Genomic DNA, 50,159 nt, shown 5'->3' with positions numbered 1-50,159 from the left:
CAAAGCCTTGCCGCGATGTCCGTGCTGTGGCTCCGTTACAGCTTCGAATGGACGTCAACGCCCATGACGCAGTAGTACTAACCCACCCTACGCATCGTGCTTCAGACCACGGCTTCCGTATCCGGCGCCGGACGTTTTCCACCGTCCGAACCTTGGGTGCCAGCAGCGCGGCTGCCGGCCGCGAAAATATCATGCACCAGACCGAGCTTCCCAAGCCCCAGAATGATCAGCCCGTTGATGTCCACCTCGTACCAGGCGTGCGAGATGTAGGCGTCGCGCGGAAACCGGTGATGGTTGTTGTGCAGGCCTTCACCGAAGGTGAGGATCGTGGTCACCAGCTCGTTGGTGGTGCCGTCGGAGGTCTCGTAGCGGCGGTAGCCGTAGCGGCCCTCGCTGTGGCAGACCGAGTTGACCAGCGAGGTAGCCATCGTCATGACGTAGCTGCGGAACAGGCCGGAGAACAACACGCAGCCGATCATCGTGTGAACGCCGCCGAACGCGTAGCCGATGGCGCCCGGAATGATCACCGCCGAGATCGCGTACCAGTACCAGCGCGTCCTCGTGAAAAACATCGAGATCGGGTCGGCCAGGATATCCTTGGCGTAGTATTCGCCGTCGGTCGTCGCCTGGTCCCACACCCAGCCGCCTTGCGCGTGCATGAATCCCTTGACGAAGCTGACATAGCGGTTGCCGCTACCGTCATAATAGGGGCTGTGGACGTCGCCGGGCTTGTCGGAGTGAAGATGGTGCCGGCGATGGTTGCTCACCCATTTCAGGATCGAGCCCTGCACCGCCAGCGTGGCGATCGCGGCGAAGATCGCGCGCATCACCGGACCGCACCGAAAACTCCGGTGCACGAAATAGCGATGCATGAAGCCGATCCCGACCGTGGTCAGCATGAACATGCCGACGAAGACCGAAATCTCCACCCGGCCGATGCCCTGCCAGACCGCCCAGATCAGCGCCAAGATCGAACCGCCGACCATGAAGCCGAACGCGATGTAGGAATCGAGAAACTTGGCGTCGACCACCGGGCCTTCGAACAGCACGCCCGGCGGCATTTTCGGGGGCGCATTCTCGTCCGACGCCACGCCCTGAATTGCGGTCATTCCAGCAGGTCCATTTACACAAAATTAACTCTTCCGCAGCGCAACGTACAGATGTGGGTTATCTCTCGCAAGGACTCGCTCGACCGGGAGAACACGGAGCCGGCACCGCAAACGACGGAGCCGGAGCGCCGTAACGCCGGATTTCACGGCAATTCCGTCAACTTTCGCCGGATGACGGGTTTCGCAAGGGCTCGCGCCATTTACCCTGTTCCCAGAAAACCCGCGACTTCCCAGAAACGACCCATGCCAAGGAAAAGCAAGCGCCTGCTCCCTCGCCTCCGCGGCCTCCGGCGAAGCGCCCGGCGGATGCGAAAGACATTCGCGCGCGCACCGCGGATGGTCCGGATCGCGGGCGGCGTGGCGATGCTGCTTGCGGCCGCAGCGCTCCTGAACACCGTCATTCAAACGATCCGCAAGCCGACCGAGCTGTTCGTCCTGGCAGGCAATGCGCTCGACAAGGAGCCGGCCGAGACCTGGCGGCACTACGGGCCGTTGTTCCGCAAGCATTCCACCACGACGATCACGCCCGAATTGCTGGCCGCACTTGCGCAGGTCGAGAGTTCAGGCAATCCGGTGGCGCGCACCTACTGGCGCTGGCGATGGAGCTTCAATCCGCTGGCGATCTACCGGCCCGCCTCCAGCGCCGTCGGCCTGTTCCAGATGACCGACCCGGCCCTCGCCGAGGCCGCACGGTTCTGCGTCCGCGGCAACGCCGTCACGGAGACCGGTTGCGGGGCTGCCTTCCTCTACATCCGCGCGATCCCGAGCCATGCCATCGAGCTGGCATCGGTGTATCTCGACCGCAATGTCGCGCTGGTTCTGAGTCTCGCGGGCGATGTGAAGGCAAGCTCCCAGCAGAAGCAGGATCTCGCCGCCTTCATCCATCTCTGCGGCGCCGGTCCCGCCACCGCCTACGCGCGCCGCAAGTTTCAGATGATATCAGGCGAGCGCTGCGGCGATCACCTCGTCGCAACCTATCTCTCCGGCGTCAACGCGATGAAGCGGCAGTTTGTGCGGCTGGCGGCGGATGACGGCGATTGAGGATCGTAGCCCGGATGGAGCTTCCGCCGTAGCTCGAAGAGCGAAGGCGCAAGCGCAATACGGGACCAGCCTGCCTTGTGGAATCATCCCGGATTGCGCTTCGCTCCATGCGGGCTACAGGTACCTACTCGGCGGCACCAGCGGCGGACCGTAGGGATCGACCCGGTCGTCTTCGGGCCGATAGCGATAGCGCGGAACGATATTGTAGTCCCACGGTGTCGGCCTGAGCACGGGCGCCGTGACGACAAGCCTCTGCTGCGGTTCACGAACGACGTGCACCTTCCGCGTCCGGGCTTCAGCACCTGATGTTGCAAGGCTCGACAGCGCCAGAGCCGCTCCGAGAGCACACGCGACGGTCATTTTCTTCATGCGTTGGCCTCCTTGCCAGGAGAGTGCAAAAGGACTCAAATCAAGGCAAGCTAATTCGCTGACGACCCCTCAACCGTCGCATCTGCCGACCTTGCCATACTACCCCTGTTTTGCCCGACGGGTCAACTCAGATTCGGTTTTTAAGAATTGTTGAAATCGCTGGCGATTTCTACTGTGCATGGGGTTGTTTTCGAACTTTTTTCGCCGGGCGCGCGCTCAATTGCCTCTCAGGCTCAGGATGTAGGTCGACAGCGCCTCGGCCTGATCGGGCGAGATCACCAGATTGGGCATGTTCTGGTGGCTGGTCCGCCAGAACACCTTGAGCGACAGCGCGGTGGTTCCGTTGCGGTCGGCGACCGCCTGGAAGCTCGGGGCGAGGTCGAAGAATCCGGCCATGCGCGGCTCGACGGCGTGACACGACTGGCACCACGCCTGCGCGAGGCGATGTCCTTCCGCAGCCGTGCGCGGCGCAGGCCTGGATGCCCCGGCGGCGGTGTGGACGACGCTGAACAGGAACAGCAGCGACAACGCGATCAGGATGCCGAGGCCGATAGAGATTCGAACGCTGCGCGACATAGCCACCTCTCGCCACCGCTTTGGTGATTCCGGCAGCGTACGTCCGCGCCCGCCGGCGAAAGTTGACCTGCATCAAGGGATCCGAACGCAACACGTCGCAATGGAATTGCCGTTCGCTGCAACGACGTTTCTCGGATAGGCTCGACGCCATCGACGCGCCATCCGCTGGAGGGATCACCATGAACGGCAACCGCTATTACGGCGTCCGCGTCGAGGGCGCGAAATACGGCGTCGGCTTCGGCTCGGCGCTCGCCATCGCGATCTCCTACACCAACAACCATTCGATCCTGTGGGCGATCATCCACGGCATCCTGGGCTGGCTCTACGTGATCTTCGTCGCGCTGTTTCGGTGACATCGCACCGGCAGGCAATCGCCTGCCGCACAGTAGCCAGCTTTCCCTTGCATTCCCTTTCCCTGCCCCTACGGTGCGCCGCGCAACGCCAGCCGAGACGAGACCTGCCATGCCCGACGCCACCAAGTGCCCGAACTGCCAGTCGGAGCATGCCTATCAGGACCGCGATCTCTGGGTCTGCCCGGAATGCGCCCATGAATGGAGCGCTGCGGCCGGCGGCGCGGCGGACGCGCCGCAGGACGCCAGCGTGCGCGATGCCCATGGCAACGTGCTGGCCGACGGCGACAGCGTCATCGTGATGAAAGACTTGAAGGTCAAGGGCTCCTCGTCGGTCGTCAAGGGCGGCACCAAGGTCCGCAACATTCGTCTCCAGGACGCCACCGACGGCCACAACATCGCCTGCAAGATCGACGGCATTGGCGCGATGAATCTGAAGTCGGAGTTCGTGAAGAAGGCGTAGTGCGCGATCTACCGCTGCCGTTGCGCCAGATAGAACCCGCACAGCACCGTCACGAGGCCTGCGGTCTGCAACATCGTCGGCGGCTCGCCGAGCAGGAGCCAGCCGGTGAGCAGCGTCAGCGCCGGCACGCAAGCCGGGAACACCGCGGCACGGGCGACGCCGAGCCGCTGGACCGAGACGGCGAAAAGATAGAGCGCTGCGGGCCCCGCGAGCACGCCCTGCGCAAGCGCCTGGATCGCATTCTCGCTCACGCCGATCGCAGCGACGCGGGCGGGCCCACCGGTCAGGAGATAGGCCGGCAGCAACAGCAGCGACAGCACGTTGATGACGAGCGCGGCCGAGACGGCGGAGACGCGCCAGTGGCGCAGCAGCGTGCCAAAGCCTGCGAACATCAATCCGGTCAGCACGAAGATCAGATCGCCCTGCACGCCGTCGGCGCCGATATGGCCGATCGATTCGGCACCGATCACGCCGAGGCCGCCGACGATGACGATGGCACCGGCCAGGCGCGAGGCGGAGACGCTCTCTTTGAGGAACATCGCGGCGAGGAGCAGGCCGCCGAGCGTCGCGGAGGACGGCTGGATCACGCTGCCATGGCCGAGCGGCACGAACAGGAATCCGGTGTAGGAGATCAGCGACATCACGGGGCCGCCAAGCACCATCAGCGCAAGGCCCCTGCCCCAGCCGATACCGCAGAGATCGGAGATCCCGGCCCGCAGTACCAGCGGCAGGAAGACAATGCCCGACCAGACGTAGCGATGCACCAGCAGATCGACCGGCGTGAAGCCGACCTTCAGCCCGTGCCGCGTGCCGGCAAAGCCGAGCGCCCAGAACAGCGCCGCCGACAGGCCGCAGACGACGCCGAGAAGCGCCGGCGCCGCATCGTTCTTCTGAATGAGAGCGTCAGCGCCGCTCGTCCGCTGATCCATCGGCAAGCCTTATGTCAGCGCGCTCATCCGCTCAACCCACGCGGTTGCAGGTCTGGCACGCGGCGGAGAGGCGACGAGGGCCGCGTTCTGGCTAGGCCACGCGGGCGATGAAGCTCATCGACGAGGGCGCGCTCGACGATGATTCCGCGGCATCTCCCCGCGTCATCTGGCGCGGCTGTTCGAACGCCACGTCGGCGCAACGCCGCGTTCGCCGAGCCCTACGGCCGCGCGCCGTCAAGTTTGCGTTCATCAAAGCACGACGATCAGAAAAACCCGGGGCTGAGATCGAGGCCGTAGGTCAGGCTCAGCACGAACACGAACAACGCGGCGGCGGCAAACAGCGCGAGATGCCGGAGAATGAAGGCACGCGGCGAGGAGCTGGCGACAACGGCTTTTTGCGCAACGGGCATGAAACGGCCTCCAGTATGATTCCAGATTTGGCCGCTCAATGTGCGGCGCGCGCATCAGGCGCTGCGATCCCCGAAACAAGTATTAAGAAGATCACACTCGTCTTGAACCGCCGTACACAACGAAGGCATCGCGCGATTCTTTTTTTGCGCAGCTTCTCGATCCACGCACGCCACAAAGAAAAACCGCGCTCCCGTCAGGAGCGCGGTTCCAACGTGACGCGGCAAGCTCAACCCGAAGGTCGCGAATTGTCGCGTGAAACTTAGCGGGCGCTGCCCGTGGTCACCGTCGCGGTCTTCACCTTGCGCGGCGACAGAACGCTGGCCTGAAGCGCCGTCACGCTGCCGGCGGGCGCGGAGGCCTGCTGCTCGACATGCGCGGCACCGAGCACGCGAACCTGCAACGGGGACACCGGAAAACCGTTGGCCTCATAGGCCGGCAGCTCGGCGGCGAAGGTGGCGGTCGAGCCCACGATCGTGAGGGCGGCGACTGCGATCGACAGAGTCTTCTTGTTCATTGGTGATGCTCCAAGTGGAAGTTTCGGAGCACATCTAAGCCTGATTTGCTGCAATGCGACACGCTTTGGTGCATTGCAACAACGCGCTCGGCGCATGGCGATATGTTTAATGCATGCAAGGTGTTGGCCGAATCGCCGCCGGCCGCGACATGACGCCCTTATGGGCGGCGCTCAGCCACCGAGCACATTGCCCCAACCGTCGAAGACGTAGGCCTTCCAGGCCACGGTTCCATCGCCGCGCGGCCGGCTGGCCCGCCGATAGTCGTCGGCCTGATCGGCGGTCCAGGTGATGATCCCGTCGGAGAGGAGATCGTGGAGGATGGCGGGCTCGGCGGGATCGAAGGCGTCCATGGGACGAAGCGAGGAATGCGTCATGGCCGCACCAACGCGCAAGCCGCCGCAAGGTTGCAGCGAGGCGCGGGCCAAAACGCCGCGTCCACTCGGATGCGCAAGGTGACGCATCGCGATCATCACGAAACAACGGCCGGAGGCCGCAGACCTCGCGCGTCAGGACGACGGATGATTTACTTCAACGCTGTCGCCAGCGATTGCAGCTTCGCAACGAGATTGGTGCCGAGCGCATAGATGATTTCGATGATCGCAAGCGCGATCCCCGCTGCGATCAGGCCGTATTCGATCGCGGTGGCACCGGATTCATCGGCGGCAAAGTCGGCCAACAGGCATTTCAATTTCACAACTCGTGTCCTTCCCAACGACCGGACGTTGCCGGCGCAAGAGAGATGCCAGACCACAATCCAAGATTGAGTAAATTCAGCTGGCTCAATTTGACGACAATGGCCGCGGCATTTGCAGGCTATATTCGCCTCCCAAGGCCCTGGAACCATGATGGAACCCGCGTTGCATCTCCGCAACACCTCCCCAAAAAGCCCGCTTTCGCCGATTTGCGCCATTGCGCCGCCATACCGTCCTCCGAACAATCGACGCGCTGCGTGCCTTTCTGTGCAAGACTGTTCGACGAGACGGGTTCGAACAGAACCGTTTGGAGGCAGAGATCATGAACGATCGGCGGTCTCTTTTGGTGGCAGTCTCGTGCCCCTCGGCCGTCATGGCCGGCTGGCTGGCGCTCTCTCTGTCCGCCTATGCCCCTGCCCTCATCGAGAGCAGCGGCGCCAATGCTGCCGCCGTCTCGCGTGCGAAGGATCTCAGCCGTCTCGACCTCGCCGATGTTCCGCGCGCTGTGGCGATCGAGGATGGCATCGCCCTGACCGCCGACATCGCGGCCGCTGTCGCTACGGTGCCGAGCCCGGTGATCACCGAGGCAGCAACACCCGAGGAGCCTGCCCCCGCCATCAAGCTCGCCTCGGCCGATGCCGCCCTGATCTTGCCGAGCGAGCCGCCCGCGCCGCAGATCCTGCCCGAGCCGGCGCCCGCCGTCAGCGAGGCCGCGCCGGTGCAGGAGCCCGTCAAGCTCGCATCCGCCGATCCCACCGAGATCATGGCGACGGACGCACTGTCGCCCGCGGCGATCGCAACCGGGCCTGCGCCCGCCGAGAGCAAGGCGTCACCATCCGCCGACACCGTCGCCGTGCTCGACGAATGCTTCGTGATGGATGCCTGCATCGACCGCTACCTCTGGGCGCTCTACCAGCGCACGCCCAAGGAGGACTCGATCAAGGTCGAGGAGCGCCGCGCCGTCACCGTCAAGCGCAAGGGCAGGACGGTCACGGTGATGCGCAGCTTCACAAAGCTGGTCGACGAAGACTTTGGCTGGAAGGATCCGAAGGCGGCCGAGCACGCCGGCATGTCGATGATGGACTACGTCATCGGCGGCATGGACAAGAGCTTCAAGCGGAAGCTGTTCCGCACGCTGCTCGCCGCGGAAGCCGCCGGCCTGTCACCGGGCATCACCAGCGCGTTCCGCGACGACTATCGCCAGTCGATCGCGAGCGGCCTGAAGGCCGCCTCCGATCGCTCCTATCACGGCGGCAGCACGCGCGGCGGCTATGGCCACGGCATGGCCGCCGACATCGTCTCGACCGCCGGCAACAACCGCGCGCAGCGCTGGGTCTCGACCGAGGTGCTGTGGAAATGGGTCGATACCAACGGCAAGGCGCTCGGCATCGGCCGGCCCTATCTCGGCCGCGATCCGCCGCACGTCGGCCCGGTTGACGGCGCGGAATACATTTCGAAGCGCGGCACGGCGGACCGCAAGGACGTCGCCAGCGCCAGGCCGAAGAAGATGCGTGCCATGGCCAGCGCGAAGCCGCCGAAGGCGCAGGCCGCGCGCGAGCAAAGGGCGAAGCCGCAGAAATCGGCGCAATCGGCCGGCAAGCGCGCGACCTGAACCGTTACGGCTTCTGCGTCGGCAGCGGCACGAGGCGCATCTCGGCTGATCCGGCCTCCTGCGTGCGTACCAGCACGGCAAAGACGGTCTCGACCGCGAGTCGCACTGCCGCCTCCATCGCCTTGCCCTTGGCCAGGTGCGCCGCGATCAGGCCGGTGAGGAGATCGCCGGTGCCATAGGGGCGGATCGGAAGGCGCGGCGTCGCGAAGCGCGACAGCTGGCCATCCGCACAGAGGATCGTCTCCACCTGCCCGTCAGGCGTGTCCGCGAGCTTGCAGCCGGTGGCGACGACGTCGATGCGGCCGGTCCCCGCCAGCACGTCGCACGCCGCGCGCAGGCCTTGCGCATCCGCGATCGTGGAGCCCGACAGCAGCTCGAGCTCGAACTGGTTCGGCGTGGTCAGGTTCGCGGCCGGCAGCAGACGGTGCCGCACCACGTCCAGAATGCCGTCGGCGACATAGACGCGGCCGTCGTCCCCGATCACGGGATCGCAGAGATAGACGAGCTTGGAATTGCGGATCAGAGCGCGCTCGACGAAATCGGCAACGGCGGCGGCATTGCCGGGCGAGCCGAGATAACCTGTCACGAGCACCGCGGCCTCGTCGACGAGATCGCGCTCCTCGACCCCCTTGAGAAGATCGGCGACGAGCTCGGTCTCCAGCACCTGTCCGCGCAGGCTCGGATAGCGCGGATGGTTCGACAGCAGCGTCGTCGGCACTGCCGCGACGTCGACGCCCTCCGCCTGCATGGCATAGGCCGCCGCGCTGTTGCCGACATGGCCGTGGACCACCTGGCTTTGAATGGAGATGACGAGCATGCAGAGGTCCGTAAGGTCAATTGTTGCGCGACGCAAGCGTAGCCCGGATGGAGCGAAGCGTAATCCGGGGACTGAGATTGCAGCATGATTCCCGGATTGCGCTTCGCTCCATCCGGGCTACGGGACAACGCCGTACCCCAGCCCCGGCCGCAGCGCCTGCATCTTCCGCGCCAGCCGCCGATGCCCGCTCTCCTCCGACTGCGCCAGCCGGCCCGCGACCGCGACGTGATCCGCGTCGCTCTTGTGCTGGTTGAGCTTGGCCTGCCCCTCGACGGTATCCACCACGAGATCGATGACGCGGATCGCAGCCAGCATGCTCTCGCGCTTGTCCGGCTCCATCTGCGCGAGGTCCCAGGGCGCCTTTGGCAACCGTGCCTCGGCAGCCGCGAGCAGCGCATCGCCATGTCCGCGGTTCTCGTCGAGCCCACGCAGATGCGCCACGCCCGACAGATGCACCGCCTCGTAGAGCCAGGTCGAAACGTTGTCGCGGGTGGAATACCAGTCGTTGGAGATGTAGGCATCGTCGCCGGCAACAATCAGCAGGAAGCGCCGTGCGCCATCCGCGAGCGGGACGAGCGGATTCTTGGCGGTGAGATGGATCTGCACGATCGCCTGCCCGTCGCGCTGGTCCAGCACGAACGGCACATGCGAGGCGCGCGGGCCTCGCTCATCCGCCGCGATGATCATGCCGAAGCCGCGCCGGCTTGCGAATTCCAGCGCGCGCTGCTCCTCGATGCGGAATTGGGGACGGAGGACATGCATGGCGCGGCGCTCGGGCTGGACGAAGGACGGTCCGAGGCTAACCCATCATCCGGCGAAATCCGAAACGATATCGGGCCGCGAACGCGGATGTCAGGAATGATCTCGGCGCCGTGCCAGCTCGCCGAGATAGGCACAGAACATGTCGGCGAGCCCGTCGGAATGGCGGGCGATCTCCGCCTCGCTCCGCAGCGTCTCCGAGACTCGCTTGCCGACCTCGCTCAGCGTCGTCGTGATCAGCTCGCCGGCGAGCGTGCGCGTCGCATCCGAGGCTTTTGGCAACGCTTCCCGCATGAAGGCCGCGACGATGCCCTTGCCGGCGGCCCGCGCATCGTGTGCCTCGGGCGCATCGCGATAGAGCGGCGCGGCGTCGCTGAGCGCCGTGCGGATCGCCGCCTCCTCGCACTCAGAGCGAATGAAGGCGTGGACCAGCGCGCGCAGCCGCGCCGGTGGCGGCTTCGTCCGGTCAGCTAGGATGCCGCGCAGGAGCTCGCTCGTGCGTTGCCACTCGTCGCTCTGGAGGCGGAACAGGATCGCCGCCTTGTTCGGAAAATATTGATAGAGCGATCCGACGCTCACCCCGGCCCGCTCGGCCACCCGCGCCGTGGTGAAGCGCTGCGCGCCCTCCTTGGCCAGGACCTGAACAGCCGCATCCAGAATGGCCGCCACCAGCCCCGTGGACCGGGCCTGTTGCGGCTGTTTTCGTGAGGAAACTGAACGGCTTCGACGATCGGCCATGGCGCCCTCAGGCAATGCGAATAGCGAATGCGACGAATTAGTCGTATTTCAGCCCTCACGCAAGCACACGCTTCGCCGCGACATCTGGAGACCTCACATGACCACCCCGACCATCACATCGCTAGCGCCGCTGCTCGATCGCCTGTTCGATCAGGACGAAGCAGCACGCGGCGCAATGCGAGCCGCCTTCGCCGACGTGCCCGACGCCGACCGCACACGGATGATGCGGAGCAAGACCGATTACGCCGACCTCTACGGACGCCTGAAGGACGTCCCGCTCGCGGTCTCGCGCGAGACCGGCGCGCTGCTCTACATGCTGGCGCGCAGCTCCCGCGCCAGAACGATCGTCGAGTTCGGCACCTCATTCGGCATCTCGACCCTGCACCTGGCCGCGGGCCTGCGCGACAATGGCGGCGGCCGCCTCATCACCAGCGAGTTCGAGCCGTCAAAAGCGGCGCGGGCGCGCGAAAACCTCGCCGCCGGCGGGCTGATCGATCTCGTCGAAATCCGCGAGGGCGATGCGCTGAAGACGCTTCAAGCCGATCTGCCAGATACGATCGATCTCGTGCTGCTCGACGGCGCCAAGGCGCTCTACCCCGAGATCCTGGAGCTGGTCGAAGGCCATCTTAAGCCGGGCGCGATCATCGTCGCCGACAACGCCGACGACAGCCCCGACTACCTGGCGCGCGTGCGCATGCCCGGCAGCGGCTACATGTCCACGGCCTTTGCCGAGGACGTCGAACTTTCCGTGCGGATCAGCTGACGCCACATCGGACCGCCGCGATACCAAAGGAACCGCTGCGCAATTCGTCGCGCGGCGGCTTCCTATTGGGCGTTCTGCCGTGTCGCAGGCTCGTCACCGACACGTGATAGCCGGGTCCGGCAAAAGCCACGTTCCCCGTGCTAAACATACCTACCGCGCGGTATCTTTCTGCGCGCCACGCCGAGCCAGCCATGACCTCCGCCTTCAATGCCTACACCGCGCTTGCCCTCGCCATCGTCTTCGAGGTCATCGCGTCCGCTTTCCTGCAGCAGTCCGCGCAGTTCACGCGGCCGTGGCCGACGCTCGCCATGGTGCTGTTCTATGTCGCCTCGTTCTATGCGCTGTCGGTCGCGATCCGGGTCATCCCCCTGAGCGTCGCCTACGCGATCTGGGGCGGGGTCGGCATCATCCTGACCGCCACCGTCTCCTTCGTGCTGTTCCGCCAGATGCTGGATGCGGCGGCCTTCGTCGGCATCGGGTTGATCGTATCGGGGGTCGTGATCATCAACCTGTTCTCGGAGACGACGGTGCATTGATGCCGGCCAGCGCCTATAGCCGCTCCAAGCAGCCCGAGCAGGTGCGGCGCGCCCTGCTCGATCACGCAGCCGCCATCGCCATGGACCATGGCGTCTCCGGCATCACGGTGCAGGCGGTGGCGGCGGCAGCCGGTGTCACCAAGGGCGGGCTGTTTCATCACTTCGGCAGCAAGCAGGCGCTGATCGAGGGCCTGTTCGCCGATCTGCTGGCCCGCGTCGATGCCGAGATCGACGCCGCAATCGAGACTGATCGCAAGCCGCGCGGCAGTTTTACGCGCGCCTATGTCAATGCGGTGTTCACCGGCGAGGCGTTCGGCTTCACCACGCCCTGGGCGGCACTGAGCATGGTCGTCGTCACCGATCCGTCACTGCGCCGGCTCTGGAACGACTGGATGAAGGCACGCCTGAAGCGCCATCGCGCAACCGACGGCACGCCCGAACTCCATGTCGTGCGCCTCGCCGCCGACGGCGCCTGGCTGTCCCATGTCACGACGGGACAGACGCGCATGAACGCCGAGCTGCGCGCCGTGCACGACCGGCTGATCGCGCAGACTTATCGGCGAGGTTAGCCAGGAGTCGGAACGGCGACTAGGGGCTCTGCTCCGGCTTTGGCGGACGCGGCGCCGACCGCGACGGCTTTGCGCCCGGCTTGGCCGTGGCCCGCGGCGGCGGTCCATCGACGGATTGCAGATAGGCAGCGAGCGCTTTGGCGGAGTCGGAACTGGTCGCGTAGTGATCAGCCAGGAACCAGGACAGCGTCAGGCTCATGCGTCCCTTGGCAAGACCGCGCGGGCTCCGATGGCAGGTTGCGCAACCGTCGGCAAACAGCTTTTCCGCCGACTTGCCGGCATCGAGATTTTGCGCGGTCGCAACCGTTCCGGTCAGCCCGGCAGCCGCGGCAAGAATCATCAGGGGCGCGATCAGGCCGCGCCCCGGTCGAAAGTGCGATGTCAATGCCGTCCCCAGAGCGAAGTGGATGACCGGTTCGCGTCAAGAAAACGCGTCAAAATCCCGAGTTCCCGTCTTGCGGTCAGGCCGCCAGCAATTGATCGAATTCGGGCGGCGTATAGGCCTTGCCGTCCTGGTCGGTGATGACGACCTGCCACCCCTCGCTCGCCCACACCCTTGCCTTCGCCACGATGAGCAGCCGGCTCTCGCGGGCGAAACTGCATTTCTCATTATCGCGTTCTGCGATCATTTTGTAGGCCAATGCGCATCCCCTTGCGTTGCCCCTGCACCCGCTCCCCTCGTGGCAGCGGGCTTTGGCGGCAATTCGCCGGGAGCGTGGCAATTTGGTGCCTTCCGCAGGCAGCATCGTGCCCGCGCACCCGGGATCGAGCGCGCGCCGCATGCGGCAGCTGGGGGCCGGCCGTCACATCAGCAACGGAACCGATCGCGCCCCGTCCGAGCTCCGCTAATGAACGCGGATGACGTGCGGACGGCCGAGATCGATCAGCCCCTGCACCGCCGAGAGGCGGTCATCGAGCGCTGCGATGGTGAGCAGCAGATTGTTGCGGCGCTCGTCGAGCAAGCCCATCTCGGCGCCGGAGAGTTTTGCGTTCACCCGCTGCATGTGGATGCCATCGAGCGACTCGCGCAGTGCGGCGATCAAGCCGGTCAACTGCTTGACCTCTTTAGTCATCGACCGTTTCGCGACATTTTGGCGGCGCGACTCCGCCTGGCTCTGTCTCATGACATCCTCCCGTGCCCCTCTGCCCCGAGTGGATGCTTACATCTTTGGATACACATCTTACGATCGATGAAATCTGCCCGCGAAGAACTTTCTTAAATTGTACGCGCAGGGAACCCGGGCCGACCCGAAAAGAAAGCCCGGCACGAAGGCCGGGCTTTCGCAACGACGTCAGTGCTTCTGATGACCGCCACCGGGAGCGCCGGCCGGCGCGCCGCCACGCGGCGCGGCGTTGATGTGCGGAGCACCGCCGCCCGGATGCGGCATCGCAGGTGCAGCTGCGCGCGGCGCCGGCATCTGCGCACGGGCATTCATCGGCGCGCCATGGCTGACATTCGGCTGCGCCACATGCGGCATCGCGGGCCGGGCCGCAGGCGCGGCCGACACGCGCGGAGCTTCATGAGCCCGTGCCATCGGCTGCGCGCGCGTTGCGGCGCGGCTCGCCGCGTGGTCGTGCATCATGCGCGCCTGCGCATCGCGCGGGCCGCGGTTCTGCTGCACACTCGTCCGCGCGTTCACCAGGCGATCGCTTCGCCCGGCGCGAGTGCGGTCCGCCGCAACCGCAGCGTCGCGCTTTGCGATCGCCGCGTCGTGCCGTGCCGTCGCCGCATCACGGCCGGAGGTCGCGGGCGCGCCCTTTGCATTCGCGCCATTGCGCCCCAGGGCGATCGCTGCATCGCGCGTTGCCGCACGGCCGATACGGGCCGCGTGCGGATCGATCGTCATCCGCGTCGCGAACCGCTCGTGCGAGCTCCAGTAGTTATTCCAGTAGGCATGACGGCGATACCACGGCCGCCCCTGATAATAGCTCGACCAGTACGAGCTCAACACGAAGGGCGCGACCGGCACGTCGATCTCGTCGACATAGTCGGGGAGATAGACGTAATGATTGCGGTAGAGATATTCGAGATATTGCGACGACACCCAGCCGCGATCGTCGGAGAAGCTCACGTCGCACCAGGCATTGCCGCGCAGGCAGCCATGGATGTTGACGCGGGCGCCCCCGGGGATGCGATCGACCACGGGGAATCCCGAACCCGGCCCGGCGCGCAAGCCGGTCGAGACGGTGACGATGCCCGGCGCGGCCAGCGCGGCCGTCGGGGCGAGCAGCAATGCTGCAATCAAAATGCTTCTGACTCTCATGGCGTATTCCTCCTCTGCGAGTCGGAACGCGCGGACGGAACGAGCGTTCCGTCTGGAGCAGCCGCATCAGCCGAAAGATGGAGCGCACGCCGCGCGGAGTTCAATATTCATCCGCTGTTCATCGGCACGGCGGGGGCAACGCGTCCCCGCGTCAGTTCACTTGCAGCATGAAGGCGTCGAAGAACGAGGCCAGCCCGGCAAAGTCGTCGAGCGGCAGCACGTTCGCGACATACTGGTCCGGCCGCACCACGACCATGCAACCGGCCTTCCGATCGATGCCCCGCATCGTGAAAACGTCCTGGCCGCTCTTGAGGTCCGGGCAGAACATCTTTTCGTAGTCGAGCAAACCGTAGCGGCCCTTGCGCGGCAGCAGCAGGGGCGGCATCGCCTCGACGGCGAGCTCGCGGTGGTCCTGCTGAAACACGGCGCGCAAGTCGATCACGGCGTCGATGTCGGCTCCGACAGGCGTATAGCGCCTCACCGGCGATTCCCTGGCTTCGGTGAGAAAATTGCACAGCGCGCGAATGCTCGAGCCCGCGGCCGCCGGATCTTCCGCGGGTGAAAACGCATAGATGCGAAAGCGGCCATCCGCCTGCGCCGCGTGACCAAGATGCACCGGCTTTGCGTCAGCCAGCCGAATGACCGGCGCCGAATGGAAGCGCGTGCCGATCACGAGGCCTGCCGCGAGATCCTGATGGGACGCAGCCCCGGTGAGGATCGACGGCTTGTAATGCGTCGCGGTGCCCGCCGTGTAGCGGCCGTGCCTGACAAAATAATCCTGCGTCCTGGCCGCATCGGCACCACCGGCCTTGGCGGCGGAGGCCAGAATCCCCGCCCATTCGCGGTCGAAATCGATCAGTTCCTTCGCAACGGCCTGACGCTCCGCCGAATAGGAATGCAGCAGGCTTGGCGCACTTTGCTTGCGAAGCACGGCGGCGAGCTTCCAGCCGAGATTGAAGGCGTCCTGCATCGAGACATTCATGCCCTGCCCCGCCTTGGGGCTGTGGGTATGGCAGGCATCGCCGGCGATGAAGATGCGCGGCAGGCGGGTCGCGATCTCGGCCTCCGGCACGTCGTCGAACTTGTCGGTCAGGCGCTGGCCGATCTCGTAGACCGACCACCAGGCGATCTCCTTCACGTCGAGCGTATGCGGCTTCAGGATCCGCTGCGCTTTCGCAATCACGTCCTCGGCGGTGATGTTGCGATTGGCGACGCGCTCACCGACATCCAGCTTGGCGAGCTCGACATAGATGCGCACCATGTAGCCGCCTTCGCGCGGAATGATCAGCAGGCTGCCGTCCTTTGCCGACTGAATCAGGGCCTTGAAGCGGATATCCGGAAAATCGGTCACCGCCAGCACGTCCATCACGCCCCAGGCGTGATTGGCGGAATCGCCATGCAGCTCCCGGCCGATCGACTTGCGCACCGTGCTGCGCGCGCCGTCGCAGCCCACGACATAGCGCGCCCTGATCGTCTCGACCCTGCCCTCGCTTCCGGCATCGACACGTTCGAAGCGCGCGGTCACGGCATGGTCGGCAGGCCCTGCTGCCGGATCGACCTCGAGGTCGAGCAGGCGGCGGCCGTAATAGGGCTCGAGCTTGGCCGGCGATTTGCGCATGAGGTCGAGAAAGCCGTCATGGATGCGCGCCTGATTGAGGATGACATGCGGAAACTCCGACAGCCCGTCCTCGACGTCCTGCACCCTTCCGCTGCGGACGATGGTTTCGGGCCGCCGTTCGTCCGGCTTCCAGAACGTCGTCTCGTTGACCCAATAGGCCTCCTTCAGCACGCGCTCGCTGAAGCCATAGGCGTGGAACATCTCCATGGTGCGGCAGGCGATGCCGTCGGCCTGGCCGACCGACAGCCGGCCCGGCTTCTGCTCGACGATGCAGGTCCTGATGTCAGGGAATTGCGCAAGCTGGGCCGCTAGCGTCAGCCCCGCAGGGCCGCAACCGACGATGAGGACATCGACCTCGTCCGGCACGGAGCCCGCTGCGCCGGGGGCCTGAACGCGTTCGGCGGGATCAGCAATTTCAGGATCGCCCGGCTGAAATCCATTGAGATGGAATTGCATGAGCACCTCTCCCGTCAACGTCTTCTTCGATATTGCTCAGTATGCTGACTATCAGTATACTTGTCAACGATCGCGCCTCGCCGTGGCCTCGGGAGAATTCGGTGAAAGACAACAACGACATGCCCGGGCACCTGGCGCGCCGGTTCCAGCAGATCGCGGTGGCGGTGTTCCTGGCCGAGGTCGGGGATGCCGGTTTCGATCTCACGCCGGTGCAATACGCCGCGCTTGCGACCATCAAGGCCAATCCGGGGCTCGACCAGGTGACGCTCGCGGGATTGATCGCCTACGACCGCACCACCATCACCGGCGTGATCGATCGCCTCGTGCAGAAGGGGCTTGCCGAGCGCCGCGCCTCCAGCCGCGACCGCCGCGCCCGCGAGCTCGAGATCACCGACGAGGGCCGGCGCACGCTGCGCAAGATCACACCGGCGGTCGAGTCGGCGCAACGCATCATGCTGCGCGGCCTCAGCGCCAGGGAAGGCGAGGAGCTGATGCGGCTGATGCGCAAGGCCATCGCCGCCGGCAACGAGCTCAGCCGCGCCCCGCTCCGCGATGTGCAGGCTTAAGCCGCATCGGCGTCCGTAATTGTCGCAAGCCCGCGAAACCAGGAGCTAACCTTCGACTGCTACCGTCGGCCTCATTCGGCGCTTAACGCGCGATTAACTTTGCCGTTCGGGAGTTTCGGATGTTCAGGTTCCTCATCGCGGCGGCGGCCATCGCGCTCTCGACCGGTCACGCGCTCGCGAACGGCCATGGCGGCGGCGACAGCCCTCCGCCGCCGAAGCCCGAGGCGACGACCGCGCCGGCGAAGGTGGTCATCACCAAGCAGGGTCCCAAGCTCGTCGATCTCAAGGGGATGACGCTGTACACTTACGAGCGCGACACCACCGGCAAGAGCTCGAACTGCAACGGCAAGTGCACCGAGAGCTGGGTCCCGCTGGCGGCGACGGCCGACGCCAAGGCCGTCGGCGACTTCACGGTGATCAGCCGCAACGACGGCAGCAAGATGTGGGCGTACCGCTACCGCCCGCTCTACACCTCGCCGGCCGACAAGGCGCCGGGCGAAGCCAACGGCAATGCCACGACGCTGCAATGGCGCATTGCGCGGCCCGAGTAGTCGCGCGCCAACGACGCCGGACCTATCAGCGTGCCGGCGTGGTTACGGCGACCTTTTCGCGCGCGATGGGATCGACCGAGGCATAGTTCGCCTCTGCGTTCCAATGCATCGCCGCATAGAGCGCCATTCCGGCCAGGATCGATCCATAAAAGCCAAGGGTCGCCAGCCGCCACTTGCGGACGACCCGGCGATCACTTTCGGTCAATTGATCAAGGAATTTTTGCATGATGCCTCCAATGGCAACCGGCCATCGAGGCATAGGGCAACGCGAACGGATCGCCTGTGAACCAGTTCACCCTTGGCAGCTTCAAAAAGGAGTGATCGTTGTGGGCCTATTGGCGCGCCAGGTCCGAAGGCACCTGCTTGAACGTCGGCATGTTCGCGCTCGCCTGAAGCGGACTGACTTCCATATTCACCAGGACGGGCCTGGTCGTAAACCAGACCGCTGCCACTGCCGCGATCACTATTCCCGCGCCAAGCGCCGCGAACCCCTTCATGTTTCCATGTCCTTGGCGATCAGTTGCTGAGAATGACGCCATGCTGGTGCCGCGACGGATGATCGGCGCCGACCAGCGCGTTCGGATCGGTTACGATCACGACTTCCGGCAACGGCAACGGCTCCAGGCCGGCAAAGCGGCGATAGAGTGCGCCCATGACGGCTCCGCAAAATACCGCCGGCACCAGGAGGGCTGCGAAAAGTGGCACAACCATCACGAGCAGCAGCGCGCAGACAAACGCCAAGACGCCGCCGATCGCCGCGTATTCCCAAGCGCTGCGACGGCTCATGGCTCGCGCGACATGGTGCACGCAGAGCATGAAGATGCTCGAAGGAATGACTGAGATCGCCGTCATGATCATGAACGTCTGTGCCGGGATCACCGCCGCGAAGATGTGCGCGGTGCTCTTGTCCGCGAAGCCATGCATCAGCAACGGAACCAACGTGTAGGGCAGAAGCGTCGCGAGCACGGTCGGCATCAAGGCGGCGATCGCAATCCCCGCGACTGATGTGCGGACCCGGACCGGTCCTTCGAATACAATTGGAGGCGGCGCGGCCGGCGCGTTGGCGTCGGGAGCCGAGCCGGTTGCACGCGCAACAGAGATCAGGCCGGCGAACTGGCCATAGAGGAAACCGCCAATCATTCCCGCGATTGTCGGCAACAGACCGATCGTCACCGCGGTACCGTCGCCGGGGGCGGCCAGCTGGATGTGGTTGCGGATCGCAATGCCGTAGCTCGCCGCGGCCATGACGCCGCCCATCAGTCCGTAGGCGAGCCGGCTCGACATCTTCCACTGCCGCAGCACGATATGCCCGGCAAACAGGAAGCCCGCATTCATGGCCATGCGGCCGGCATAGAGGAGCAGGATCTGGTCCGGTGCCGGGACGCCTTCGGGATCGGTCACCTGCCCGCCCGCGATTGCAAAGGCCAGCAGCACGGCTTCGACGATGGCCAGCGGAATCAGCGCGGCGAACAGCGCGCGCGGCGAATTCTTGACGAGATACATGCGAGCAACCCCTTGCGCGCTGCACGCTAGAGGCGAGTCGTTACGGACCGCGCAAGGCAATGAATAAAATTGTCGGCAAGCCGCGCCAGCCGCGATTTCACGTCGTTATCGTCCGCGCGCATTCACCCGCGCCAGCTCCGGCCCGCCTCGACCTGTGCGCTCTGTCCGGGCGGCAGCACGACGACGGGCGAATTGAGTTTCACCCGGTCATAGAGATCGATCACGTCCTCGTTGCGCATCCGGATGCAGCCTGACGAGATCGCCTGCCCGATATATTCGGGCTGGTTGGTGCCGTGGATGCGATACAGCGTGTCCTTGTTGCCGGAATACAGATAGATGCCGCGTGCGCCCAGCGGATTGGCGGGCCCGCCGGCGACGCGCGCCGGATAGGGTCCAAGCCGCGCCTGGATGTCCGCCGTCGGAACCCAGTCCGGCCATTCCGCCAAGCGGCCGACCCGCGCCACGCCGGAGAAGGCCATGGCCTCCTCGCCGACCGCGACGCCGTAGCGGATCGCCTTGCCGCCGGGCAGCACGAAATAAAGATAGCGGGCGTCGGTATCGACCAGGATCGTGCCCGGAAGCTCCTTGCGCGGATAATCGACGATGTGACGGAGATATTGCTCGGGCACGTTCGCCTGGGCGTAAGGCGCGCGCGACAGCAACTGGCGATCGCGCGGCGTCATGCTCGCGTCGGTCGATGGCGAAAGCGTCGTCTGCATGCAGCCGCCGAGCGGCAGCATGGCAACAACGAAAAGAGCGAGAACAGATCTTGGCACCGCCGGCCCCCCGAATAGCGGATCGCAGCACCCCCAGCGGGGTCAGATGTTGCCAAAATCGTGCTGAAAACAAGGCAGTGCGGAACACGTCCGCGTGTTTGGCCGGTGGAGTTCCATCACCACAAACGGCAGAAGACCGTCGCATCATCTCCATCCCCTCGCCTTGCTTTGGTCAAACCCGGCTGGACTCGTGCGTCATCGGGGTAACCTCGACAGATCGGCTCGCGCCAATGCGAACGACCAGACCTTCAATCACCTGGCTTCAATCACCTGGGCTTCAAAGGAGCTGCGATGCTCGCGATGCTGAACAGCAAGCAAATCGTCGATGAGATCGTGAAGGACACGGTCAAGGACAATGATCCGCATGACGCGGTTCAGATCTCGCCGGAGATCGTGCTGGCCTCGCGCTCCGTCAGCGTTGCCCCGGCGCTGGCGCCTGACGTCACGCCCCGTCCGGAGCCGAAATTCGCGCCGGAGCCCAGGATCAATCCGGAGCCGAAGTTCAGTCCTGTCGTGGAATCGCAGCCGCCGGCGCCCTCGGTCGACACCGCGGTGCGTATGGCTGCCGGCGATGGTCCCGGCCGGCAGAAGCGATCCTCCGTCGGCAAGTGGCTGCGCGGCGCGTTCGTCACGTTTCTGTTCGCAGGCGGCAGTGCGGCCGCCACCATCGCCTGGGAGAAACACGGCGACGTGGCGAGGCAGATGCTCGCCGACTGGACGCCGGCATTGGCGTCGCTGATGCCTTCGACCTCACAGACGGCGCCGGTCGCCGCCGCGCAGGCCGCACCGCCCGTGGCGGAAGCGGCGACCGATCAAACAGCCGACCAATCCCCGACGCCGGCTGCGGCTCAGGCTGCGGTCGTTCCCGCAGCAGCGCCGCCGGATGCAGCGCAGTCGGTGCAATCGATGACGCGCGATCTCGCCGCGATGGCGCAGCAGATCGAGCAGCTCAAGGCCAACATCGCCGAGTTGAAGGCCGGACAGGAGCAGATGGCGCGCGAGATGGCGAAGCCGCCCGCACCGAAGCCGATGGCCGAGACGAGACCGATCGATCCGCGCGCACGCGTTTCCGCGCTGCCGCCGCGGCCTCCGGCGCCGCCGGTTCGCAAGCCGAAGCCAGCCGTGACGCAGACCTATATGCCGGCCTATTCGCCGACACAGATCGCACCGCCGCCGCCCTCGCAGACGACAGCTGCGGTCCCACCGCCGGTCGCACCGGTGGCCACGACACAGGCCGTTGCCGATGACGACGGACCTGTCGTGCGTCCGCCGATGCCGCTGCGCTAGACCAGCCGGGCGATCGCACGGCGTCGGCAACGCAGCCGTTGCAAGCTGTCCGACTCGATGTGATGCGTTGAGTCCGGGCGACTACGGAGATCGATGCTGCGGTCGTCGTCCGCCAAAACCACCAGCAAGAGAAAAGGCCGTCGGGATCTATGCCGACGGCCTTCTCTTGCAACTCCCGGTTCCCGGAGCCCGGTTCTGTTGCAATTCCATGCCTCATGATCGCGCTGACATATTTAATAAAATCTTAATGCGCCGCCACGTTGCACATCATTTCTGCGCCATAGGCACAGAGATTGTGCGGCCCGTTCATTCGATAGATATCGACTCAGTGGTACGATCGGACACGTGTTGAAGACTTCCGTTGAAGGCTTCTCTTGAAGATTGGGTCGTCACACCGGGGAATTCGGATGCCTTACTATTCCTTCGATCTCGTGGTTGGTGAAGAGTTCAAGAACCAGGGTGGGATCATCCTCGAGGACATCGAGGTTGCTTCCGATCGCGCCGATCAGTTGGCGTGTGAACTATCGCAGGTGAAGCCGGAGCTTCAGCAAAGGGGTTGCGCGGTGCGCGTCACCGACCGCGATCAGAACGAGGTCTATCGCACGCCGCTCGATCCCGTTCCGGCCTGGCAGCGCTAGCTACTCTTCCAGCATCGGCGCTTCGAACCAGTTCGTCAGCGACAGTCCGCCGTCGACGGTGAAGGCCGCGCCGGTGACATAGCCTGACAGCTTGTTCGAGAGCACCGTGAGCGCCATCGGCGCGAGGTCGTTGGCATCGCCAAGACGCCCGAGCGGGATGTGCCGCGCCAGCGAAGCGTCCGCAACGAAACCGCCGGCCGTGATCGCACCGGGCACCAGCGCATTGACGCGAATGTCGTGGCGCCCGAACGTCTTCGCGAGCTCCTTCACCAGCATCGCCATCCCCGCCTTCGCCGTCGAGTAATGCGGCAGGTTGCGCGGCGTGCCGGCATGCAGCGAGGTGACGAACAGGAACGAGCCGGGTCGCTTCGCCGCGATCAGCCGCTTGGCGATCTCGCGCGCCAGGTAAAAGCCGGCATCGAGGTTGACGGCATGCATCTGCCGCCAGGTGCTGCGATCGACCGCGAGCGCATGATCGGCCTCGCGCCGCGGCGGCGAGGCGCTGTGCACGAAATGCGTCACCTCGCCCAGTGCAGCATGGGAGGCGGCAAGCAGCGCGTCGCAAGCGTCCAGCTCGGCGAGATCGCCGACCCAGGGCACTGCATGATCAGGCCTCTCGCTGGCGCCGATCGCCGCGCTCACCCGTTCCGCACTCACATCCGCGAACACGGTCCGAACGCCCTCGCCGACCAGCGCCTGTGCGATCGCGCGGCCGATGCCGTTGCCGGCGCCGGTGACGAGCGCCGTGTCGCGTTGCGGATCGAACGGCGTGCTGAACAGGCTCATATGGCTCTCCGGCTCCGGGCGCGGCCAATTTAGCGCACCGCAACGCGGTGCGACAATTGCGTCCCGGCACCATTGCGGAGCGACGCGCCGGACGCTAGCCTCCCAAAAAAATCGAGGAGGTACCAAGGATGCGCTATGGTTTTCTGATGGCAGGCCTGTTGCTGATCGCCGCACCGGCCCGGGCGGAGGATCATCCACGCTCGACCTATGTGACGATGGTCTTGCAGGCCTTCGCCGCCAAGGTCGAATGCCCCAACACGGATCTCGTCTATCAGGACCTCGTGCAGAAGGCGCAGCAGATGCGCCTGCCCGACGGCACCACCGAGAAGGTGCGCAAGGCGATCGCCTGGATGCATACCGGCGGCGAGATGGGCGAGAAGCAGGACGACGACCTGATGGCCGAGGTCGCGGTCGCGACGCAGGCGACAGATATGGACCAGCGCCGCCTCGGCATGCCCGGCTGGTGCGAAGCCCAGAAGACCAACCTCGCCGGCCTGATCCGCGCCAAGGGCGGTTAGAGCGCTTTCGAGCGACGTGGACGCCGGTTCGCGTCGCTCGAAAGCGTCAAGCAAGAGCTCACATCGAGCCGGCTTTTCCGGACGTTAAGCACGCCGCGGCGGAACCGCCGCCGCGGCCAATAATCGTCACAATCCTCATCAGCATGCGGGCCTTTCGAATTCGAACAGGAGCCCCCCATGCGGAAGATCCATTACGTCTTCGCCGGTACGCTCGCGGCCGTCGCGGCGCTGACCGCCCCCGCGCAGGCGAAGAATTCAGACACCCAGAAAGCCGAGGGCAAATCACCCTCCTCCACCTGCAGCGCATATCAGCAGGCACCGGATGGCTCGTGGGAGCAGCTTCCCTGCAAGGAGACCGGCGATCGCAGTCAGCCGCAAACCCAACGGTCCCAGTCGCAGGGAACGGAGCACGAGGACCGCTGAGGCGCTTCCCGTCCCGCGATCAGCCCTGGTGCGGCCCGCGCATGATCTTCATGGCGTCCGCGATGTGACGCCACTCCCTGGCCTCATCGGCCTCGCCGCGGCCCTCGCAGGCCTGGGCCTGCTCGGCGGCCTTCGCAATCGCAGCGAAGCCATGCTGTTCCAGCATCTGGCGCGCGACGGTGTGGACCTGGACCTCGGACATCATGGGCGCTCTCCCGGTTGATGAAACCGCGGTGCACGCTCGTGCGGATCCGCGGATTTCCTACAACGATCAAGTCGCGCGTCTCGTTCCGGCCGCCCGGGGCGACGACAAAAGGCGGCCCGCTATGCCCAGCGGACCGCCTTCTCACCCACCCCAAAACCTGATGTCGTCGGCCGCGTCCCCTACGCGACCGCCACGCGCTTGCGCTCGAAATCGTTGGGCACCTCGATATCGACCTCCAGGGTCGATACCTCGTCACCGCGCTCGAGCCGCACGATGACCTTGGTCGGGTCCAGCGTCACGTGCCTGGAGACGACGGCGAGGATTTCCTCACGCAGCACACCGAGTAGATCGGGCTGGCCGCGCAGTCCGCGTTCATGGGCAAGCAGGATCTGCAACCGTTCGCGAGCGACGGGTGCAGAGGCCTTGTTGCCGCGGAGAAGCCGGAGCAGACCCATGCTCATGCAGCCCTCCGTCGCAGCAGCCGATCCATGAAGCCCTTGCGCTCGGTCGGCACGTGCATGGCGATGGTCTCGCCGCACAGCCGCCGCGCCGCGTCGATATAGGCCCGCGCGGGTGCGCCGTCCGCATTCGACAGCGTCACCGGCGTGCCGACATTGGAAGCGCGCAGCACGTCCTGGCTCTCGGGGATGATGCCGAGCAGAGGTGTTGCCAGGATCTCGAGGATGTCGTCGATGGTCAGCATCTCGCCGCGTGCGGCGCGCGAGGGATCGTAGCGGGTGATGAGAATGTGCTTCTCGACGCGCTCGCCCTTCTCGGCCCGCACGGTCTTGGAATCGAGCATGCCGATGATGCGGTCGGAATCGCGCACCGAGGAGACTTCCGGATTGGTGACGATCACGGCCTCGTCGGCAAAACGCATCGCCATGGAGGCGCCACGCTCGATGCCGGCCGGGCTGTCGCAGATCACCCAGTCGAAGCGGCTGCGCAAATCGGCGATGACCTTGCCGACACCCTCTTCCGTCAGCGCGTCCTTGTCGCGGGTTTGGGACGCCGGCAACAGCCAGAGGTTCTCCAGCCGCTTGTCCTTGATCAGCGCCTGCGGCAGCTTTGCCACGCCCTGCACCACGTTGATGAGGTCGAACACCACGCGGCGTTCGGCGCCCATCACGAGGTCGAGATTGCGCAGGCCGACGTCGAAATCGACCACGACGACCTTGTCGCCGCGCTGCGCGAGCGCAGCTCCCAGCGCGGCGGTCGTCGTCGTCTTGCCGACGCCGCCCTTGCCCGATGTCACGACCAGTACCTTGGCCATCTCAAAAATCTCCTTCTGGTCAGTTCAGCGCGGTAATTCGCATGGTGTTGCCTTGCAGCCAGGCCTGGGCGGGCCGGCCGCGCAAGGCGGCGTCGATATCGTCGGCAGTCTGATAAAACCCATCGATTGCAAGCAGTTCTGCCTCGATCTTCTGGCAGTAGATGCGCGCGCTGGTGTGCCCGTTGACGCCCGCCATGGCGCGGCCGCGCAGCGCGCCGTAGATGTGGATGGAGCCGCCGGCGACGACCTCGGCGCCGGAGCCGACCGAGCCGAGAATGGTGACGTCGCCTTCGGGGAAGATCACGGTCTGGCCCGAGCGCACGGGGCTCTCAAGCAGCAGCGAGGTCGGCTTGGTCTCGACCTTTGCCTCAGGCTTCTTCGGCGCGGTCGGCTCGACCACGCAGCTGCGCCCGCCCGAGAGCAGCGGCGGCATCATCGCCGTCAGCCGCCCCTCCTCCACGCCCTCGATCCCGAGCACGCGGATGCTACGGTCCTGAAGGCTGGTGAGCAGATGATTGATGCCGGACTGGCTGAGATCGACCGAGGACAGGTCGATCACCACGGGCCGGCCGGCGAAGAAGCCCGGCGAACGGGCGATGGTGGCGTCGATCTCCTGGAGCCAGTCCTGGATCGGAACCGTCGGCACGAACACGAAGGCCACATAGGAGCGCCCGCGCAGGCGCACCATTTGGCGTTGGACTTTTGCTACAGCCTCCATATCGGCCGACTCGTTCCCTGTTATTGAATGGTTAACGATGCGGCGGATATGGTTAACGGCCGGTTAATTTCTCCGTGGGGTTACGTGGGTGGGAGGGTTGGCACCGCTCTCCTGTCCCGGCTCTGCAGCGCACCGTCGAAGAGACGCTGCGCCGCGTCCGGGGCACGAGCGGAGCGAGCGCAGCCCCCCTACTTCTTCACCTTGCCCGCATCCATCTTGATATCAGGGTCCAGCATCTTCGTCGTGAACGCCGTGTTCACGTCGAACGGCTTCTCCATGCCGAGATAGGTCTGGACCAGATCGTAGTCCTTCTTCATCCGCTCGCCATCGATCCAGCCGAGGCTCTTCGTCGTCGTGAACTCGTCCGTCATCAGGAACTTGATTCGCTCCCACTGCCGCTCCTGGTTCGCCTTGTCGAGACCGGAGACCTGGTCAAGCAGTGCCTTCAGGCACGGCGTGACGTCGGCGACGCAGGCGGCGAAGGCCTTCTGCGTGACGCGCACGAACTCCTCGACCAGCTTCGGATTCTTCTGCAGATAGGCGCCGTTGACGATCAGCGAATTGCCGTAGGGATTGAGGCCGATGTCCTTCCAGTTGACGTAGCCGAGATCGGGTCCGAACTCGATCACCTTGAGATCGTGCTCGTTGTAGAAGTCGCTGATGATGTCGACGGTGTGGCTCTTCAGCGCCGCGATCTTCGCGGTCGGCCCGATGTTGACGAATCCGACCGCATCGGGCGCAAGGCCCGCCGCCTTGGCGAAGGCCGGCCACATCACGCGCGAGGCATCGCCGGGCGGATTGCCGATCTTGTGGCCGGCGAAATCCTTGACGCCGTTCACGCCATAACTCTTCAGCCAGTAGAAGGTCTGGCCGGTGTTGGCGTAGACGCTCATCACCGCGACCGTGTCGGCGCCCTTGCTCTTGGCGACCAGCATGGTGGCGAGATCGGCGACGCCGAACGGCGAGCCGCCGGAGCCGACCTTGGCGGCGGAGACGCCGGAGCCCTTGCCGGTCTCGATGGTGAGGTCGATGCCCGATTTCTCGTACCAGCCCTGCGCCTTGGCGTAGTAGTACGGCGAGTGGTCGGCGGTCGGCGTCCAGTTCAGGATCAGGTTGACCGCCTCGCCCGCGCTCGCCGGCACCGCCGGCAGACCGAGCGCCAGGGCCACAAGAGCCGCCTGCAAATGCTTCATCGCATCTCTCCTCATTCCCGCGACCCGGCTTGTCGCTCTCCCCATGTGAGGATACCAATGCAACAAGCCCGCCCCCCACTTGTCAACTGTTTGGTTGAAAATGCCCGCAAAACGATCTGGCGACACCGTGCCGCAGCGGCGCGACCCCGTCGCCACCCGCAAGAAGCTGCTCACCGCGGCGCGCCTGGAGTTCGCCAGGCACGGCCTTGCGGGCGCCCGCGTCGACGAGATCGCGATGCGCGCCGGCGTCAACAAGCAGCTCGTCTACCACTATTTCGGCGACAAGGACGCGCTCTACCTCGCCGTGCTCGAATGGGTCTATGAGGACATCCGCGAGCAGGAACGCAGGCTCAATCTGGAAGGTCTGCCGCCGGACAAGGCGATCCGCCGGCTGATCGAAGCCTCGTTCGACCATCTGGCGGCAAACCCTGATTTCATCGTGCTTTTGAACGACGAGAACCGCGGCGGCGCCCGCCACGTCCGTGGTTCCACGCGCCTTGAAGCGATGCATTCGCCGCTGGTGAAGAGCGTCTCCCACATCCTCCACGAAGGGGTACGCTCGGGCATGTTCCGCAAGGGGATCGACCCCGTCCAGCTCTACATCTCCATCGCGGGCCTCAGCTATTTCTTCTTCTCCAACACGCCGACGCTGTCGGCCATCTTCGGCAAGGACCTGTCGAGCCGGGCCCAGCGCCGCGCCCGCCGCAGGCATGTCGTCGACCTCGTGCTCCAGTCGCTCCGGCCATAATCAACCAACTGGTTGAAACTTGCGCCAGGGACGGTTAGGCTCACCCGCGCGGCCGGGAAGCCGCAAGCAACGGGAGCAAACGGTGGCAGGTGACGGAGCAGGCCCGGCACGCAGCTTTGCGATCATCCTGATCGTGCACCTTGCCGTGCTCGTGCTCTGGCAGGTCGCGGTCGACGCCTTCCACGTGCCGAAATTCATCCTGCCCTCGCCGCTCGCGACGGTGCAGACGCTGGGAACCGCGAGCTATGCCTGGGGCGCCAACACGCTGGTGACGGCGATCGAGATCCTCGGCGGCTTTGCGCTCGGCGCATTCGTCGGCGTGACGCTGGCGGTGATCTTCAGCTGGGCGCCGCTGCTGAGCCTTTTGCTGCTGCCGCTGTTCGTGACGCTCAACATGATCCCGAAGGTCGCGCTCGGGCCGCTTCTGATCGTCTGGTTCTCCTACGGCATCGTCCCGAACATCCTGATCGCCTTCAGCATCTGCTTCTTCCCGATCCTGCTCACCACCGCGCGCGGCCTGCGCGAGGTCGAGCCCGACCTGCTCGATCTCGTCAAATCGCTGCGCGGCTCGCGCTGGACGCTGTTCCGCAAGATCCAGCTGCCGGGGTCGCTGCCTTACGTATTCTCCGGCATGAAGGTCGGCGCCATCCTCGCGGTCGCCGGCGCCATCGTCGGCGAGTTCATCGCCTCCGAGCGCGGGCTCGGCTACCTCATGATCCAGGTGCAATCGTCGCTCGACACGCCCGCGATGGTGATGGCGGTCGTGCTGCTGACGCTGCTCGGCGTCGCGCTCTACGGCCTGGTGCTCACCCTCGAACGCATGTTCGTCGTTGGCGACGCAAGACAAACCTGAAAACGGCAGACCTAACGAAGGACCGATCGATGCTCCTCACCCGCCAGACGCTGCCGAAGACCATTCCGGATATCGCGGCGCTCGATGATCTGCTCTGCCGGCCGACGCAGGCGCTGATCGACGACCTCGCCAAGGTCGAGGGCGACATCATGATCCTGGGCGTCGCCGGCAAGATGGGCCCGACGCTGGCGGGGCTTGCGAAAGCGGCCGTGCCGGAGCGCCGCGTCATCGGCGTCGCACGCTTCAGTGAGGCCGGCGTCAAGGACTGGCTGCACGGGCGCGGCGTCGAGACGATCAATTGCGACCTGCTCGATGAGGCCGCGATTTCGGCGCTGCCGAAGGCCCCCAGCATCGTCTTCATGGCCGGACGCAAGTTCGGCGCCGAGGGCGATCTGTCACTGACCTGGGCGATGAATGCGCATGTGCCGGCGCTGGTCGCGCAGGCTTTCCCGTCGTCGCGGATCGTGGCGTTCTCGACCGGCTGCGTCTATCCGTTCGTGCCGGTCGACGGCAAGGGGTCGACCGAGGACATGGCGCCGAACCCGCCCGGCGAATACGCCCAGTCCTGCGTCGGCCGCGAGCGCATGTTCGAATATTTTTCCCGCAAGTTCGAAACACCGGGCCGGCTGTTTCGGCTCAATTACGCCATCGACATGCGTTACGGCGTGCTGCACGACATTGCCACAAAGGTGCTCACGGGCACGCCGATCGACGTCAGCCTTGGCCACGTCAATTTCATCTGGCAGGGCGATGCGTCCGCGCAGGCGCTGCGCTGCCTCGCCCATTGCACCGCGCCGACCTCGCCGATCAACGTCAGCGGCCACGAAATTCTCGCCGTGCGTGATATCGCCGCAAAATTCGGCGCCCGCTTCGGCCGGGCGCCGGTGCTGACGGGCAAGGAGGAGCCGACGGCGTGGCTCACCGACACGTCAAAGGCGGTCGAGCTGTTCGGCCTGCCCGTCGTCGATACCGAGCAGCTGATCGCCTGGACCGCCGACTGGGTGTCCCGCGCCATGCCGAGCCTCGGCAAGCCCACCAAATACGAGGTCCGCGATGGACGCTACTGACGACCCGCCCATGCTGAAGCTCGGCGTCAACGACGCGGTCGCCGGGCTCGCGCTGTCGACGGAAGCGCACTGGAACCAGACCGAGGAAGACTGGCGCATCTTCCTGCGCGATGGCGTCGTGTTCGGCATTCGCGACGGCATGCGGCTGGTCGCCACGGCCGCGCTGCTGCCCTACTCCGGCAACAATGCCTGGATCAGCATGGTGCTGGTATCAGCCACGCATCGCCGCCGCGGCCTCGCAACGCGCCTCGTCGACGCCTGTCTGGAAACCGCGCGCAAGAACGGCCTGACGAGCTGGCTCGACGCAACGCCTGACGGCGCTGCCGTCTATGGGCCGCTCGGATTCACGCCGACCCTGCAATTGCGCCGGCTCAAGCTGGTAAGGCCCGCGCGCGCCGAAGCGCCACCGACGTCATCGGCGACCATCGATGCACTGTGTGCGCGGGACCGGCGGGCCACCGGCTTCGACCGGACCGCCCTGCTCTCCGCCTTCGCACAGCGCTCCGGCTCGCGCATCGTCTCCGCCCATGGAGCCATTGCGCTGGTTCGCGACGGCCGCACCGCGCGCCATATCGGCCCGCTGTTTGCCGATCATGCCGCAGCAGCCCTGGCCCTGGTCAACGCGATCGCGCGATCGGAGACCGGCCCTCTTCTGATCGATGCCGTCGCCTCGCAAGTCGCGTTCCTGGAAGGACTGACTGCATCCAGCTGGACCATCGAACGCCCCTTCCAGCGCATGCGGTTCGGCCCCGCCACCGCTGGCGGCGAGGACATGCCATTCGCCGTCGCCGGCCCCGAATTCGGATAGGACATCATGCACCACAGCCAGATCAACAGCGACATCCGCAAGCTGATTGCCGACGGCACCGTGCTGCCGGCGCATCCCCTCGCGCTTACCGCCGAGCGAAAGCTCGACGAGAAGCATCAGCGCGCCTTGACGCGCTACTACATCGACGCCGGCTCCGGCGGCCTGGCCGTCGGCGTGCACACGACGCAGTTCGCGATCCGCGACGTCGGCCTCTATCGGCCGGTGCTCGAGCTTGCCGCCGAGACCGCGGCAACCTGGACCCGGCGGCCGCTGGCGATGGTTGCGGGCCTCGCCGGTCCGACACGGCAGGCCACCGCGGAGGCCCGCACCGCGCGCGACATCGGCTATCACGCAGGGCTCCTTAGCCTTGCCGCGATGAAGAGCGCCTCCGAGGACGAGATCATCGCCCATTGCACGGCGGTCGCCGCCGAGATCCCGCTCGTCGGTTTCTATCTCCAGCCGGCCGTCGGCGGCGTGGTCCTGTCGAGCCGCTTCTGGCAACGTTTCGCGTCGATCGACAACGTCATCGCGATCAAGATCGCGCCGTTCAACCGCTACCGCACGCTCGACGTGCTGCGCGGTGTCGCAGCCGCCGGCGCGCTCGACCGCGTCGCGCTCTATACCGGCAATGACGATCACATCCTGCTCGACCTGATGCTGCCGTTCGACCTGCGCGACAACGGCGTCACCACGCGGACCTACTTCAAGGGCGGCCTGCTCGGCCACTGGTCGGTCTGGACCGCGAGCGCCATCAAGCAGTTCGAGCGCTGCAAGGCGGCGCGGCACAAGGACAGCGTGCCGGCCGACCTGCTCGCGCTCGACGCCCGCGTCACCGATTGCAACAGCGCCTTCTTCGACGTCGCCAACAATTTCCACGGCTGCATCGCCGGCTGCCACGAGATCTTGCGGCGTCAGGGCCTGATGCAGGGCCTGTGGTGCCTCGATCCCAACGAGGGCCTCGGCCCCGGCCAGAAGGACGAGATCGACCGGGTCTGCCGCGAGCATGCCGACCTCAGCGACGATGCGTTCGTGGCCGCCAATCTGAACACATGGCTGGCATGAGCTCAAAACCCTTCATCAGCCTGCAAGGCGTCCGAAAAGTCTATCGCAGCGGCGGCGCCGAGTTTCTCGCGGTCTCCGACGTCACGATGGACGTCCAGGAAGGCGAGCTGGTGTCGCTGGTCGGCCCCTCCGGCTGCGGCAAGACCACGGTGATGAAGATTCTGGCCGGCCTGCACGGCGCCGACGGCGGCACGATGAAGATCGGCAATGCCAACAGCCCGTTCGATCCGACGCGCGACATCGGCATGGTGTTCCAGCAGGCCTTGCTGCTGAAATGGCGGACCATCCTGGACAACGTGCTGCTGCCGGCGGAGATCGTCGGCTTGCCCATGAAAGCCGCGCGCGCGCGGGCGCGCGACCTGCTCAACCTCGTCGGGCTTGCCGGCTACGAGCAGAAATATCCACGAGAGCTCTCCGGGGGCATGCAGCAGCGCACCGCGATCGCGCGCGCCTTCATCCACGATCCAAAACTCATCCTGATGGACGAGCCGTTCGGCGCGCTGGACGCGCTGACGCGCGAGCAGATGAACCTGGAGATGCTGCGGATCTGGCGCGACAGCGGCAAGACCATCATCTTCGTCACGCATTCGATCCAGGAGGCGGTGTTCCTGTCATCGCATTGCGCCGTGCTGACGGCGGGACCGGCGAAGATGGCCGATTATTTCCCGATCGAGCTGCCCTTCCCGCGTGATCTTCCGTTGAAGACCACGGATGCGTTCGGTGCGTATGCAAGGCGCATATACGCGAAGCTGGGCCTCAGTCCGTAGCCCGGATGGAGCGAAGCGCAATCCGGGAAAGTGCCGATGACGCGCGAGGTCCCGGATTACGCTTCGCTCCATCCGGGCTACGAAGCCGGGCGCGGCATAACTACCGCGCGCCCTCCTCACGCTCAGCTCTTGTTGCGCATCTTGCCAAGCAGGTAGTTGTCGTAAAAATTCTCCGCGATCTGCGTGTAGAACAGCAACTCCTTCATATAGGCGTCGTGGCTCTCCTTGGTCCGCTTGAACAGGTCGCTCTTGCCGGCGAGCTCGTTCAGATGCTCCTGGGTCGCGGTGTAGCAGGCCTCGAGCACCGGCTGCGGGAACGCCTTCAGCTCGGCGCCGTTGGCGATCAGCCGCTTCAGCGCCGCCGGATTCACGCTGTCGTATTTCTCGAGCATCCAGGCGCCGGCGGCCGATCCCGCCTGGTTGAGGATCGCCTGGTACTGCTTCGGCAGCGAAGCCCACTTCTCGTCATTGACGATCATGTGCAGCATGGCGCCGCCTTCCCACCAGCCGGGGAAGTAGTAGTATTTTGCGACCTTCTGGAAGCCGAGCTTCTCGTCGTCATAGGGGCCGACGAATTCGGCGGCGTCGATCGAGCCCTTCTCCAGCGCCGAATACACGTCGCCGCCCGCAAGCTGCTGCGGCACCACGCCGAGCCGTGCCAGCACGTGGCCGCCCATGCCGGCGATGCGGAATTTGAGACCCTTGAGATCGTCGACGGTCTTGATCTCCTTGCGGAACCAGCCGCCCATCTGGGTGCCGGAATTGCCGCAGAGGATGGCGTGCGCCTTGAACGGCTTCAGCGCCTCGTTGGTGAGATCGGCACCGCCGCCGAAATGCCACCAGGATTCCTGATGGCGATGGTTCATGCCGAACGGCGCGCCGGTGGCATAGGCCAGCGCCGGCTCCTTGCCGATGTAGAAATACAGCGGCGTCTGCGCCATCTCGACGGATGCAACGCTGACGGCGTCGAGCGCCTGCAAACCGGGGACGAGCTCGCCCGCGGCAAAGGTCTGGATCTGGAATTTGTTGTCGGTGGCCTCGGCGACGTATTTCGCGAAGGTCTGTGCGGTGCCGTAGATGGTGTCGAGCGATTTCGGGAAGCTCGAGGTCAGGCGCCATTTGATCTCCGGCGCGCTCTGCGCGATCGCGGGTGCAGCAACCAGCGTCGTCGCGCCGGCGACCGCGCCGCCCTTGAGGAATGTACGACGTTTCATGATGGGGTCTCTCCCTTGAAGTATATTTCGAACAAATCGGCGTTGGACCACGGTCTTCGCGGACCGTTTGCCTGTTCCTGTCGCGGAGTTCAAGCTGGCAGAAGGGCGCGTTAAAGCAGCTTCGCGCTCACGAACAGCGCGCGCACGGCGTTGGTCGCCTGCACCGCCAGCATGGCGTTGCCGGCGGCGCCTTCGAGCGCCGCGACGGCGTCCTCGTGCAGCGAGCGGAATTCCATCCACTCGACCGATTTGAAATTGGTCAGGAATTGATAGGCCTGGCCGACGGTCGCAATCGCCAGCGTGTCGCCGTTCAACTTGATCTTGAACGTCGTACGCAGTGGGGTCTCGGAGCTTGCTGGATCACTCATGGGCTGCTTCTGGACGAGAACGGCTTAACGAAGGGGAAACGGCAGCCCCGCCGCGGCAGGCCAATATCAGGAGTCGGTGCTGGCGCGCTGCGAGGCGGTCGCCGATCCGCTCAGGCTCGGCACCACGACGAGGCGGTTGAATTCGCCATTGTCGTAGGCCTTGAGGAAGCGATCATAGTCCTTGATCGAGACGCAGCCGTTGGAGTCGCCGCGCGGCCCGAGCATGTAATTGTGGGTGAGAAGACCGACGCGGCCGAGCGCGCTGGTGCCCTCGGTCGGCGTCAGGCGCAGCGCCCGGACACCATGGAACAGTTTTTCGCGCGGCTTCAGGTCGTAGATCGCCGGCGGGGTGGCGCCGACCATGCGCTGGTCGACATGCTGCGGGTCGTCCATCAGCGGGCCCATGCCCGAATGCGCTTCCAGCGCGACGCCGCTCGGCAGGTAAAGCGCCTTGGCCGAGATGTCATAGACCGCCGTCCGCGAATCGTAGCCGAGCGCGGCGAGATCCGGCGCCTTGCCGAACAGGCCATCGCCGGGTGTCAGCGAGGCCAGCTTGATCTTGTCGGTGAATTTTTCGAAGAAGTTGCGGTTGTCGACCCTGGGGCTGGTGTCGGCATAGGCCTGGCTGGACGCGATCTGCGCCGAGAAGTCCGCCTGCACCGGCCGCGACCGCGGCATCGGGACCGCGTCGGCGCGCTGCGCGGGCCGCCTCTCGTCAACCGGCGTCCGGTCATCATCGGTCAGGGTCGAGCGCCAGTCGTCGCCCTGAAGTCGCTGGGCCAGCATCGCCTTGGCGTCGCGCAGCTTGAGCTGGACCGCATTCAGCGCGGAGCGCTCCAGCGTCCGCAGGCCGAGCTCGCGGGCGGGCGGGCTGCCAGCGGCCGAAGCAAATCGGTCCTCGAACGACGGGGCGTTGGCCGGCGGCAGCGCAGCTGAGACCAGTGGGGTAGAATCGCCCATATCGGCAACCCAGGCGGCTGCCCCCAGCGCCAGCGCGACGGCGGCCAAAGACAGCAATATCGTCTCCGCTCGCCCAACACGGCGGCGCGACAACAGCCTCTCGGCGCTTGCGCGGTCGGAAACCATCAGATCCCCAAATCAACCCCCGGGGGGACCCACCCCCACCCGGAGACTCTATACCAGCTACCACATTGGGAGCCAAAAGTTAGGCATAATCGCGGCCGTCTAGGCACCTCCCAGGTATCCAATGACCTCTCCTTTCGATCTAGACCGGTTCGTCCACGCTCAAAACCCGGTCTATCCCACCGTGACCGGGGAACTGTCCCGGGGCCGGAAGCAGAGCCACTGGATGTGGTTCATCTTCCCGCAGGTCGCCGGCCTCGGCTTCAGCGCCATGTCCCAGCGCTACGCCATTGGCTCGCGCGCCGAGGCCGTGGCCTACCTCGCCCACCCCGTCCTTGGCCCGCGCCTGAGCGAATGCACCAGGCTGGTGCTCGCCGTTCAGGGACGGACCATCAACGCGATCCTCGGCGCGCCCGATGACGCCAAATTCCGCTCGTCCATGACGCTGTTCGGCGAGGTGTCCGATGATCCCATCTTCGGCGAGGCGCTTGCCCGATATTTCGCCGGCGAGCGCGACGGCGCGACGCTGAAGATCCTGGCCAAGCTCGATCGAAAGACCTAGCGAGCCCACCTGCGGGGGCCCGTAGCGTAAACCCCGGATTAATACCGGCTGCCTATCGTCCGTGCAGAATATTTCTCCCCGCGCCAATTGCCGGACGGATCATGAAAATCGGAACGCTCCTGACCACCGCCATCGTTTCGCTCTCGACTGTGGGCGGCGGGCTCGCCGTCTACGTCGCCGTGACGAAATACCAGACGATGGAGCGAATCACCGAAGCGCAGGGGCGGCTCGCGATCGTCCGTGCCGTCAGCGACATCCCGCGCTACCTCAACCCGGAGCGGGGCTTTGCCACCAACATCCTCTACGGGCCCGCGACCTACGATCCGGCGCAGCTGTCCGAGCATGACAAACTGCGCAAACAGACCGACGGTGCGCGCGACAAGATGAATGGGCTGCGCAAGGAGTTGCCCGGTCCGTTCGACGACGGCGCCACCACCGGCAACAGCATCGACGGCATCAATGCCAAGTTCACCGCGCTGCGTGAGGCCATCGACAAGGCGATGGCGGGACCGCCGGAGCTGCGCAAGGATGCGGCCAAGAAGATCGTGGGCGACAACGCCGTGCTCAACGCCGGCGTGACCGCCCTGCTCAACGAGCAGGTCCGACGCATGGCGATCCTCAACGGCGATGCCTACCGCCAGGCCAGCTATGCCAACGTCGCGATGACGCTGCGCGACGTCGGCGGCTTCAACTCGAGCCTGCACAAGAACCTCGTTGGCGGCAAGAAGCCGGCGACCGACGCGGAGAAGGCCGACATCAGCCGCTCACAGGGGCGCAACGACCAGATCGTGATGACGCTCCAGGAGTTGCGGGGCAATCCGACCACGCCGGCGAACGTCGCGGCCGCGCTGGAGAAGTTCAACGCGACCTACATCGAGGAGTTTGGCCGCGAGCTCAAGCTGGTGAAGGACGGCGCGATCAGCGGCAAGTACGAGCACGACGTCGACACCTATTTCACGGCCACGCAGCGCGGTCTCAGCACCATCATCGACGTCCGCGACGCCTTCTATGACAATGCCGAGCAGATCCTCGCCGGCGCCTCGTCCGCCGCGCGCACCAGCTTCACCATCGCACTCGTCGGCCTCCTCGCCGTGCTGATCGCCAGCGCCGGCCTCATCGTGATGGTCCGCCGCCGGGTCTGCGCGCCCATCGTCAACCTGACGACGCGGATGTCACGGCTGGCCGATGGCGAGGTTGCCGAAGAGATTCCCGGCGCCGAGCGTTCGGACGAGATCGGCGCGATGGCCGCAGCCGTCAAGGTGTTCAAGGACAACATGATCCGCGCCGACCGGCTCGCCGCCGAAAAGCAGGCCGAGAGTGACGGCAAGATGCGCCGCGCCCATGCTCTCGACGCGCTCACGCGCGCCTTCGAGGCCAAGGTCACCGAGCTCGTCGGCGGCCTGTCCCAGGCCTCCTCCACCATGGAGAGCACGGCGCAGTCGATGACCTCGACGGCGGCCCAGACCAACAGCCAGGCCGCAGTCGTCGCCGCCGCCTCCGAGCAGACCTCGACCAACGTGCAGACGGTCGCCAGCGCCACCGAAGAGCTGACCTCGTCGATCGCGGAGATCGGCCGTCAGGTCGCACAGAGCACCGAGATCGCGGCCCGCGCCGTCGACAACGCCCGCCGCACCGGCGACACGGCGCGTGCGCTCGCCGAGGGCGCCCAGAAGATCGGCGACGTCGTCACGCTGATCCAGAACATCGCCGAGCAGACCAATCTTCTTGCTCTCAATGCCACGATCGAGGCCGCCCGCGCCGGCGACGCCGGTCGCGGCTTTGCCGTGGTCGCCTCCGAAGTGAAGTCGCTGGCCGGCCAGACCGCCAAGGCCACGACCGAAATCTCCGAGCAGATCACGGCGATCCAGTCCGCGAGCGACCAGACCGTGGCCGCGATCCGCAACGTCGCCGACGTCATCGCCGAGATCGACCAGATCGGCACCGCGATTGCCGCCGCGATCGAGCAACAGGGCTCGGCGACCAAGGAGATCTCCCGCAGCGTCCAGGAGGCCGCCCGCGGCACCCAGGAGGTCAATACCAACATATCAGGCGTGCAGCGCGCCGCCGACGACACGGGAGCCGCCGCGAGGGAGGTGCTGGGCGCGGCCGAGCAGCTCTCGACCCAGTCGCGCGATCTCGCCGGACAGTTCGACCGCTTCCTCGGCGAGGTCAGGGCAGCGTAAGTGCGGCCAGGCGAGAGTCGTAGCCCGGATGGAGCGGAAGCATAATCCGGGGAAGTCTCTCCGCAGCTGGACCGCCCCGGATTGCGCTGCGCTCCATCCGGGCTACGGGACCATCCTCGCGGTAACGGCCATCAATACGGCGGCGCCTTGCGGGCCCGTTGCGCTTTCGCCGCCTCGATCCACCAATTGAGATCATCGGCAAAGCGCGGGAACGCGCGCTCCAGCGCCTTGCCGCCCTCGCCGATCGGCTCGGCGCCTTCCGACAGCGTCTGCGCGATCGGGCCGACGCCGATCGTGCTCGACACCACCACCATGCCCATCTCCGACAGCGTGCCGTGCCAGGCCGTCGAGGCCCGGGCGCCGGACAGGCGGCCGGCCGAATAGCTGACGATCGCGGCGGGTCGCCAGAACCATTCTTCGAGGAAATGGTCGGTGAGGTTCTTCAATCCGGGTTGAATACCCCAATTATATTCGCCGGTGACGAAGACGAAACCGTCCGCGCCGCGGATCTGTCCGGCGAGCGTCTCCAGCGCCTCGGGCGCGGTGCCTTTGGGATATTCCTTGTACATGCGATCGAGCATCGGCAGGCCGATGGCCTTGGCGTCGATGAACTCGACGTCCTCGCCGCGCGAGCGCAGGCGGTCGACGACGAAATTCGCAAGGCGGATGCCCATGCGGTCGGAGCGGTAGGAACCGTAGAGGACGAGGATGCGATTGCTCATGATGGCCGCATCCTAGCATGAAACGGCCGTGGAGCGCCTCTCTTTGTGAGCGCCTCCCTTTGTCGCGGCGGTCAGTGCGTGGCGCGATAACTGGCGCGGCGCGGAATCGACCGGCAGGCCAGGCCTTCGGCGAGCAGCTTCATGTCCTCGCGTCTGCCGCTGCGGATCAGCCGACCGAACTCGTCGGGCGTGAAAGGAAGACTGGGATCATCATCAATCGGGCGCCGCACCCGCGGGCCGAACAACCGTCGAACCAGGCTAGCCAGCCGCCGCATGCCTATTCCCTCGCGCCAGCAACAAACCTCTCACGAGGCACATTGTTCCTGCTGACGCGATGAGAATGCAAGTCCGATCTGAACGCTCGTCACCGAAATTTGCGAACCGGCAGGCTACGTGCCCTACCCGATCCGCTTCAGCGTCTCGATGTCGTTCATGGCGCTGGTCAACGCCCCGTTGCGGTCGCGCACGAAGCTTTCGAGGTCCGACAGCACGGTGTTGATCATCTGAAGATTCTTGAACATCTCCTCGATCTGCGTCACGATGCTGTTGTAGCCTTCCTGGGTCTGGATCAGCTGGCCCCGGGTGTCGTTGATATTGGCCCCGAGCGACTCGAGCGACGTCTCCATGCCTTCGATCGAGGCATGGGTCCGCGTCAGGCTGCTCTTGGTGTCATTCGCCAGCTTCTTCACCTCGGTCGCCACCACGGAGAAGCCGCGTCCCGCTTCGCCCGCGCGCGCCGACTCGATGGTCGCGTTGAGCGCCAGCAGGTTGGTCTGGCCCGCGATCGTATCGATGATCTTCAGGATCTCCCGCAGCCCGTTCATCGCCTGGGTGAGGCCGGTGAACTCCTGCGACAAGGCGGTCGTGTCGGTTGCCTTCGCCGCCGATTGAGCGCTCGTCATAATGACCGAGCGGATCTCCTCCACGATCGCGTTGATCGACGCCGTCTGCTGCAGCGCGCCCTCGACCTTCACGCTCAGCGTGGCGCTGGCGCTCAGATATTCCGTCAGGCGATGGACGATGCCGTCCTTGATCCGGTTCAGCAGCACCATGCGGTTGAGATGGGTGCGCGTGAAATATTCGACGAAATGCGCGTAGTGGATCGGGAACGTCTCGATGAAGGGGTCGTTCAGCGGCTTTTCCCTGACGTCGAAGAACACGATCGCGGTCAGCGTCTGGTTGATGTTGATCCCGAACAGCTCTCCGAAGGTGGAAAACCCCGCGACCGGCATCGGCCACATCCCGCTCATGTTGCGGAGCTGGGTCTCGTTGTTGAGGCGGCGCAGGATGCAATCGTTGAGGATCGCGCCGATCGCCGGCGGCTTGCCGCGCAGGAAGGCTTCGAGGTCGCGCCGCGTCTGGTCCACGAAATCCGTGGCTTCCAGCAGTTCGAGCTTGTCGCCCGAATTGACGTCACAGAAGAAGGACACCACGCCGCTGTCCGCATTGATGCCCGCGACCGAGCGCACGAACAAATCTCCGCCGACCTCGACGCCGAAGGAGTGCTTCGTCATCATCGACATGAGGTTCGCCGGCGTCGTGTTCAGGGCCTTCGCCACCACCGAGGCGAACGGCTTGATCTCGCTGCCCTCCATGAGGCCCGAGGCGGTGCGCCGATCCGGATCGGCGTCCATCACGACGAAGGATTTTCCGGTCTTCTTGAAGTTCTGCGTCTTGAAGATGCTGTAGGCCCGGCCCGGCGCCAGCTTCATGAAGGCGATCAGCGCATGATTCTCGAGCACCTGCCTGCCGTCGTAGAGGTGGGTGTGCTGGAAGTCGAGCTTGCCGCCGGCGGATCCTCCGACGAAGGCGCAGGGGAACTTGCCGCTCCTGTACACCGCCTCCATGAAATAGCTCTCCGACGCCGACACGCCGTCCACGAGCGCGAAGGCGATCGTATCGCGCACGTCGATCGCAAAGGGCGTCCTGATCGCGGCGACCTCGCGCGTGATGGCGTCGATGCGCGCGTCGTGCGCCCTGGACGGCTCTCCCTTGCGGATGTCGTCGTTGTGAAGGCGGACGCTGTGGATGCTGACGGACTGAAACAGATCGGGCGGGAAGACCTGCACGACGACGGACGACCAGCTCGTTCCCGTCGGCTTGTAGAGCGACTGGCCCGCCGAGCACAGCTCGCCCGCGGTCGACATCGCGATCACCGGCGTCGAACCCGCCAGCCTCTGCAGCGACGCCGCCACGCGTGCAAAATCGCAGTGCGGCGAAATGAATGCGAGAGCGAGCGGCGAGCGCGCGCCCGCCACGACGAAGTCGCCCTCGGAAATATTTTGCAGCCGGTCGTCGCTCTCCAGCACCCGGATCGGGCTGGCTTCGCGAATGGCCGGGGCCTCCTCAAGCACCTCCGCAACGATCGACGGAGCGGACTGCTTATGACTTGCCTGGGAAAAGAACGAGAGCATGGCAATATCCTTGTTTGACGCGCGACGCGCCTCAAGGAACTGAAGTACGGATTCGAAATTGCCATTCGGTTAGGAAGCGCACCGTGCAACTGCCTATGCGCAGCGAATCCGCACCGTAGGACTACGGCGTCGCATCGTTTCGCGGGCTCATGATACCGACGACGTCGATGCATTTGATCTGGATCAAATCTGCACGGCAACATCACATCGGCAACGTCGCATGGGCGACATCGTATCGGAAATCGGCACAATCGCGCATCGCCACCGCATGCACGCTTGCGTGCACTAATCGGCGAATCCGACGAAGCGCACGAAGTCGCCGTTCGCCTCGCGATCCGAGCGTACCGCATTCGCGGCAAAGCCGTCGTCGGGATAGCCCATCGCGACGCAGGTCATGATGACCTCGTCCTCCGGAATCCGTGCGACCTCGCGCACGATGTCGGAGCGCATGATGCCCTGGCCGTTGATCACCGATCCGAGGCCGCGATCCCAGGCGGCGAGCACGATGCCGTAGCAGAGCGCGCCGAGATCGAAATGGCAGACCGCGCCGGGATCGAGCACGCGGTCATAGGTCAGCACCAGCGAGACCGGCGCATCGAACTGGCGGAAGCCGCGCAGCACCCAGTCCTGGCGCATCGGCTTGTCGTCGCGCGCGATCCCCATCGCGCCGAACAGCTTCTTGGCGATGTCGACCTGCCGCGTGCGATGCACGCCCTGGTACTCGCCATGGCTGATGATGTCGCGCTTGACCTTGGCGCCGGCAACCATCTCCTCCATGTTGCGGCGGCGCAGCTCTTCCAGCGGGGAACCCGTGAGCACATGGACGTGCCAGGGCTGGGTGTTCATCGACGAGGGCGCGCGCTTGGCACTCTCGATGATCGCTTCGATCACCGCACGCGCCACCGGCTTGTTCTTGAAGCCGCGCACGCTGCGGCGCGACTGGACCAACGCTTCGAACTCCAACGCGAGACCTCCCTGCCCGTTCGTTCCGCGGCACCGCAATTGCAATACGTGAGCGGTTGCCGATGCGGCGCGGCAAATCTATGCTAACCCGCAAGCAAGACCAAGAACCCCGTGAGGCCGCCCAATGCCCGCACCGCTCGATCCCGTCATCGCCCAGATCATTCCGCTGCTGCCGCTGCGCGATCCCACCACGATGACGCCACAGGGCGCCCGCGATTCCTTGCGCGCACTGGCTGCCGCGCGCGCCGCCGTGCCGCCGCCACCGGTCGATACCGTCCAGGATATCAAGGTGACAGGCGGCGCCGGACCGCTCGATGCACGGCTCTACCGGATCGGCAGCGATCCCGCGCCGACCGTGGTGTTCTTCCACGGCGGCGGCTGGGTCGCGGGCGATCTCGAGACCCACGACCGGCAGGCGCGCAACCTTGCGATCGAGACCGGCGCGGTCGTGGTCTCCGTCGACTATCGCCGCCCGCCGGAGACGCGCTTTCCCGGTGCCTTCGAGGATGCCTTTGCCGCGGTGAGCGACGTGTTTGGCCGCGTCGCGGAATTTGGCGGCGATGCAAAGCGCCTCGGCGTTGCCGGCGACAGCGCCGGCGGCAATCTCGCAGCCGCCACCGCGATCGCCTGCCGCGACGCCGGCATCGCCCTCGCCGCGCAGCTGCTGGTCTATCCCGTGACCGACGTCGTCGGCAACTATGCCGATGCGCGCGAGAACGCGCGCTTTCCCTCGCGCGCCGAGAATGCCGACGGCTACTTCCTCACGCGCGCCACGATGGAATGGTTCTGCGGTCATTATCTCGCCGATCCCGCTCACGCGACCGACTGGCGCGTCTCGCCGCTGCGTGCCGCCTCGCTTGCCGGCCTCGCGCCGGCGATCGTGACCACCGCCTGGTTCGATCCGCTGCGCGACGAAGGCGCAGCCTATGCGCGGGCGCTGGAGGCTGCCGGCGTACGGGTCAAGCTCCACGAAGGCGCCGGCCTGATCCACGGCTATTTCGGGCTTGGCGACGCCTCCGAGGTCGCACGCGCCGAGGCCAAACGTGCGCGCGCCGATTTCAGGGCGTTGCTCGCGCGCGGAATCTGAACCACAGATGAATGGAAAAATCCGCAATCGACCGCGCGAGGCGGACCGTTCCTGCTTGATTGCGCCACGATTCGCGGCTCCAATCCGCACGCCATTTCTGGTTTAGGGAGACACCCATGATGAAGCGGATTTTTCTCACAGCGATCCTCGCCACCTTTGCCGCGGGCTCGGCCTTCGCGGACGACACCTGCGAGAGCAAGGCGGTCGGCAAGGACGGCAAGCCGCTTGCAGGCGCAGCCAAGACCTCGTTCCTGAAGAAGTGCAAGGCGGACGCCTGCACGCCCAAGGCCGTCAGCGCCGACGGCAAGCCGCTCGCCGGCGCCGCCAAGAACAGCTTCATGAAGAAGTGCGAAGTCAGCGCGTAAGGCGCGGCGAACTCTCTGCTTCTTTAGCGAGCAATCGCTCGACGAACTGCGTCATGGCCGGGCATGTCCCGGCCATTCGCGTATGTGTCTCCGCCCACCGTCCAGACCAAATCATCCGAAGGCATCGCCACACTGGACAGGAGGCCCCGGCTGACGGATCATGCAGTGCTGAGCGAACCGGGGCGCATCGACGAGGCTATCGAGGAAAGGAAAAGTCGAGATGTTGCAGTTTCGGGTGCGTGATCACGTAGTGGCGACAATGAGCTTGCTCTTCGCGCTGCTCGTCAGTCTTGACGCCGCGAATGCAAGGGGCCCCGGTCTGCCCAATGTCATGGTCCTGGCAACCGGCGGCACGATCGCCGGCAGCGGGGCGAGCAGCACCACCGTGGTCGGCTACACCGCTGCCACCGTGGGCATCGAGACCCTCCTGAACGCCGTCCCCGAACTGAAAACCGTCGCCAACGTCAAGGGCGAGCAGGTTTTCCAGATCGCCAGCGAGAACATGAACAATGACTACTGGCTGAAGCTGGCAAAGCGCGTCAACACGCTCCTCGCGCAGGACGACGTCGACGGGATCGTCATCACGCACGGGACCGACACGATCGAGGAGACCAGCTATTTCCTGAACCTGGTCGTCAAGAGCAAGAAACCCGTCGTCATCGTCGGCGCGATGCGGCCGTCGACGGCGATCAGCGCGGACGGGCCGATCAATCTGTTCAACGCGGTGATCCTCGCTGGCAGTGACGAGGCGGTCGGCAAGGGCGTGCTCGTTGCCCTCAACGATCAGATCAACGCGGCGCGCGACGTCACCAAGAACAACACCTCGACCGCCGACACCTTCCGCACGCCGGAACTCGGCTTTCTCGGCTACATGCAGGGCAACAAACCGTACTTCTATCGTCAATCGACCCGCCGGCACACCGCGGACTCCGAATTTGACGTCTCTAAACTCGATGTCCTGCCGCAGGTCGATATCGTCTACGGCTACGCCAACATGAACCGGGTTGCGGTCGACGCTTTCGTCGCCGCCGGCGCCAAGGGGATCGTGCATGCCGGCGTGGGTGACGGCAGCCTTGCCCGGCCCGCGGTCGAGCCGGCTCTCGACGAGGCCCGCAAGAAGGGAGTCGTGATCGTTCGCAGCAGCCGTGTCGGCAATGGCATCGTCGCGCGCAATGGAGAAGCCAAGGACGACGAGCACGACTTCGTCGTCTCGGATACGCTCAATCCTCAAAAGGCGCGTATTCTGCTGATGCTGGCGCTGACCAAGACGACCGACACCAAGGAAATCCAACGGATGTTCTTTACCTACTAGACTGGACGCGCGGTCGTTCCACGAACTCGTCATGCCCGGGCAGAAGCGCGTCTTCGCGCTGGATGTCCCGGGCATTCACGTTCTTGCTTCCGTCAAGCAAAGGTCGTGGATGGCCGGGACAAGCCCGGCCATGACGGCGAGGCGGTGGTCAATCCCGCTTGAACTTGTAATCGAACGCGGCGCCGAGCGGTCGGATCAATCCGACCGTCGGCGCCGGGAAATGGATCGGCAGGATCAGCGTGTCGGTGTCCGCCACGGAGGCGAAGAACTTTCGGCGCGACACTGCCGACTGCCCCGCATCCCAATCCGGCTTCGCCGACCAGTCGGGCTCGCGGCACTGGATCTGGTGATGCATGAGATCGCCGGCGACCACGGCACGCTGGCCCTTCGAGAAAATATTCACGCAGCAATGACAGGGCGAATGCCCCGGCGTCGGCGTCAGCGTGACGGTATCGTCGAGCGCGTAATCGTCGTCCACCAGCAGCGCCTGGCCGGCCTCGACGATCGGCAGGCAATTGTCGCGGAAGACGGTGCCGGGCGGGTTGCTGCCCCTGGCATTCTCGGCCTCCCAGGCCGCGTACTCGCCCTTGTGGAAGACGTATTTCGCGTTCGGGAACGTCGGCACCCAGCGGCCGTCGCGCAGGGTCGTATTCCAGCCGGTGTGGTCGATGTGCAGATGGGTGCAGAACACATAGTCGATCTGCTCGAAGCCGATGCCGAGCGCGAACAATTCCTTGCGCCAGCGCTCCTTGCCGGGAAAGTCGAACGGCGGCGGATGCCCCTTGTCCTCGCCGGTGCAGGTGTCGACCAGAATGGTGTAGCGCGGCGTGCGCACCACGAACGTCTGATAGGTGATCACCATCATGCCGCGCGCGGTGTCGAACACCTCCGGCTCCATGGTCGGCAGATGCTGCTTGAACACGCCGTCGTCATAAGCCGGGAAGAAATCCTGCGGCCGCCGCCACGGCCCGTCCCGCTCGATCACCGCATCGATGGTGATGTCGCCGATCCGCAGTTGCTTCATGGTTGTTTCGCTCCCTTTTTCGAAAGAGCGTAGCGGGAGCGCCGGACATGTTCAAGCGAGCGACATTCTTGCCAGCCTCACGATTTGCCTGTGGCCCGGATGGAGCGAAGCGTCATCCGGGGCCAGACCAACCGCATCGCACGAGCTCCCGTGTGGAACGAATCCCGGATTGCGCTGCGCTCCATCCGGGCTACAAGTAGGCCGATGGAATCTTCGTAGCCCGGATGGAGCGCAGCGCAATCCGGGAATCAATCTCCGCGTTCTCCGAAGTTACCGGCTATCTCGCTCGCGCCTCCCCAATCGGCGGGCAGCAGGCCGGCGCGAACGTAGCGATGGAGCGACGAGTACGGCCAGTCAATCGGTGACGCAACGAGGCCGTGCTTGACCGGGTTGAAATGGATGTAGTCGGCGCAGCGTTCGAAATCCGCGTCGTCGCAAATGGTGTGCTCCCAAAACCGCCTCTGCCAAAGAGAGAACTCGCCACGTTCATTGCGAACGATTGGCACGCCGGACGCGGCTAGCCGGTGGGTGAACAGGCTCTTGATCCGTTTCCATCGACCCGGGAAATCCGAGTCGCCTTCCGGCAGCGTCATGATCACATGCAAGTGGTCGGGCAGGATCACGATCGCGTCGACCGTGAACGGTCTTTCGGCCCGCGCAACGCGGAACGCATTGCGCAGCTTGTCGACATGATCGACCAGTGCGGATGATCTTCGATCATCCAGCGTGATGGTGAAGAAGAAGGTCCCGCCGGGAAGAAGATTGCGCCGATAGCGAACCATGCAAGAGATTCCCGGATTACGCTTCGCTTCATCCGGGCTACAACCAAATCGTGAGACTGGCAAGAATCTCGCGGGGAATGGCGCCGGTCCGCGCCCATTCGTTGCGGCAGATCCGTAGCCCGGATGGAGCGTAGCGAAAGCCGGGGCCGGACCATCCGCATCGCGCAACTGTCCACGTTGCGCGAAACCCGGATTGCGCTGCGCTTCATCCGGGCTACCGGCCCCAGCTACGACCGCAGCCCCGGCGCCTCCTGCCCCGTCCGCGCGACATATTCGGTGTAGCCGCCGCCGAACTGGTGGATGCCTTCCGGCGTCAGCTCCAGCACGCGGTTCGACAAGACGCTGAGAAAATGCCGGTCATGCGAGACGAACAGCATGGTGCCCTCGAAATCCGAAAGCGCGTTGATCAGCATCTCCTTGGTGGCGAGGTCGAGATGGTTGGTGGGCTCGTCCAGCACCAGGAAGTTCGGCGGATCGAACAGCATCTTGGCCATCACGAGCCGTGCCTTCTCGCCGCCCGACAGCACGCGGCAGCGCTTCTCGACGTCGTCGCCGGAGAAGCCGAAGCAGCCGGCGAGCGCGCGCAACGAGCCCTGCCCCGCGGTCGGAAACGCGTATTCGAGTGACTCGAACACCGTCTGCTCACCGTCGAGCAGATCCATCGCGTGCTGGGCGAAATAGCCCATCTTGACGCTGCCGCCGACGGCCACGGTGCCCTCGTCCGGCTCGCTGGCGCCCGCGACCAGCTTGAGCAGCGTGGACTTGCCGGCGCCGTTGACGCCCATCACGCACCAGCGCTCCCTGCGGCGGATCATGAAATCCAGCCCGTCATAGATCCGCTTGCTGCCATAGCCCTTGTAGACGTTCTTCAGCGCCACGACGTCCTCGCCGGAGCGCGGCGCCGGCGGAAAATCGAACGCGATGCTCTGGCGGCGGCGCGGCGGCTCGACCCGCTCGATCTTGTCGAGCTTCTTCACCCGGCTCTGCACCTGCGCGGCATGGGAGGCGCGCGCCTTGAAGCGCTCGATGAACTTGATCTCCTTGGCGAGCATCGCCTGCTGGCGCTCGAACTGCGCCTGCTGCTGCTTCTCGCTCTGCGCGCGCTGCTGCTCGTAGAACTCGTAATCGCCGGTATAGGTCGTGAGCGAGCCGCTATCGATCTCGATCACCTTGGAGATCACGCGGTTGATGAACTCGCGGTCATGCGAGGTCATCAGCAGCGTGCCTTCGTAATCGTGCAAGAACTTCTCGAGCCAGATCAGGCTTTCCAGATCGAGATGGTTGCTCGGCTCGTCGAGCAGCATGACGTCGGGGCGCATCAAAAGAATGCGGGCGAGCGCGACGCGCATCTTCCAGCCGCCCGAGAGCTTGCCGACATCGCCATCCATCATCTCCTGGCTGAAGCCGAGTCCGGACAGCGCCTCGCGCGCCCGGCCGTCGAGCGCGTAGCCGTCGAGCTCCTCGAAGGCGTGCTGCACCTCGCCGTAACGCGCGATGATCTCGTCCATCTGGTCGGCCTTGTCAGGATCGGCCATCGCAACCTCGAGCTGGTGCAACTCGGCCGCGACCTCGCTGACGGGCCCCGCGCCATTCATGACCTCGGCCACGGCGCTGCGGCCAGACATCTCACCGACGTCCTGGTTGAAATAGCCGATAGTGATGCCGCGATCGGTCGAGACCTGCCCCTCGTCGGGCAGCTCCTCACCGGCGATCATCCGGAACAGGGTGGTCTTGCCCGCGCCATTCGGCCCGACGAGCCCGATCTTCTCGCCCTTGTTGAGGGCGGCGGAGGCTTCGATGAACAGAATTTGGTGGCCGGCTTGTTTGCTGACGTTGTCGAGGCGGATCATGAGGTCATTTTGGGGGATTTTTGCGTTGCAGCGTCATAGGCCATGCGGGGCCCCAGGGGAAGCCCGGCGGGCCCCGGGGGTTGGCCAAAGCCGCGCGCCCACCCCGCCGAACTGCGTCAAACCGCAACCGGAGATCAGGGATTCCGCGTACCCAGACCTGAACTTCGCGTTTCACGGCGCCCGCGGATCACGTCCGCTCAGGGGGCCAGCGCCGCAAGACCCGCCGAGGCGACCTGCGCGTCCTGGGTCGATTGCATGCCTGACACGCCGATCGCGCCGATCACCCGGCCGTCGCGCAGGATCGGAAGGCCGCCTTCCAAAGGTGTCAGATTGGTCATGCCGAGAAGCCGCAGATGAAGGCCGCCGTCGGCGAGCGCGGATTCGAACAGCACCGTCGATCGCCTGAAATCGACCGCCGTTTTCGCCTTCTGCTGGGCGACGAGCACACTGCCATGCTGCGCCTGATCGAGACGGTACAGCAGCACGAGATGGCCTCCGCTGTCGGTAATGGCGATCACCATGGGCCATCCATGCCGATCCGCTTCGGCACGCGCCGCACCCGCGACCAGCGCAGCCTCGTCGAACGTGATGGGGGCACCGTAGAGAGGCGTCAGGGCTGCAAGGGGCGCTTTTGCCGTTGAGCGGTCGATCTTCGTCATGGAGAGCTCCAGGTCATTGAGAGCTCATCAACAGCATATTGCGCATCCGGTGATAATATATGATATCCTTGATATATTATCTCACTTATCGAGAGAATAGCCCTGACCTCGCTTGCGGACTACACGACGTTTCTGGCGATCGTTGACGAGGGCAGCCTGACGTCAGCCGCAGGTCGTCTCGGCAGATCGCTTCAGGCGGTCAGCCGTTCGCTGGCGCGGCTCGAACAGGATCTTGGCGTAGAACTCGTGTCGCGGACGACGCGGCGCCTGCACCCGACGACGGCGGGGCTCGATTTTGCCGGCCGCATCCGCCTGGCACTCGCGACCATCGACGGCGCGCGCGAAGACCTGATCGCCAGCGACCGGCGCCTCGCCGGCCCCATCCGTATCGGCACGTCGAGCCTGTTCGGCCCCGAATATGTGACACCCGCGCTGAGCCAGTTCCTGACGCGGAATCCTGATGTCGACGTCGAACTCGTCCTGTCCGACGAGCATGTCGACCTCGTCGCCGAGAAGCTGGATTTCGCGGTTCGTATCGGCAACCTGCCGAACTCGAATATGCGGGTTCGCCGCATCGGCGGACTGAACTGGGCGGTCTTCGCGTCACCGGCTTATCTCGCCGCGCACGGTCGTCCCGAGCTTCCAGGCGAGCTGTCCCGTCATGAGTGCGTGTTGCGGGCCAGCGACGACGACAGATGGGTCTTCGACAACAGCAAGCGGCGCATCGCAGTGCATGGCCGCTTTCGGTCGGAAAATGCCGCCGTGCGCAACGCGGCCGTCGCGTCAGGCGTCGGGATCGGACTCGCACCGCTCTGGCAGGTGCGCAAGCTCATCGAGCAAGGGATTGTCGAGCAGATCCTCGTCGGCCACGAGCCACCGTCCATTCCACTGCAGATCGTCTGGGCCAGACGAGGTGCCGGTGCATTGCCGCGGCGTGTCCGTGCCGCGATGGACTTTCTCGTCGCGCGGCTCTCGGCCCTGCGGATATGAGGCGTGACTTTCGCGCCGGCTGCGACCGCATTGCGCGGCATCGGTCCAAGATCGGTCAAGGTTGAGCGTCCGTCCGCAGCCCACCCAAAGCGCGCCAGCCGAACTGCAAGGCGCGATGTCCGCTATGACCGACAGAAGACTTGCCGCTGCTGCCCGCCATGCGTCAGCTTGTGATCGATTTCGTTGAAAAAGGCTGCAGTAGTCCGATGTATTGGCGCCAGCTCCGAAGCGGCCTAGCGGCTGGGTTCTCCG

62 protein-coding genes are annotated in these 50,159 nt (G+C 65.2%); 26 read left to right on the top strand and 36 right to left on the bottom strand.

The window, feature by feature from the left end; translation table 11 throughout:
* Nucleotides 1-101 precede the first annotated feature (101 nt).
* On the bottom strand, nucleotides 102-1,109 hold the full coding sequence (locus AC1RUR_RS36865; RefSeq protein WP_492853035.1) for an acyl-CoA desaturase: 1,008 nt from the start codon (nucleotides 1,107-1,109) through the stop codon (nucleotides 102-104).
* Nucleotides 1,110-1,352: 243 nt separating this feature from the next.
* Here AC1RUR_RS36865 and AC1RUR_RS36860 point away from each other — a divergent pair, with 243 nt between their 5' ends.
* A complete protein-coding gene (locus AC1RUR_RS36860; RefSeq protein ID WP_492853034.1) occupies nucleotides 1,353-2,150 on the top strand; it encodes a transglycosylase SLT domain-containing protein in 798 nt (265 codons plus the stop codon).
* Between the two features lie 114 nt (nucleotides 2,151-2,264).
* On the opposite strand, the gene AC1RUR_RS36855 is transcribed toward AC1RUR_RS36860, so the two are convergent.
* The gene (locus AC1RUR_RS36855) at nucleotides 2,265-2,519 is read right to left on the bottom strand and encodes a hypothetical protein (protein ID WP_492853033.1); all 255 of its coding nucleotides are present in this window, start codon (nucleotides 2,517-2,519) and stop codon (nucleotides 2,265-2,267) included.
* Between the two features lie 216 nt (nucleotides 2,520-2,735).
* Complete coding sequence (locus AC1RUR_RS36850) at nucleotides 2,736-3,095, bottom strand: c-type cytochrome (protein WP_492853032.1); 360 nt, start codon at nucleotides 3,093-3,095, stop codon at nucleotides 2,736-2,738.
* Between the two features lie 179 nt (nucleotides 3,096-3,274).
* Here AC1RUR_RS36850 and AC1RUR_RS36845 point away from each other — a divergent pair, with 179 nt between their 5' ends.
* Entirely contained in the window at nucleotides 3,275-3,448 is a 174-nt protein-coding gene (locus tag AC1RUR_RS36845; protein WP_018644642.1) for a hypothetical protein, read from the top strand.
* Nucleotides 3,449-3,557: 109 nt separating this feature from the next.
* Nucleotides 3,558-3,908 (top strand): zinc ribbon domain-containing protein YjdM, encoded by a 351-nt coding sequence (locus AC1RUR_RS36840; RefSeq protein ID WP_492853031.1) that lies wholly within the window; start codon nucleotides 3,558-3,560, stop codon nucleotides 3,906-3,908.
* Nucleotides 3,909-3,916: 8 nt separating this feature from the next.
* Here AC1RUR_RS36840 and AC1RUR_RS36835 read toward each other — a convergent pair whose 3' ends face one another.
* Nucleotides 3,917-4,837 carry a DMT family transporter gene (locus tag AC1RUR_RS36835; RefSeq protein ID WP_492853030.1) on the bottom strand — a complete coding sequence of 307 codons (921 nt, stop codon included), beginning with the start codon at nucleotides 4,835-4,837 and terminating at the stop codon, nucleotides 3,917-3,919.
* Nucleotides 4,838-4,944: 107 nt separating this feature from the next.
* Between AC1RUR_RS36835 and AC1RUR_RS36830 the strand changes: the two genes are divergently transcribed.
* On the top strand, nucleotides 4,945-5,511 hold the full coding sequence (locus tag AC1RUR_RS36830; RefSeq protein ID WP_492853038.1) for a hypothetical protein: 567 nt from the start codon (nucleotides 4,945-4,947) through the stop codon (nucleotides 5,509-5,511).
* Here the strand turns inward: AC1RUR_RS36830 and AC1RUR_RS36825 are convergent.
* The 3 genes from AC1RUR_RS36825 to AC1RUR_RS36815 form a co-directional block, all read right to left on the bottom strand.
* A complete protein-coding gene (locus AC1RUR_RS36825) occupies nucleotides 5,508-5,762 on the bottom strand; it encodes a hypothetical protein (protein ID WP_492853029.1) in 255 nt (84 codons plus the stop codon). The genes AC1RUR_RS36830 and AC1RUR_RS36825 overlap by 4 nt on opposite strands.
* Nucleotides 5,763-5,933: 171 nt before the next feature.
* The gene (locus AC1RUR_RS36820) at nucleotides 5,934-6,137 is read right to left on the bottom strand and encodes a hypothetical protein (protein ID WP_492853028.1); all 204 of its coding nucleotides are present in this window, start codon (nucleotides 6,135-6,137) and stop codon (nucleotides 5,934-5,936) included.
* 149 nt (nucleotides 6,138-6,286) lie between these two features.
* Complete coding sequence (locus AC1RUR_RS36815; protein WP_027542544.1) at nucleotides 6,287-6,451, bottom strand: Flp family type IVb pilin; 165 nt, start codon at nucleotides 6,449-6,451, stop codon at nucleotides 6,287-6,289.
* 326 nt (nucleotides 6,452-6,777) lie between these two features.
* Between AC1RUR_RS36815 and AC1RUR_RS36810 the strand changes: the two genes are divergently transcribed.
* The gene (locus tag AC1RUR_RS36810; protein WP_492853027.1) at nucleotides 6,778-8,067 is read left to right on the top strand and encodes a hypothetical protein; all 1,290 of its coding nucleotides are present in this window, start codon (nucleotides 6,778-6,780) and stop codon (nucleotides 8,065-8,067) included.
* A gap of 4 nt (nucleotides 8,068-8,071) precedes the next feature.
* Here the strand turns inward: AC1RUR_RS36810 and pdxY are convergent, their stop codons facing one another.
* From pdxY to AC1RUR_RS36795, 3 genes are all read right to left on the bottom strand, one after another.
* Nucleotides 8,072-8,884, bottom strand: coding sequence for a pyridoxal kinase (pdxY, locus tag AC1RUR_RS36805; RefSeq protein ID WP_492853026.1), 813 nt, complete (start codon nucleotides 8,882-8,884; stop codon nucleotides 8,072-8,074).
* Nucleotides 8,885-9,001: 117 nt separating this feature from the next.
* A complete protein-coding gene (locus tag AC1RUR_RS36800; RefSeq protein ID WP_492853025.1) occupies nucleotides 9,002-9,646 on the bottom strand; it encodes an FMN-binding negative transcriptional regulator in 645 nt (214 codons plus the stop codon).
* 90 nt (nucleotides 9,647-9,736) lie between these two features.
* On the bottom strand, nucleotides 9,737-10,381 hold the full coding sequence (locus tag AC1RUR_RS36795) for a TetR/AcrR family transcriptional regulator (protein ID WP_492853024.1): 645 nt from the start codon (nucleotides 10,379-10,381) through the stop codon (nucleotides 9,737-9,739).
* Between the two features lie 97 nt (nucleotides 10,382-10,478).
* Here AC1RUR_RS36795 and AC1RUR_RS36790 point away from each other — a divergent pair, with 97 nt between their 5' ends.
* The 3 genes from AC1RUR_RS36790 to AC1RUR_RS36780 all read left to right on the top strand — a co-directional run bounded on the left by AC1RUR_RS36790 (nucleotide 10,479) and on the right by AC1RUR_RS36780 (nucleotide 12,249).
* A complete protein-coding gene (locus AC1RUR_RS36790) occupies nucleotides 10,479-11,144 on the top strand; it encodes an O-methyltransferase (protein ID WP_492853023.1) in 666 nt (221 codons plus the stop codon).
* A gap of 191 nt (nucleotides 11,145-11,335) precedes the next feature.
* Nucleotides 11,336-11,680, top strand: a complete 345-nt coding sequence (locus AC1RUR_RS36785; RefSeq protein ID WP_492853022.1) for a DMT family transporter — start codon at nucleotides 11,336-11,338, stop codon at nucleotides 11,678-11,680.
* Entirely contained in the window at nucleotides 11,680-12,249 is a 570-nt protein-coding gene (locus AC1RUR_RS36780; RefSeq protein WP_492853021.1) for a TetR/AcrR family transcriptional regulator, read from the top strand. The genes AC1RUR_RS36785 and AC1RUR_RS36780 overlap by 1 nt, the downstream gene beginning before the upstream one ends.
* Nucleotides 12,250-12,268: 19 nt before the next feature.
* On the opposite strand, the gene AC1RUR_RS36775 is transcribed toward AC1RUR_RS36780, so the two are convergent.
* From AC1RUR_RS36775 to AC1RUR_RS36755, 5 genes are all read right to left on the bottom strand, one after another.
* Nucleotides 12,269-12,589 (bottom strand): hypothetical protein, encoded by a 321-nt coding sequence (locus AC1RUR_RS36775; RefSeq protein WP_492853037.1) that lies wholly within the window; start codon nucleotides 12,587-12,589, stop codon nucleotides 12,269-12,271.
* A 121-nt stretch (nucleotides 12,590-12,710) separates the two neighbouring features.
* Nucleotides 12,711-12,878 (bottom strand): hypothetical protein, encoded by a 168-nt coding sequence (locus AC1RUR_RS36770; RefSeq protein WP_492853020.1) that lies wholly within the window; start codon nucleotides 12,876-12,878, stop codon nucleotides 12,711-12,713.
* 216 nt (nucleotides 12,879-13,094) lie between these two features.
* Entirely contained in the window at nucleotides 13,095-13,322 is a 228-nt protein-coding gene (locus tag AC1RUR_RS36765; protein WP_492853019.1) for a hypothetical protein, read from the bottom strand.
* 219 nt (nucleotides 13,323-13,541) lie between these two features.
* Nucleotides 13,542-14,513 (bottom strand): SH3 domain-containing protein, encoded by a 972-nt coding sequence (locus tag AC1RUR_RS36760; protein WP_492853018.1) that lies wholly within the window; start codon nucleotides 14,511-14,513, stop codon nucleotides 13,542-13,544.
* 151 nt (nucleotides 14,514-14,664) lie between these two features.
* Nucleotides 14,665-16,587 (bottom strand): FAD-binding monooxygenase, encoded by a 1,923-nt coding sequence (locus AC1RUR_RS36755; protein ID WP_492853017.1) that lies wholly within the window; start codon nucleotides 16,585-16,587, stop codon nucleotides 14,665-14,667.
* Nucleotides 16,588-16,688: 101 nt separating this feature from the next.
* Here AC1RUR_RS36755 and AC1RUR_RS36750 point away from each other — a divergent pair, with 101 nt between their 5' ends.
* The gene (locus tag AC1RUR_RS36750; protein WP_492853016.1) at nucleotides 16,689-17,153 is read left to right on the top strand and encodes a MarR family winged helix-turn-helix transcriptional regulator; all 465 of its coding nucleotides are present in this window, start codon (nucleotides 16,689-16,691) and stop codon (nucleotides 17,151-17,153) included.
* 119 nt (nucleotides 17,154-17,272) lie between these two features.
* Nucleotides 17,273-17,704, top strand: coding sequence for a COG4315 family predicted lipoprotein (locus AC1RUR_RS36745; RefSeq protein WP_492853015.1), 432 nt, complete (start codon nucleotides 17,273-17,275; stop codon nucleotides 17,702-17,704).
* Between the two features lie 25 nt (nucleotides 17,705-17,729).
* Here the strand turns inward: AC1RUR_RS36745 and AC1RUR_RS36740 are convergent, their stop codons facing one another.
* The 4 genes from AC1RUR_RS36740 to AC1RUR_RS36725 all read right to left on the bottom strand — a co-directional run bounded on the left by AC1RUR_RS36740 (nucleotide 17,730) and on the right by AC1RUR_RS36725 (nucleotide 19,983).
* Entirely contained in the window at nucleotides 17,730-17,930 is a 201-nt protein-coding gene (locus AC1RUR_RS36740) for a hypothetical protein (RefSeq protein WP_492853014.1), read from the bottom strand.
* A gap of 106 nt (nucleotides 17,931-18,036) precedes the next feature.
* Nucleotides 18,037-18,201, bottom strand: a complete 165-nt coding sequence (locus AC1RUR_RS36735) for a hypothetical protein (protein ID WP_492853013.1) — start codon at nucleotides 18,199-18,201, stop codon at nucleotides 18,037-18,039.
* Nucleotides 18,202-18,220: 19 nt separating this feature from the next.
* On the bottom strand, nucleotides 18,221-19,207 hold the full coding sequence (locus AC1RUR_RS36730) for a hypothetical protein (protein ID WP_492853012.1): 987 nt from the start codon (nucleotides 19,205-19,207) through the stop codon (nucleotides 18,221-18,223).
* Nucleotides 19,208-19,329: 122 nt separating this feature from the next.
* Complete coding sequence (locus AC1RUR_RS36725) at nucleotides 19,330-19,983, bottom strand: L,D-transpeptidase (RefSeq protein WP_492853011.1); 654 nt, start codon at nucleotides 19,981-19,983, stop codon at nucleotides 19,330-19,332.
* A 291-nt stretch (nucleotides 19,984-20,274) separates the two neighbouring features.
* Here AC1RUR_RS36725 and AC1RUR_RS36720 point away from each other — a divergent pair, with 291 nt between their 5' ends.
* On the top strand, nucleotides 20,275-21,270 hold the full coding sequence (locus AC1RUR_RS36720; RefSeq protein WP_492853010.1) for a hypothetical protein: 996 nt from the start codon (nucleotides 20,275-20,277) through the stop codon (nucleotides 21,268-21,270).
* Nucleotides 21,271-21,677: 407 nt separating this feature from the next.
* On the top strand, nucleotides 21,678-21,908 hold the full coding sequence (locus AC1RUR_RS36715) for a DUF6894 family protein (protein ID WP_008144914.1): 231 nt from the start codon (nucleotides 21,678-21,680) through the stop codon (nucleotides 21,906-21,908).
* On the opposite strand, the gene AC1RUR_RS36710 is transcribed toward AC1RUR_RS36715, so the two are convergent.
* Nucleotides 21,909-22,694, bottom strand: a complete 786-nt coding sequence (locus AC1RUR_RS36710) for an SDR family NAD(P)-dependent oxidoreductase (protein WP_492853009.1) — start codon at nucleotides 22,692-22,694, stop codon at nucleotides 21,909-21,911. It abuts the gene before it with no gap.
* 128 nt (nucleotides 22,695-22,822) lie between these two features.
* On the opposite strand from AC1RUR_RS36710, the gene AC1RUR_RS36705 reads away from it, so the two are divergent.
* The gene (locus AC1RUR_RS36705; protein WP_492853008.1) at nucleotides 22,823-23,212 is read left to right on the top strand and encodes a hypothetical protein; all 390 of its coding nucleotides are present in this window, start codon (nucleotides 22,823-22,825) and stop codon (nucleotides 23,210-23,212) included.
* A gap of 177 nt (nucleotides 23,213-23,389) precedes the next feature.
* Entirely contained in the window at nucleotides 23,390-23,635 is a 246-nt protein-coding gene (locus AC1RUR_RS36700) for a hypothetical protein (protein WP_492853007.1), read from the top strand.
* A gap of 19 nt (nucleotides 23,636-23,654) precedes the next feature.
* On the opposite strand, the gene AC1RUR_RS36695 is transcribed toward AC1RUR_RS36700, so the two are convergent.
* The 5 genes from AC1RUR_RS36695 to AC1RUR_RS36675 all read right to left on the bottom strand — a co-directional run bounded on the left by AC1RUR_RS36695 (nucleotide 23,655) and on the right by AC1RUR_RS36675 (nucleotide 27,024).
* Nucleotides 23,655-23,840 carry a hypothetical protein gene (locus AC1RUR_RS36695; RefSeq protein WP_492853006.1) on the bottom strand — a complete coding sequence of 62 codons (186 nt, stop codon included), beginning with the start codon at nucleotides 23,838-23,840 and terminating at the stop codon, nucleotides 23,655-23,657.
* A 179-nt stretch (nucleotides 23,841-24,019) separates the two neighbouring features.
* Nucleotides 24,020-24,301 carry a cell division topological specificity factor MinE gene (gene minE / locus AC1RUR_RS36690; RefSeq protein WP_334519394.1) on the bottom strand — a complete coding sequence of 94 codons (282 nt, stop codon included), beginning with the start codon at nucleotides 24,299-24,301 and terminating at the stop codon, nucleotides 24,020-24,022.
* The gene (gene minD, locus AC1RUR_RS36685; protein WP_100175709.1) at nucleotides 24,298-25,113 is read right to left on the bottom strand and encodes a septum site-determining protein MinD; all 816 of its coding nucleotides are present in this window, start codon (nucleotides 25,111-25,113) and stop codon (nucleotides 24,298-24,300) included. The genes minE and minD overlap by 4 nt, the downstream gene beginning before the upstream one ends.
* A gap of 19 nt (nucleotides 25,114-25,132) precedes the next feature.
* A complete protein-coding gene (gene minC, locus AC1RUR_RS36680) occupies nucleotides 25,133-25,831 on the bottom strand; it encodes a septum site-determining protein MinC (RefSeq protein ID WP_492853005.1) in 699 nt (232 codons plus the stop codon).
* Nucleotides 25,832-26,019: 188 nt separating this feature from the next.
* Nucleotides 26,020-27,024 (bottom strand): ABC transporter substrate-binding protein, encoded by a 1,005-nt coding sequence (locus AC1RUR_RS36675; protein WP_492853004.1) that lies wholly within the window; start codon nucleotides 27,022-27,024, stop codon nucleotides 26,020-26,022.
* 100 nt (nucleotides 27,025-27,124) lie between these two features.
* Here AC1RUR_RS36675 and AC1RUR_RS36670 point away from each other — a divergent pair, with 100 nt between their 5' ends.
* From AC1RUR_RS36670 to AC1RUR_RS36645, 6 genes are all read left to right on the top strand, one after another.
* On the top strand, nucleotides 27,125-27,772 hold the full coding sequence (locus AC1RUR_RS36670) for a TetR/AcrR family transcriptional regulator (RefSeq protein WP_492853003.1): 648 nt from the start codon (nucleotides 27,125-27,127) through the stop codon (nucleotides 27,770-27,772).
* A gap of 82 nt (nucleotides 27,773-27,854) precedes the next feature.
* Nucleotides 27,855-28,625 carry an ABC transporter permease gene (locus AC1RUR_RS36665; RefSeq protein WP_492853002.1) on the top strand — a complete coding sequence of 257 codons (771 nt, stop codon included), beginning with the start codon at nucleotides 27,855-27,857 and terminating at the stop codon, nucleotides 28,623-28,625.
* A 29-nt stretch (nucleotides 28,626-28,654) separates the two neighbouring features.
* Nucleotides 28,655-29,692: an NAD-dependent epimerase/dehydratase family protein gene (locus tag AC1RUR_RS36660; protein WP_492853001.1), complete on the top strand. Its 1,038-nt coding sequence runs from the start codon at nucleotides 28,655-28,657 to the stop codon at nucleotides 29,690-29,692.
* Entirely contained in the window at nucleotides 29,679-30,500 is an 822-nt protein-coding gene (locus tag AC1RUR_RS36655; RefSeq protein WP_492853000.1) for a GNAT family N-acetyltransferase, read from the top strand. Before AC1RUR_RS36660 ends, AC1RUR_RS36655 begins: the two co-directional genes overlap by 14 nt.
* A 6-nt stretch (nucleotides 30,501-30,506) precedes the next feature.
* The gene (locus AC1RUR_RS36650) at nucleotides 30,507-31,562 is read left to right on the top strand and encodes a dihydrodipicolinate synthase family protein (protein ID WP_492852999.1); all 1,056 of its coding nucleotides are present in this window, start codon (nucleotides 30,507-30,509) and stop codon (nucleotides 31,560-31,562) included.
* Nucleotides 31,550-32,329, top strand: a complete 780-nt coding sequence (locus AC1RUR_RS36645) for an ABC transporter ATP-binding protein (protein ID WP_492852998.1) — start codon at nucleotides 31,550-31,552, stop codon at nucleotides 32,327-32,329. The genes AC1RUR_RS36650 and AC1RUR_RS36645 overlap by 13 nt, the downstream gene beginning before the upstream one ends.
* 122 nt (nucleotides 32,330-32,451) lie before the next feature.
* On the opposite strand, the gene AC1RUR_RS36640 is transcribed toward AC1RUR_RS36645, so the two are convergent.
* From AC1RUR_RS36640 to AC1RUR_RS36630, 3 genes are all read right to left on the bottom strand, one after another.
* Entirely contained in the window at nucleotides 32,452-33,543 is a 1,092-nt protein-coding gene (locus tag AC1RUR_RS36640) for a TRAP transporter substrate-binding protein (protein WP_492852997.1), read from the bottom strand.
* Between the two features lie 110 nt (nucleotides 33,544-33,653).
* Nucleotides 33,654-33,911, bottom strand: a complete 258-nt coding sequence (locus AC1RUR_RS36635; protein ID WP_018644685.1) for a hypothetical protein — start codon at nucleotides 33,909-33,911, stop codon at nucleotides 33,654-33,656.
* A gap of 66 nt (nucleotides 33,912-33,977) precedes the next feature.
* Nucleotides 33,978-34,928 (bottom strand): DUF2778 domain-containing protein, encoded by a 951-nt coding sequence (locus AC1RUR_RS36630; RefSeq protein WP_492852996.1) that lies wholly within the window; start codon nucleotides 34,926-34,928, stop codon nucleotides 33,978-33,980.
* Nucleotides 34,929-35,118: 190 nt separating this feature from the next.
* Here AC1RUR_RS36630 and AC1RUR_RS36625 point away from each other — a divergent pair, with 190 nt between their 5' ends.
* Both AC1RUR_RS36625 and AC1RUR_RS36620 read left to right on the top strand, forming a co-directional pair.
* The gene (locus AC1RUR_RS36625) at nucleotides 35,119-35,556 is read left to right on the top strand and encodes a DUF1810 domain-containing protein (protein ID WP_492852995.1); all 438 of its coding nucleotides are present in this window, start codon (nucleotides 35,119-35,121) and stop codon (nucleotides 35,554-35,556) included.
* Between the two features lie 101 nt (nucleotides 35,557-35,657).
* Nucleotides 35,658-37,739 carry a methyl-accepting chemotaxis protein gene (locus AC1RUR_RS36620; RefSeq protein WP_492852994.1) on the top strand — a complete coding sequence of 694 codons (2,082 nt, stop codon included), beginning with the start codon at nucleotides 35,658-35,660 and terminating at the stop codon, nucleotides 37,737-37,739.
* A gap of 131 nt (nucleotides 37,740-37,870) precedes the next feature.
* On the opposite strand, the gene AC1RUR_RS36615 is transcribed toward AC1RUR_RS36620, so the two are convergent.
* From AC1RUR_RS36615 to AC1RUR_RS36600, 4 genes are all read right to left on the bottom strand, one after another.
* Entirely contained in the window at nucleotides 37,871-38,461 is a 591-nt protein-coding gene (locus tag AC1RUR_RS36615; RefSeq protein WP_492852993.1) for an NADPH-dependent FMN reductase, read from the bottom strand.
* Nucleotides 38,462-38,532: 71 nt separating this feature from the next.
* Complete coding sequence (locus AC1RUR_RS36610) at nucleotides 38,533-38,736, bottom strand: hypothetical protein (protein WP_492852992.1); 204 nt, start codon at nucleotides 38,734-38,736, stop codon at nucleotides 38,533-38,535.
* Nucleotides 38,737-38,859: 123 nt separating this feature from the next.
* On the bottom strand, nucleotides 38,860-40,875 hold the full coding sequence (locus AC1RUR_RS36605) for an FIST N-terminal domain-containing protein (protein ID WP_492852991.1): 2,016 nt from the start codon (nucleotides 40,873-40,875) through the stop codon (nucleotides 38,860-38,862).
* 285 nt (nucleotides 40,876-41,160) lie between these two features.
* Nucleotides 41,161-41,838 carry a nitroreductase gene (locus AC1RUR_RS36600; RefSeq protein ID WP_492852990.1) on the bottom strand — a complete coding sequence of 226 codons (678 nt, stop codon included), beginning with the start codon at nucleotides 41,836-41,838 and terminating at the stop codon, nucleotides 41,161-41,163.
* Between the two features lie 124 nt (nucleotides 41,839-41,962).
* On the opposite strand from AC1RUR_RS36600, the gene AC1RUR_RS36595 reads away from it, so the two are divergent.
* From AC1RUR_RS36595 to AC1RUR_RS36585, 3 genes are all read left to right on the top strand, one after another.
* Nucleotides 41,963-42,925 carry an alpha/beta hydrolase gene (locus AC1RUR_RS36595; protein WP_492852989.1) on the top strand — a complete coding sequence of 321 codons (963 nt, stop codon included), beginning with the start codon at nucleotides 41,963-41,965 and terminating at the stop codon, nucleotides 42,923-42,925.
* Nucleotides 42,926-43,041: 116 nt separating this feature from the next.
* On the top strand, nucleotides 43,042-43,290 hold the full coding sequence (locus AC1RUR_RS36590) for a hypothetical protein (protein WP_492852988.1): 249 nt from the start codon (nucleotides 43,042-43,044) through the stop codon (nucleotides 43,288-43,290).
* A gap of 259 nt (nucleotides 43,291-43,549) precedes the next feature.
* Nucleotides 43,550-44,602 carry a type II asparaginase gene (locus tag AC1RUR_RS36585; RefSeq protein WP_492852987.1) on the top strand — a complete coding sequence of 351 codons (1,053 nt, stop codon included), beginning with the start codon at nucleotides 43,550-43,552 and terminating at the stop codon, nucleotides 44,600-44,602.
* Nucleotides 44,603-44,750: 148 nt separating this feature from the next.
* Here the strand turns inward: AC1RUR_RS36585 and AC1RUR_RS36580 are convergent, their stop codons facing one another.
* The 4 genes from AC1RUR_RS36580 to AC1RUR_RS36565 all read right to left on the bottom strand — a co-directional run bounded on the left by AC1RUR_RS36580 (nucleotide 44,751) and on the right by AC1RUR_RS36565 (nucleotide 48,917).
* Entirely contained in the window at nucleotides 44,751-45,626 is an 876-nt protein-coding gene (locus AC1RUR_RS36580; RefSeq protein ID WP_492852986.1) for an MBL fold metallo-hydrolase, read from the bottom strand.
* A 248-nt stretch (nucleotides 45,627-45,874) separates the two neighbouring features.
* Nucleotides 45,875-46,408, bottom strand: coding sequence for an REP-associated tyrosine transposase (locus tag AC1RUR_RS36575; protein ID WP_492852985.1), 534 nt, complete (start codon nucleotides 46,406-46,408; stop codon nucleotides 45,875-45,877).
* 227 nt (nucleotides 46,409-46,635) lie between these two features.
* On the bottom strand, nucleotides 46,636-48,258 hold the full coding sequence (locus tag AC1RUR_RS36570; RefSeq protein ID WP_492852984.1) for an ABC-F family ATP-binding cassette domain-containing protein: 1,623 nt from the start codon (nucleotides 48,256-48,258) through the stop codon (nucleotides 46,636-46,638).
* 197 nt (nucleotides 48,259-48,455) lie between these two features.
* The gene (locus AC1RUR_RS36565) at nucleotides 48,456-48,917 is read right to left on the bottom strand and encodes a GlcG/HbpS family heme-binding protein (RefSeq protein ID WP_492852983.1); all 462 of its coding nucleotides are present in this window, start codon (nucleotides 48,915-48,917) and stop codon (nucleotides 48,456-48,458) included.
* 75 nt (nucleotides 48,918-48,992) lie between these two features.
* Between AC1RUR_RS36565 and AC1RUR_RS36560 the strand changes: the two genes are divergently transcribed.
* Nucleotides 48,993-49,907 (top strand): LysR family transcriptional regulator, encoded by a 915-nt coding sequence (locus AC1RUR_RS36560; RefSeq protein ID WP_492853036.1) that lies wholly within the window; start codon nucleotides 48,993-48,995, stop codon nucleotides 49,905-49,907.
* The last annotated feature ends 252 nt before the right edge of the window (nucleotides 49,908-50,159 follow it).

It is taken from the genome of Bradyrhizobium sp. GW821-FHT12B03, from assembly GCF_058807535.1.
The sequence above is the reverse complement of the archived record's forward strand: the minus strand, read 5'-3'. Positions and strand labels throughout refer to the sequence as shown.

Bases quoted from the DNA above. Each gene is read 5' to 3' on its own strand.
- AC1RUR_RS36865 (WP_492853035.1), bottom strand. From the start codon at position 1,109: ATGACCGCAATTCAGGGCGTGGCGTCGGACGAGAATGCGCCCCCGAAA.
- AC1RUR_RS36860 (WP_492853034.1), top strand. From the start codon at position 1,353: ATGCCAAGGAAAAGCAAGCGCCTGCTCCCTCGCCTCCGCGGCCTCCGG.
- AC1RUR_RS36855 (WP_492853033.1), bottom strand. From the start codon at position 2,519: ATGAAGAAAATGACCGTCGCGTGTGCTCTCGGAGCGGCTCTGGCGCTG.
- AC1RUR_RS36850 (WP_492853032.1), bottom strand. From the start codon at position 3,095: ATGTCGCGCAGCGTTCGAATCTCTATCGGCCTCGGCATCCTGATCGCG.
- AC1RUR_RS36845 (WP_018644642.1), top strand. From the start codon at position 3,275: ATGAACGGCAACCGCTATTACGGCGTCCGCGTCGAGGGCGCGAAATAC.
- AC1RUR_RS36840 (WP_492853031.1), top strand. From the start codon at position 3,558: ATGCCCGACGCCACCAAGTGCCCGAACTGCCAGTCGGAGCATGCCTAT.
- AC1RUR_RS36835 (WP_492853030.1), bottom strand. From the start codon at position 4,837: ATGGATCAGCGGACGAGCGGCGCTGACGCTCTCATTCAGAAGAACGAT.
- AC1RUR_RS36830 (WP_492853038.1), top strand. From the start codon at position 4,945: ATGAAGCTCATCGACGAGGGCGCGCTCGACGATGATTCCGCGGCATCT.
- AC1RUR_RS36825 (WP_492853029.1), bottom strand. From the start codon at position 5,762: ATGAACAAGAAGACTCTGTCGATCGCAGTCGCCGCCCTCACGATCGTG.
- AC1RUR_RS36820 (WP_492853028.1), bottom strand. From the start codon at position 6,137: ATGACGCATTCCTCGCTTCGTCCCATGGACGCCTTCGATCCCGCCGAG.
- AC1RUR_RS36810 (WP_492853027.1), top strand. From the start codon at position 6,778: ATGAACGATCGGCGGTCTCTTTTGGTGGCAGTCTCGTGCCCCTCGGCC.
- pdxY (WP_492853026.1), bottom strand. From the start codon at position 8,884: ATGCTCGTCATCTCCATTCAAAGCCAGGTGGTCCACGGCCATGTCGGC.
- AC1RUR_RS36800 (WP_492853025.1), bottom strand. From the start codon at position 9,646: ATGCATGTCCTCCGTCCCCAATTCCGCATCGAGGAGCAGCGCGCGCTG.
- AC1RUR_RS36795 (WP_492853024.1), bottom strand. From the start codon at position 10,381: ATGGCCGATCGTCGAAGCCGTTCAGTTTCCTCACGAAAACAGCCGCAA.
- AC1RUR_RS36790 (WP_492853023.1), top strand. From the start codon at position 10,479: ATGACCACCCCGACCATCACATCGCTAGCGCCGCTGCTCGATCGCCTG.
- AC1RUR_RS36785 (WP_492853022.1), top strand. From the start codon at position 11,336: ATGACCTCCGCCTTCAATGCCTACACCGCGCTTGCCCTCGCCATCGTC.
- AC1RUR_RS36780 (WP_492853021.1), top strand. From the start codon at position 11,680: ATGCCGGCCAGCGCCTATAGCCGCTCCAAGCAGCCCGAGCAGGTGCGG.
- AC1RUR_RS36775 (WP_492853037.1), bottom strand. From the start codon at position 12,589: ATGATTCTTGCCGCGGCTGCCGGGCTGACCGGAACGGTTGCGACCGCG.
- AC1RUR_RS36770 (WP_492853020.1), bottom strand. From the start codon at position 12,878: ATGATCGCAGAACGCGATAATGAGAAATGCAGTTTCGCCCGCGAGAGC.
- AC1RUR_RS36765 (WP_492853019.1), bottom strand. From the start codon at position 13,322: ATGACTAAAGAGGTCAAGCAGTTGACCGGCTTGATCGCCGCACTGCGC.
- AC1RUR_RS36760 (WP_492853018.1), bottom strand. From the start codon at position 14,513: ATGAGAGTCAGAAGCATTTTGATTGCAGCATTGCTGCTCGCCCCGACG.
- AC1RUR_RS36755 (WP_492853017.1), bottom strand. From the start codon at position 16,587: ATGCAATTCCATCTCAATGGATTTCAGCCGGGCGATCCTGAAATTGCT.
- AC1RUR_RS36745 (WP_492853015.1), top strand. From the start codon at position 17,273: ATGTTCAGGTTCCTCATCGCGGCGGCGGCCATCGCGCTCTCGACCGGT.
- AC1RUR_RS36740 (WP_492853014.1), bottom strand. From the start codon at position 17,930: ATGCAAAAATTCCTTGATCAATTGACCGAAAGTGATCGCCGGGTCGTC.
- AC1RUR_RS36735 (WP_492853013.1), bottom strand. From the start codon at position 18,201: ATGAAGGGGTTCGCGGCGCTTGGCGCGGGAATAGTGATCGCGGCAGTG.
- AC1RUR_RS36730 (WP_492853012.1), bottom strand. From the start codon at position 19,207: ATGTATCTCGTCAAGAATTCGCCGCGCGCGCTGTTCGCCGCGCTGATT.
- AC1RUR_RS36720 (WP_492853010.1), top strand. From the start codon at position 20,275: ATGCTCGCGATGCTGAACAGCAAGCAAATCGTCGATGAGATCGTGAAG.
- AC1RUR_RS36715 (WP_008144914.1), top strand. From the start codon at position 21,678: ATGCCTTACTATTCCTTCGATCTCGTGGTTGGTGAAGAGTTCAAGAAC.
- AC1RUR_RS36710 (WP_492853009.1), bottom strand. From the start codon at position 22,694: ATGAGCCTGTTCAGCACGCCGTTCGATCCGCAACGCGACACGGCGCTC.
- AC1RUR_RS36705 (WP_492853008.1), top strand. From the start codon at position 22,823: ATGCGCTATGGTTTTCTGATGGCAGGCCTGTTGCTGATCGCCGCACCG.
- AC1RUR_RS36700 (WP_492853007.1), top strand. From the start codon at position 23,390: ATGCGGAAGATCCATTACGTCTTCGCCGGTACGCTCGCGGCCGTCGCG.
- AC1RUR_RS36695 (WP_492853006.1), bottom strand. From the start codon at position 23,840: ATGATGTCCGAGGTCCAGGTCCACACCGTCGCGCGCCAGATGCTGGAA.
- minE (WP_334519394.1), bottom strand. From the start codon at position 24,301: ATGAGCATGGGTCTGCTCCGGCTTCTCCGCGGCAACAAGGCCTCTGCA.
- minD (WP_100175709.1), bottom strand. From the start codon at position 25,113: ATGGCCAAGGTACTGGTCGTGACATCGGGCAAGGGCGGCGTCGGCAAG.
- minC (WP_492853005.1), bottom strand. From the start codon at position 25,831: ATGGAGGCTGTAGCAAAAGTCCAACGCCAAATGGTGCGCCTGCGCGGG.
- AC1RUR_RS36675 (WP_492853004.1), bottom strand. From the start codon at position 27,024: ATGAAGCATTTGCAGGCGGCTCTTGTGGCCCTGGCGCTCGGTCTGCCG.
- AC1RUR_RS36670 (WP_492853003.1), top strand. From the start codon at position 27,125: ATGCCCGCAAAACGATCTGGCGACACCGTGCCGCAGCGGCGCGACCCC.
- AC1RUR_RS36660 (WP_492853001.1), top strand. From the start codon at position 28,655: ATGCTCCTCACCCGCCAGACGCTGCCGAAGACCATTCCGGATATCGCG.
- AC1RUR_RS36655 (WP_492853000.1), top strand. From the start codon at position 29,679: ATGGACGCTACTGACGACCCGCCCATGCTGAAGCTCGGCGTCAACGAC.
- AC1RUR_RS36650 (WP_492852999.1), top strand. From the start codon at position 30,507: ATGCACCACAGCCAGATCAACAGCGACATCCGCAAGCTGATTGCCGAC.
- AC1RUR_RS36645 (WP_492852998.1), top strand. From the start codon at position 31,550: ATGGCTGGCATGAGCTCAAAACCCTTCATCAGCCTGCAAGGCGTCCGA.
- AC1RUR_RS36640 (WP_492852997.1), bottom strand. From the start codon at position 33,543: ATGAAACGTCGTACATTCCTCAAGGGCGGCGCGGTCGCCGGCGCGACG.
- AC1RUR_RS36635 (WP_018644685.1), bottom strand. From the start codon at position 33,911: ATGAGTGATCCAGCAAGCTCCGAGACCCCACTGCGTACGACGTTCAAG.
- AC1RUR_RS36625 (WP_492852995.1), top strand. From the start codon at position 35,119: ATGACCTCTCCTTTCGATCTAGACCGGTTCGTCCACGCTCAAAACCCG.
- AC1RUR_RS36620 (WP_492852994.1), top strand. From the start codon at position 35,658: ATGAAAATCGGAACGCTCCTGACCACCGCCATCGTTTCGCTCTCGACT.
- AC1RUR_RS36615 (WP_492852993.1), bottom strand. From the start codon at position 38,461: ATGAGCAATCGCATCCTCGTCCTCTACGGTTCCTACCGCTCCGACCGC.
- AC1RUR_RS36610 (WP_492852992.1), bottom strand. From the start codon at position 38,736: ATGCGGCGGCTGGCTAGCCTGGTTCGACGGTTGTTCGGCCCGCGGGTG.
- AC1RUR_RS36605 (WP_492852991.1), bottom strand. From the start codon at position 40,875: ATGCTCTCGTTCTTTTCCCAGGCAAGTCATAAGCAGTCCGCTCCGTCG.
- AC1RUR_RS36595 (WP_492852989.1), top strand. From the start codon at position 41,963: ATGCCCGCACCGCTCGATCCCGTCATCGCCCAGATCATTCCGCTGCTG.
- AC1RUR_RS36590 (WP_492852988.1), top strand. From the start codon at position 43,042: ATGATGAAGCGGATTTTTCTCACAGCGATCCTCGCCACCTTTGCCGCG.
- AC1RUR_RS36585 (WP_492852987.1), top strand. From the start codon at position 43,550: ATGAGCTTGCTCTTCGCGCTGCTCGTCAGTCTTGACGCCGCGAATGCA.
- AC1RUR_RS36580 (WP_492852986.1), bottom strand. From the start codon at position 45,626: ATGAAGCAACTGCGGATCGGCGACATCACCATCGATGCGGTGATCGAG.
- AC1RUR_RS36575 (WP_492852985.1), bottom strand. From the start codon at position 46,408: ATGGTTCGCTATCGGCGCAATCTTCTTCCCGGCGGGACCTTCTTCTTC.
- AC1RUR_RS36570 (WP_492852984.1), bottom strand. From the start codon at position 48,258: ATGATCCGCCTCGACAACGTCAGCAAACAAGCCGGCCACCAAATTCTG.
- AC1RUR_RS36565 (WP_492852983.1), bottom strand. From the start codon at position 48,917: ATGACGAAGATCGACCGCTCAACGGCAAAAGCGCCCCTTGCAGCCCTG.